Annotated in this window: 57 protein-coding genes (1 of these 57 running past the window's edge); 32 read left to right on the top strand and 25 right to left on the bottom strand. The window is 67.0% G+C overall.

Features of this window, described 5'->3' with window-relative positions; genetic code table 11:
• The 6 genes from G474_RS0103925 to G474_RS0103900 all read right to left on the bottom strand — a co-directional run.
• Positions 1 to 1,050: the 5' portion of a type II secretion system F family protein gene (locus tag G474_RS0103925; protein ID WP_026685841.1), read on the bottom strand. 150 nt of this gene lie to the left of the window's left edge; 1,050 of the gene's 1,200 nt are visible here — the first part of the coding sequence; it begins with the start codon at positions 1,048 to 1,050; the stop codon falls past the left edge of the window.
• A 3-nt stretch (positions 1,051 to 1,053) separates the two neighbouring features.
• Positions 1,054 to 2,760, bottom strand: coding sequence for a GspE/PulE family protein (locus tag G474_RS0103920; RefSeq protein WP_026685840.1), 1,707 nt, complete (start codon positions 2,758 to 2,760; stop codon positions 1,054 to 1,056).
• Positions 2,757 to 3,878: a tetratricopeptide repeat protein gene (locus tag G474_RS24390; protein WP_156919143.1), complete on the bottom strand. Its 1,122-nt coding sequence runs from the start codon at positions 3,876 to 3,878 to the stop codon at positions 2,757 to 2,759. The genes G474_RS0103920 and G474_RS24390 overlap by 4 nt, the downstream gene beginning before the upstream one ends.
• Entirely contained in the window at positions 3,875 to 5,674 is a 1,800-nt protein-coding gene (mshL, locus tag G474_RS0103910) for a pilus (MSHA type) biogenesis protein MshL (protein ID WP_043463164.1), read from the bottom strand. The genes G474_RS24390 and mshL overlap by 4 nt, the downstream gene beginning before the upstream one ends.
• Before the next feature lie 156 nt (positions 5,675 to 5,830).
• Positions 5,831 to 7,189 (bottom strand): AAA family ATPase, encoded by a 1,359-nt coding sequence (locus tag G474_RS0103905; RefSeq protein WP_026685838.1) that lies wholly within the window; start codon positions 7,187 to 7,189, stop codon positions 5,831 to 5,833.
• A complete protein-coding gene (locus G474_RS0103900; RefSeq protein ID WP_026685837.1) occupies positions 7,186 to 8,601 on the bottom strand; it encodes a sigma-54-dependent transcriptional regulator in 1,416 nt (471 codons plus the stop codon). The genes G474_RS0103905 and G474_RS0103900 overlap by 4 nt, the downstream gene beginning before the upstream one ends.
• A gap of 129 nt (positions 8,602 to 8,730) precedes the next feature.
• On the opposite strand from G474_RS0103900, the gene G474_RS0103895 reads away from it, so the two are divergent.
• Genes G474_RS0103895 through murA form a run of 10 tightly spaced genes read left to right on the top strand, consistent with a single transcriptional unit; the run spans position 8,731 to position 15,673 of the window.
• A complete protein-coding gene (locus tag G474_RS0103895) occupies positions 8,731 to 9,540 on the top strand; it encodes an ABC transporter ATP-binding protein (protein WP_026685836.1) in 810 nt (269 codons plus the stop codon).
• Positions 9,533 to 10,327, top strand: a complete 795-nt coding sequence (mlaE, locus tag G474_RS0103890; RefSeq protein WP_026685835.1) for a lipid asymmetry maintenance ABC transporter permease subunit MlaE — start codon at positions 9,533 to 9,535, stop codon at positions 10,325 to 10,327. Before G474_RS0103895 ends, mlaE begins: the two co-directional genes overlap by 8 nt.
• Positions 10,324 to 10,794 (top strand): outer membrane lipid asymmetry maintenance protein MlaD, encoded by a 471-nt coding sequence (mlaD, locus tag G474_RS0103885; RefSeq protein WP_026685834.1) that lies wholly within the window; start codon positions 10,324 to 10,326, stop codon positions 10,792 to 10,794. Before mlaE ends, mlaD begins: the two co-directional genes overlap by 4 nt.
• Positions 10,791 to 11,528, top strand: coding sequence for an MlaA family lipoprotein (locus G474_RS0103880; RefSeq protein WP_026685833.1), 738 nt, complete (start codon positions 10,791 to 10,793; stop codon positions 11,526 to 11,528). The genes mlaD and G474_RS0103880 overlap by 4 nt, the downstream gene beginning before the upstream one ends.
• Positions 11,529 to 11,545: 17 nt before the next feature.
• The gene (locus G474_RS19415) at positions 11,546 to 12,172 is read left to right on the top strand and encodes an MlaC/ttg2D family ABC transporter substrate-binding protein (RefSeq protein WP_043463162.1); all 627 of its coding nucleotides are present in this window, start codon (positions 11,546 to 11,548) and stop codon (positions 12,170 to 12,172) included.
• Between the two features lie 13 nt (positions 12,173 to 12,185).
• A complete protein-coding gene (locus G474_RS0103870) occupies positions 12,186 to 12,467 on the top strand; it encodes an STAS domain-containing protein (protein WP_051281814.1) in 282 nt (93 codons plus the stop codon).
• Between the two features lie 19 nt (positions 12,468 to 12,486).
• A complete protein-coding gene (locus tag G474_RS0103865; protein WP_043463160.1) occupies positions 12,487 to 13,425 on the top strand; it encodes an ABC transporter ATP-binding protein in 939 nt (312 codons plus the stop codon).
• On the top strand, positions 13,418 to 14,182 hold the full coding sequence (locus tag G474_RS0103860; RefSeq protein WP_026685830.1) for an ABC transporter permease: 765 nt from the start codon (positions 13,418 to 13,420) through the stop codon (positions 14,180 to 14,182). Before G474_RS0103865 ends, G474_RS0103860 begins: the two co-directional genes overlap by 8 nt.
• 2 nt (positions 14,183 to 14,184) lie before the next feature.
• Positions 14,185 to 14,427 (top strand): BolA family protein, encoded by a 243-nt coding sequence (locus tag G474_RS0103855; RefSeq protein WP_026685829.1) that lies wholly within the window; start codon positions 14,185 to 14,187, stop codon positions 14,425 to 14,427.
• Positions 14,420 to 15,673 (top strand): UDP-N-acetylglucosamine 1-carboxyvinyltransferase, encoded by a 1,254-nt coding sequence (gene murA, locus G474_RS0103850; RefSeq protein WP_026685828.1) that lies wholly within the window; start codon positions 14,420 to 14,422, stop codon positions 15,671 to 15,673. Before G474_RS0103855 ends, murA begins: the two co-directional genes overlap by 8 nt.
• A gap of 73 nt (positions 15,674 to 15,746) precedes the next feature.
• Here murA and G474_RS19410 read toward each other — a convergent pair whose 3' ends face one another.
• Complete coding sequence (locus G474_RS19410; protein WP_051281812.1) at positions 15,747 to 17,153, bottom strand: carbohydrate porin; 1,407 nt, start codon at positions 17,151 to 17,153, stop codon at positions 15,747 to 15,749.
• Between the two features lie 240 nt (positions 17,154 to 17,393).
• Here G474_RS19410 and G474_RS0103840 point away from each other — a divergent pair, with 240 nt between their 5' ends.
• The 4 genes from G474_RS0103840 to G474_RS0103825 are packed head-to-tail and all read left to right on the top strand — an operon-like array spanning position 17,394 to position 22,073.
• Positions 17,394 to 18,557, top strand: a complete 1,164-nt coding sequence (locus tag G474_RS0103840) for an imelysin family protein (RefSeq protein WP_026685827.1) — start codon at positions 17,394 to 17,396, stop codon at positions 18,555 to 18,557.
• The gene (locus G474_RS0103835) at positions 18,554 to 19,969 is read left to right on the top strand and encodes a di-heme oxidoreductase family protein (RefSeq protein ID WP_026685826.1); all 1,416 of its coding nucleotides are present in this window, start codon (positions 18,554 to 18,556) and stop codon (positions 19,967 to 19,969) included. The genes G474_RS0103840 and G474_RS0103835 overlap by 4 nt, the downstream gene beginning before the upstream one ends.
• Positions 19,966 to 21,006, top strand: coding sequence for an imelysin family protein (locus G474_RS0103830; protein WP_026685825.1), 1,041 nt, complete (start codon positions 19,966 to 19,968; stop codon positions 21,004 to 21,006). Before G474_RS0103835 ends, G474_RS0103830 begins: the two co-directional genes overlap by 4 nt.
• Positions 21,006 to 22,073, top strand: a complete 1,068-nt coding sequence (locus G474_RS0103825) for a DUF1513 domain-containing protein (RefSeq protein WP_051281810.1) — start codon at positions 21,006 to 21,008, stop codon at positions 22,071 to 22,073. Before G474_RS0103830 ends, G474_RS0103825 begins: the two co-directional genes overlap by 1 nt.
• 7 nt (positions 22,074 to 22,080) lie before the next feature.
• Here the strand turns inward: G474_RS0103825 and G474_RS0103820 are convergent, their stop codons facing one another.
• From G474_RS0103820 to G474_RS0103800, 5 genes are all read right to left on the bottom strand, one after another.
• The gene (locus G474_RS0103820) at positions 22,081 to 22,464 is read right to left on the bottom strand and encodes a cupin domain-containing protein (protein WP_026685823.1); all 384 of its coding nucleotides are present in this window, start codon (positions 22,462 to 22,464) and stop codon (positions 22,081 to 22,083) included.
• 122 nt (positions 22,465 to 22,586) lie between these two features.
• Positions 22,587 to 22,973 carry a hypothetical protein gene (locus tag G474_RS0103815; RefSeq protein ID WP_026685822.1) on the bottom strand — a complete coding sequence of 129 codons (387 nt, stop codon included), beginning with the start codon at positions 22,971 to 22,973 and terminating at the stop codon, positions 22,587 to 22,589.
• Positions 22,970 to 23,458 (bottom strand): DUF2867 domain-containing protein, encoded by a 489-nt coding sequence (locus G474_RS19405; RefSeq protein WP_051281808.1) that lies wholly within the window; start codon positions 23,456 to 23,458, stop codon positions 22,970 to 22,972. The genes G474_RS0103815 and G474_RS19405 overlap by 4 nt, the downstream gene beginning before the upstream one ends.
• A gap of 79 nt (positions 23,459 to 23,537) precedes the next feature.
• The gene (locus G474_RS0103805; protein WP_026685821.1) at positions 23,538 to 24,380 is read right to left on the bottom strand and encodes a helix-turn-helix domain-containing protein; all 843 of its coding nucleotides are present in this window, start codon (positions 24,378 to 24,380) and stop codon (positions 23,538 to 23,540) included.
• A gap of 201 nt (positions 24,381 to 24,581) precedes the next feature.
• A complete protein-coding gene (locus tag G474_RS0103800; protein ID WP_026685820.1) occupies positions 24,582 to 24,950 on the bottom strand; it encodes a VOC family protein in 369 nt (122 codons plus the stop codon).
• Positions 24,951 to 25,104: 154 nt separating this feature from the next.
• Here G474_RS0103800 and G474_RS0103795 point away from each other — a divergent pair, with 154 nt between their 5' ends.
• Entirely contained in the window at positions 25,105 to 25,800 is a 696-nt protein-coding gene (locus G474_RS0103795) for a helix-turn-helix transcriptional regulator (protein ID WP_026685819.1), read from the top strand.
• Positions 25,801 to 25,808: 8 nt separating this feature from the next.
• Here the strand turns inward: G474_RS0103795 and G474_RS19400 are convergent, their stop codons facing one another.
• Both G474_RS19400 and G474_RS0103785 read right to left on the bottom strand, forming a co-directional pair.
• On the bottom strand, positions 25,809 to 28,601 hold the full coding sequence (locus G474_RS19400; RefSeq protein ID WP_051281806.1) for an EAL domain-containing protein: 2,793 nt from the start codon (positions 28,599 to 28,601) through the stop codon (positions 25,809 to 25,811).
• The gene (locus tag G474_RS0103785) at positions 28,598 to 29,908 is read right to left on the bottom strand and encodes a cyclic di-GMP phosphodiesterase (RefSeq protein ID WP_026685818.1); all 1,311 of its coding nucleotides are present in this window, start codon (positions 29,906 to 29,908) and stop codon (positions 28,598 to 28,600) included. The genes G474_RS19400 and G474_RS0103785 overlap by 4 nt, the downstream gene beginning before the upstream one ends.
• Positions 29,909 to 30,056: 148 nt before the next feature.
• On the opposite strand from G474_RS0103785, the gene hisG reads away from it, so the two are divergent.
• The 6 genes from hisG to G474_RS0103750 all read left to right on the top strand — a co-directional run bounded on the left by hisG (position 30,057) and on the right by G474_RS0103750 (position 37,747).
• Positions 30,057 to 30,701: an ATP phosphoribosyltransferase gene (gene hisG / locus G474_RS0103780; RefSeq protein ID WP_026685817.1), complete on the top strand. Its 645-nt coding sequence runs from the start codon at positions 30,057 to 30,059 to the stop codon at positions 30,699 to 30,701.
• A gap of 2 nt (positions 30,702 to 30,703) precedes the next feature.
• Complete coding sequence (hisD, locus tag G474_RS0103775; protein WP_026685816.1) at positions 30,704 to 32,005, top strand: histidinol dehydrogenase; 1,302 nt, start codon at positions 30,704 to 30,706, stop codon at positions 32,003 to 32,005.
• Between the two features lie 287 nt (positions 32,006 to 32,292).
• On the top strand, positions 32,293 to 34,683 hold the full coding sequence (locus tag G474_RS0103770) for a TonB-dependent receptor (protein ID WP_084513550.1): 2,391 nt from the start codon (positions 32,293 to 32,295) through the stop codon (positions 34,681 to 34,683).
• Positions 34,684 to 34,898: 215 nt separating this feature from the next.
• Positions 34,899 to 36,026: an alpha-hydroxy acid oxidase gene (locus tag G474_RS0103760; protein WP_043463157.1), complete on the top strand. Its 1,128-nt coding sequence runs from the start codon at positions 34,899 to 34,901 to the stop codon at positions 36,024 to 36,026.
• 3 nt (positions 36,027 to 36,029) lie between these two features.
• The gene (locus G474_RS0103755) at positions 36,030 to 36,713 is read left to right on the top strand and encodes a Fe2+-dependent dioxygenase (RefSeq protein WP_026685813.1); all 684 of its coding nucleotides are present in this window, start codon (positions 36,030 to 36,032) and stop codon (positions 36,711 to 36,713) included.
• A 17-nt stretch (positions 36,714 to 36,730) separates the two neighbouring features.
• The gene (locus G474_RS0103750) at positions 36,731 to 37,747 is read left to right on the top strand and encodes a Fe(3+) ABC transporter substrate-binding protein (RefSeq protein ID WP_026685812.1); all 1,017 of its coding nucleotides are present in this window, start codon (positions 36,731 to 36,733) and stop codon (positions 37,745 to 37,747) included.
• A 12-nt stretch (positions 37,748 to 37,759) separates the two neighbouring features.
• On the opposite strand, the gene G474_RS19395 is transcribed toward G474_RS0103750, so the two are convergent.
• From G474_RS19395 to hisC, 3 genes are read right to left on the bottom strand one after another with little or no spacing between them, the layout of a single operon-like run.
• Positions 37,760 to 39,286, bottom strand: coding sequence for a YiiX/YebB-like N1pC/P60 family cysteine hydrolase (locus tag G474_RS19395; protein WP_051281803.1), 1,527 nt, complete (start codon positions 39,284 to 39,286; stop codon positions 37,760 to 37,762).
• 19 nt (positions 39,287 to 39,305) lie between these two features.
• Positions 39,306 to 40,010, bottom strand: coding sequence for a nitroreductase (locus tag G474_RS0103740; protein WP_026685811.1), 705 nt, complete (start codon positions 40,008 to 40,010; stop codon positions 39,306 to 39,308).
• A 5-nt stretch (positions 40,011 to 40,015) separates the two neighbouring features.
• Positions 40,016 to 41,092 (bottom strand): histidinol-phosphate transaminase, encoded by a 1,077-nt coding sequence (gene hisC, locus G474_RS0103735; RefSeq protein WP_026685810.1) that lies wholly within the window; start codon positions 41,090 to 41,092, stop codon positions 40,016 to 40,018.
• Positions 41,093 to 41,169: 77 nt separating this feature from the next.
• Here hisC and hisB point away from each other — a divergent pair, with 77 nt between their 5' ends.
• The 10 genes from hisB to tatC all read left to right on the top strand — a co-directional run bounded on the left by hisB (position 41,170) and on the right by tatC (position 46,670).
• Complete coding sequence (gene hisB, locus G474_RS0103730) at positions 41,170 to 41,757, top strand: imidazoleglycerol-phosphate dehydratase HisB (protein WP_026685809.1); 588 nt, start codon at positions 41,170 to 41,172, stop codon at positions 41,755 to 41,757.
• Positions 41,757 to 42,389 carry an imidazole glycerol phosphate synthase subunit HisH gene (hisH, locus tag G474_RS0103725; protein WP_026685808.1) on the top strand — a complete coding sequence of 211 codons (633 nt, stop codon included), beginning with the start codon at positions 41,757 to 41,759 and terminating at the stop codon, positions 42,387 to 42,389. Before hisB ends, hisH begins: the two co-directional genes overlap by 1 nt.
• A gap of 45 nt (positions 42,390 to 42,434) precedes the next feature.
• Positions 42,435 to 43,175, top strand: coding sequence for a 1-(5-phosphoribosyl)-5-[(5-phosphoribosylamino)methylideneamino]imidazole-4-carboxamide isomerase (hisA, locus tag G474_RS0103720; RefSeq protein WP_026685807.1), 741 nt, complete (start codon positions 42,435 to 42,437; stop codon positions 43,173 to 43,175).
• The gene (gene hisF / locus G474_RS0103715) at positions 43,175 to 43,933 is read left to right on the top strand and encodes an imidazole glycerol phosphate synthase subunit HisF (RefSeq protein ID WP_026685806.1); all 759 of its coding nucleotides are present in this window, start codon (positions 43,175 to 43,177) and stop codon (positions 43,931 to 43,933) included. Before hisA ends, hisF begins: the two co-directional genes overlap by 1 nt.
• 18 nt (positions 43,934 to 43,951) lie before the next feature.
• Positions 43,952 to 44,359 carry a phosphoribosyl-AMP cyclohydrolase gene (gene hisI / locus G474_RS0103710; protein ID WP_026685805.1) on the top strand — a complete coding sequence of 136 codons (408 nt, stop codon included), beginning with the start codon at positions 43,952 to 43,954 and terminating at the stop codon, positions 44,357 to 44,359.
• On the top strand, positions 44,356 to 44,682 hold the full coding sequence (locus G474_RS0103705; protein WP_026685804.1) for a phosphoribosyl-ATP diphosphatase: 327 nt from the start codon (positions 44,356 to 44,358) through the stop codon (positions 44,680 to 44,682). Before hisI ends, G474_RS0103705 begins: the two co-directional genes overlap by 4 nt.
• Positions 44,683 to 44,694: 12 nt before the next feature.
• Entirely contained in the window at positions 44,695 to 45,045 is a 351-nt protein-coding gene (locus G474_RS0103700; protein WP_026685803.1) for a histidine triad nucleotide-binding protein, read from the top strand.
• A gap of 10 nt (positions 45,046 to 45,055) precedes the next feature.
• Complete coding sequence (gene tatA, locus G474_RS0103695) at positions 45,056 to 45,283, top strand: Sec-independent protein translocase subunit TatA (RefSeq protein WP_026685802.1); 228 nt, start codon at positions 45,056 to 45,058, stop codon at positions 45,281 to 45,283.
• Between the two features lie 92 nt (positions 45,284 to 45,375).
• A complete protein-coding gene (gene tatB / locus G474_RS22390; RefSeq protein ID WP_084513549.1) occupies positions 45,376 to 45,855 on the top strand; it encodes a Sec-independent protein translocase protein TatB in 480 nt (159 codons plus the stop codon).
• Positions 45,852 to 46,670 carry a twin-arginine translocase subunit TatC gene (gene tatC / locus G474_RS0103685; protein WP_026685801.1) on the top strand — a complete coding sequence of 273 codons (819 nt, stop codon included), beginning with the start codon at positions 45,852 to 45,854 and terminating at the stop codon, positions 46,668 to 46,670. Before tatB ends, tatC begins: the two co-directional genes overlap by 4 nt.
• A gap of 13 nt (positions 46,671 to 46,683) precedes the next feature.
• Here tatC and G474_RS0103680 read toward each other — a convergent pair whose 3' ends face one another.
• Entirely contained in the window at positions 46,684 to 47,505 is an 822-nt protein-coding gene (locus G474_RS0103680) for a class II glutamine amidotransferase (RefSeq protein ID WP_026685800.1), read from the bottom strand.
• A 7-nt stretch (positions 47,506 to 47,512) separates the two neighbouring features.
• Positions 47,513 to 48,670, bottom strand: coding sequence for a Do family serine endopeptidase (locus tag G474_RS0103675; RefSeq protein ID WP_026685799.1), 1,158 nt, complete (start codon positions 48,668 to 48,670; stop codon positions 47,513 to 47,515).
• Between the two features lie 10 nt (positions 48,671 to 48,680).
• On the opposite strand from G474_RS0103675, the gene G474_RS0103670 reads away from it, so the two are divergent.
• Positions 48,681 to 49,430, top strand: coding sequence for a Nif3-like dinuclear metal center hexameric protein (locus G474_RS0103670; protein ID WP_026685798.1), 750 nt, complete (start codon positions 48,681 to 48,683; stop codon positions 49,428 to 49,430).
• Between the two features lie 12 nt (positions 49,431 to 49,442).
• On the opposite strand, the gene G474_RS0103665 is transcribed toward G474_RS0103670, so the two are convergent.
• The 6 genes from G474_RS0103665 to G474_RS19385 form a co-directional block, all read right to left on the bottom strand.
• On the bottom strand, positions 49,443 to 50,072 hold the full coding sequence (locus G474_RS0103665) for a hypothetical protein (RefSeq protein WP_026685797.1): 630 nt from the start codon (positions 50,070 to 50,072) through the stop codon (positions 49,443 to 49,445).
• A 45-nt stretch (positions 50,073 to 50,117) separates the two neighbouring features.
• Positions 50,118 to 51,221 (bottom strand): protein-glutamate methylesterase/protein-glutamine glutaminase, encoded by a 1,104-nt coding sequence (locus G474_RS0103660; RefSeq protein ID WP_026685796.1) that lies wholly within the window; start codon positions 51,219 to 51,221, stop codon positions 50,118 to 50,120.
• Entirely contained in the window at positions 51,214 to 51,723 is a 510-nt protein-coding gene (locus G474_RS0103655; RefSeq protein ID WP_026685795.1) for a chemotaxis protein CheD, read from the bottom strand. Before G474_RS0103655 ends, G474_RS0103660 begins: the two co-directional genes overlap by 8 nt.
• Positions 51,720 to 52,532 (bottom strand): CheR family methyltransferase, encoded by an 813-nt coding sequence (locus G474_RS0103650; protein ID WP_026685794.1) that lies wholly within the window; start codon positions 52,530 to 52,532, stop codon positions 51,720 to 51,722. The genes G474_RS0103655 and G474_RS0103650 overlap by 4 nt, the downstream gene beginning before the upstream one ends.
• A gap of 15 nt (positions 52,533 to 52,547) precedes the next feature.
• Entirely contained in the window at positions 52,548 to 53,150 is a 603-nt protein-coding gene (locus tag G474_RS0103645) for a chemotaxis protein CheD (RefSeq protein ID WP_026685793.1), read from the bottom strand.
• A gap of 7 nt (positions 53,151 to 53,157) precedes the next feature.
• On the bottom strand, positions 53,158 to 54,185 hold a 1,028-nt coding region (locus G474_RS19385), incomplete at its 5' end, for a methyl-accepting chemotaxis protein (protein WP_043463154.1).

Below are 54,185 nucleotides of genomic sequence, written 5' to 3'. Positions count from 1 at the left end.
GTAGCTGACGTTGAGCAGGGCCGTGTCCAGGGCGCCGGTGCTCTCGCCGATACGCACCATGCGCACTACCAGGGGGGGGAACAGCCCCGTGTCCTGGAAGGCGGCGGCCATGTTGCGGCCCTCGCGGATGGCCTGTTCGGTCTGTTCCAGGGCGCGCCGGATGACCCGGTTGCCCACTACGTCCCGGGTGGTGCGCAGGGATTCCAGCACCGGGATGCCGGCGGCGTAGAGCATGGCGAAGGTGCCGGCAAAGCGGGACAGGATGATCTTTTTGAGAATGCCGCCCACCAGGGGCAGACGCAGCTTCAGGGCGTCGAAGCGGCGCCGGGCCAGGGGGTTGTTGTGCAGCAGGTAGATGAGCAGGGCGGTGATCAGGCCGGGCAGGAGCAGGGGGACGTACCAGTAGTCGAGCAGCAGGTCCGAGATCAGGAACAGGGCCCGGGTGTGGGCGGGCAGGGCCTGGCCCATGTTGCCGACGAAGAGCTTGAGCTGGGGCACCATGTAGACCATCAGGAAGGTGGTGGCGCCCAGCACGATGGTGCTGACGAAGGCCGGGTAGAGCAGCAGCTTCTGGGTGTGGGCGATGAGTTCGTCCTCCCACTTGAGGGAGGCGGTCAGGTTGTCCAGCACCCGGTCCAGGTCCCCCGAGGCTTCTCCGGCCCGGATCAGGCTGAGGAACACCCGGTTGAACAGGCCGGGGTGGGCGGCCATGGCCTGGGACAGGGTCTGTCCCCCTTCGATATTCTCCACCAGATTGGCGGTGACTTCCTTCAGGCGCGGGTGCTCCAGGGAGTCGCGCAGATCGGTGAGGGCGTCCAGCAGGGGAACCCCGGCCCGGATCAGCTGCTGCAGCTGGAAGCAGAAGTTGATCAGTTCCCGGCGCGGCACCCCGGAGCCGCCCAGCAGGGGCCGATGGCGGATGGGTTTGCCGCGCACCAGGTCCAGGCCCATGTGCTTGAGGCGCATCTCCAGGTCCACCGGGTTCATGGCTTCCATGCGCCCGCCGATCCGGCGGCCCTCGGCATCCACGGCGGAATAGTCGTACAGCATGGCCTACATCCTGTCGGTCAGGTCCACCACCCGGCCCAGTTCTTCCAGGGAGGTGGCGCCGGCCAGGACCCGCTGGATGCCATCCTCGGCCAGGGAGCGGAAGCCCCGAGTGCGGGCGTGGGCGAGGATTTCGCTGCGAGTCGCCTGGCAGGCGATCAGGTCATCCAGCTCCCGGTCCACGCGCAGCAGTTCCATCACCGCCAGGCGCCCCTTGTAGCCGAGGAAATTGCAGTGCTCGCAGCCCACCGGGCGGTAGATGCGCGGCGCCTCGGCCTGGGGCTCCTGGCCGAGCAGGCGGCATTCCTGAGCGTCGGCCCGGGCCGGCGCCTTGCAATGCACGCACAGGCGCCGCACTAGGCGCTGGGCGATGATGCCGATCACGTTGCCGGACAGGATGTCCGGGGTGACGCCGATGTCCAGCAGCCGGGGAATGGCACCCACGGCGGAATTGCTGTGCAGGGTGGCGAAGACCTGGTGGCCGGTCATGGCGGCCCGGAAGGCCATTTCGGCGGTGGCGGCGTCGCGAATCTCGCCCACCAGGATCACGTCCGGGTCCTGGCGCATCATGGAGCGGATGCCGTTGGCGAAGTCCAGCTTGGCGGCTTCGGCCACGGCGGTCTGGCGCACCAGGGGCATCGGATACTCCACCGGGTCCTCCAGGGTCATGATGTGGATGCGCTCGGAATTGATGTGGTTGAGCACCGAGTACAGGCTGGTGGTCTTGCCGCTGCCCGTGGGGCCGGTGACCAGGATGATGCCCTCGGGGCGGGCGATCATCAGTTTCAGCTGGGCCAGGTGGTCCTCGGTCAGCCCCAGCTGTTCCAGGGGCACGATGCCCTTCTGCCGGTCCAGCACCCGGAGCACGATGTTTTCCCCGTGGATGGTGGGCTGGCTGGAGACCCGGAAATCCACCGGCCGGCCGGAGACCGAGAGGGCCAGATGGCCGTCCTGAGGGGCCCGGGTCTCGGCGATGTTCATGCCGCTGATCACCTTGATGCGCACCGCCATGGCCGGCCAGTAGGATTTGTGCAGGGCCCGGATCTGCCGCAGGATGCCGTCCAGCCGGTAGCGGATGCGCAGGAAGCTGCTTTCCGGCTCGAAGTGGATGTCCGAGACTTCCCGCTTCACCGCGTCGGTGAGGATGGCGTCGATCAGGCGCACCACCGGCTGGCTGTATTCATCGCCCACCGTCTGCAGGCTGTGCCAGTCGATCTCGCCGGTCTCGATCTCCTTCAGGATGCCGTCGATGGACAGCTCGTGGCCGTAGTACTGGTCTATGGCCCGGTCGATCTCCGATTCCCCGGCCAGCAGGGTGTCGATGCGCACCTGCTCCCCCACCAGGCTGCGTACCCGGTCCAGGCCCACCAGATCGTTGGTGTCCGCCACCGCCAGGGTGAGCTGCTGCCGTTCCTGGTCGTAGTCCAGGGCCAGCAGATGGTGGCGTTTGGCAATCTGGCGCGGGACCAGCTTCAGGGCCATGGGGTCCACCACGGCCCGGGACAGGTCGATGCAGGCCTTGCCCAGGTTCTCCGACAGGGCGTCCCGCAAGGTGGTTTCGGAGACGAAGCCCAGGATCACCAGCAGCTTGCCGATCGGCAGGTCGGACTTCATCTGCTCCAGCAGGGCGATGCGCAGCTGGTCCTCGGAGAGGATGCCCTGGTCCAGCAGGATCTGCCCCAGGGGCCGGCGGTGCAGGTGGGGGGCATTCATGGTGGGCCTCCCTCAAGGAGGCGCAGCCGCTCCCGGGCCAGGTCGGCGTTGAAGGTGGCGGGGCGCAGCCGGGCGGCCTCCAGGGCCTGCCGGTAGTAGTTGGCGGCGGGGCCGGGCTGACGCAGCTGTTCCAGGCTGACGGCCAGGTTGAAGCGGTAGTCGGGATTGCTGCCGTCCAGGCTGCAGGCCTGGAAATAGGCCGCCTGGGCCTCGGCCCAGCGCTGCCGGGCGGCGAGCAGGTTGCCTAGGGCGAAATGCAGAGCCGGGACACCCGGCTGTTCCCCGAGCAGGGTGCGCAGCCGGCTTTCCGTGCCTTCCGGGTCCCGTTCGCCGTTCAGGCCCAGGAAGCCGGCCAGGGCCCGGGGGTCCCGGGGGTGGGCCGTCAGGGCCGCCTGGTAACGCTGCTGGGCTTCCCCGGGGCTGCCTTCGTGCAGGGCGATGGCGGCCAGCCCGAGCAGGGCGTCCAGGTTGTGGGGGTCCCGCTGCAGCACCTGGGTGAAATCCTGGCGGGCCTGGGCCAGGGCGCCCCGTTCCAGGGCCGCATGGGCCTGCTGCAGCCCCGGGTCCAGGAGCTGCGCCCGGCGCTGGATGCGCAGCTCGGCGGGGGCGGTGTTGGTGGCGGGGGCGGCCGTTTCCAGGGGCGGGGCCTCCACCGCCTGGGCCAGCCGGTGGCTGTTCATGGCCCGCGGGATGGCCTGTTCGTCCCGTTCCGCCGGCCGCGGGGGCGGGGCGGCGGGGGCTGCCGGGGCCGGGCGGCTGGTGGCGGCTGGAGGGGGCGGCGGGTTTTCCAGGGCCTGCAGCTGCCACCAGAAATAGCCTCCCAGGGCCAGCAGTCCCAGTCCTCCCAGAGGCAGCATCCAGAGCAGGGGGCGTCCCGGACGGGCGGCGCGGGCCCGGACCTGAAAGGCCTGGCGCCCCCTTTCCTGGTTTTCGGCGGTGCCAGCCGGCGCGCCCAGGGAGGCGGCCAGGTCCGCATTGACGGCATCCAGGTGCTGGGCCAGGTCGGGCAGGCCCCGGGCTGCCGCAGGCTCCAGGGGCTCCAGCTGCAGGGTGTCCCGGGCCTGGGGGTCTGGCGCTTGGGGCGGGGCCCGTTTCAGGGCGTCCATGAGTAGGCTCATGGCTGCTGCTCCCGGGCAGGCGGCAGGGCTGGATTGAGGGGCTGGGCCTCGGGGGGCTGGGGGAAGAAGCTCTGATCCGGCAGGTAGGGGCGCAGGGAGGAATAATCGCCCTGGAGGCTGGGGTCGCGGATCACGATGGGGCGCAGGAAGATCACCAGCTCCGATTTGCGGGCCGAATTGTTGCGCGAGGTGAACAGTTCGCCGGCCAGGGGTACCTGGCCAAGTACGGGCACCCGCCCGGTCTTGTAGTCGATGCGGTCCTCCATCAGTCCGCCCAGCACGGCGATGTCGCCGCTCGTGACCCGGAGCACGGATTCGATCTCCCGGGTGCGGATCTGGGGAATCTCGTTGGAGACGGTGCTGGGAATGTCCGGATTGGGGTCCTTGACCATGGCGGCGATGCTGGAAATGGTGGGCCGCACGTTGAGGATGATGCTGTCGTTGTCGCTGATCTGGGGGGTGACCGTCATCACCAGGCCGACGGAAACGGTCTGGGGCGTGGTGGTGTAGGCGACGATGGCGTTGGTGTTGGCGTTGCCCGGGGTGACGTCGGCCTTGATGCTGAAATAGACCACGTTTTCCACCACCTTCAGCAGGGCGGTCTGGTTGTTGAGCACCGACAGGCGCGGGCTGGAGAGGACCTTGGCGGTGCCGAAGGACTGCAGCAGGTTGAGGGTCATGTCCAGGGGGTTGGCCTGGTTTACGAAGCTGAGCACGAAGGGGGTGAGGCTGGGATTGACGCCCCCGGTGGCCGTGGTGGGGGTGACCCCGAAGCGCTTGTCGCCGCCGGCCCAGATGCGGCTCCACTCGATGCCCTGCTGGTAGCCGTCGCCCAGCTCCACTTCGACGATGGTGGCTTCTATCATCACTTGGCGGCGGGCGGCGAGACTCACCTTGTCGATGAATTCCTGGATGCGCTCATGCTGGCGCCCGGTGGCGCGCACGGTGATCACCCCGCTCTCCGGATGCACGATCACCGAGGCTGCTTCCCGGAAGGTGGTGCGGCGGATCACCCGGGTGCCCCGGGCCTGGCCCTCGCTCAGTCCGGGCTGGGCCTGGTTGCGGTTACCGGCCCGGCTGGCCGGCTGCTGCTGGGGCGTGCCGCTGAAGGCGCCGGCAAACTCCTCCTCTTCCTCGCTGCTGCCTTCGGGCAGGACCTTGTCGGTTTCCCGCAGGATGTCCTTGATGTTCTTTTCCAGGGATTCCCAGAACTGGTTGCGGGAGCTGTTTTCCACCCGGGTGCTGGAGATGTTGCCGCTCCCCAGGGAGGATTCGGCGCCGCCGCTGCCGCTGGCACTGGTGCTGATCTGGGTGTTGGTGGCCACGGTGCCGCTGACGTTGCGGCTCAGATTCACGTAATCCACTTTGTAGTGGCGCAGGAAGGGGCTGTCGGGCATCACCACCAGATTCGGGCCATCGAGTTCGAAGCGCAGGTCCACCTGACGGGTGATGCGGGCCAGGAGCTGGGGCAAGGTCTGATCGATGGCGTTCAGGGTGACGCTGCCGCTGATGCCCGGGTGGATGTCCACATTGAGTTTGGCATCCCGGGCCAGGGCGAACAGCAGGTCCCGGACCGGGACGTTATGCACCACGACGCTGTAGGTTTCCGCGCGCGGTGCGGGAGTGGGAGGCGGCAGGGCCAGGGGTTGCCGGACAGGGGCGGGGATGGCGCCCGGGCTGCCGGCGCGGGCCTGCTCCTGGGTCAGGTGGCCCTTGACCGGGTCCCGGGGGGCCGGCGCGCTGCAGGCGCCGAGCAGGGCCAGGAACAGGCAGAGGGATGCGATGCGGACAACCATTTTTCACCTCTTCTGGGTGATGCTGTTGGCATTAAACGGTGTGGCCGGAAGAAAATCAAGACTCCCCGGGGTGTGGCGTCTCCATCCTAACGGACAAGGCAGGGGAACGCCACCCCTGCCCATCAACAGCGTGGCGCCTGGATGCTCGGCGTGGCTTCAACGCAGTTGGGCGATGGGGCGGGGGTAGGGGCCGCTGGCCCGGATGCTGCCCGGCAGCCGGGCCAGGGCGGCGCCGGCAGCCTGGCGGTCGGGGTAGTCGCCGTAGATCACCCCCAGGCGTTCCCGGCCCGGGGGGCCGGAGCGGTACACGCGCAGCTCCCCGTCCGCCAGCTGGGCCGGCAGCCGGCCGAGCAGGCGTTCCACGTCGGCGGCGCTGCCCGCATCGGTGACCAGCAGCTGCAGGGTGAAGTGGCTTGGATCGGCTCTACCTATCCAGTTCTGGAAGTCGGCCAGACGGGCGGCAGTCCGGGGCGGCAGGGTATCGCCTTCCACCTGTTCCGGAGCAGCGGCCTGGAGGGGGGCGACAGGGGGTGTGGGGGCGGCCCGGGTTTCCCGGGCGACGGCCTGGTTCTGGGCGGCGGGGCGCTCGGGCCAGGGGATGCCCGGCAGGGCCAGCGTCAGGAAGGCCAGCAGTCCCAGGCCCCCTGCCGCCAGGGCCAGGGGGCGCAGCCAGCGGGCAGCGCCGGGCGCGATCGGCTGGAAGCGGGCGTCCTTGATGGCGGCGGCCGCCTGGTCCTGGTCCACCTGATGCTGGTTGGCGCAGAAGGCGGCGAGCAGGGCCTTGTCGGCCAGGATGTTGATGCGCCGGGTCAGTCCGGCAGAGCTTCGGGCAATGCGCCCCACGGCGGCCGGGGTGAAGGGATTGGGGCCCCGGTAGCCGGCCGCGCGCAGCCGGAATTCCAGGTAGGCGGCCACGTCCGGCCTGGCCAGGGGCTGCAGCTGGAAATGCTGGGTGATCCGTTCGCGCAGGGGGCGCAGGGCCGGGTCGGCCAGGCGGGTGTCCAGCTCCGGCTGAGCGAACAGCACGATCTGCAGCAGTTTTTCCCGGGGTGTCTCCAGGTTCGAGAGCAGGCGTACTTCTTCCAGGGCCGGGCCGGGCATGGCCTGGGCTTCGTCGATCAGCAGCACCACCCGGCGGCCCTGGGCGTAACGTTCCAGCAGCGCCTGCTGCAGGGCCCGGGTGGTGCCATGGGGGCTGCGGTCCGGGAGTTCCAGGCCCAGGTCGGCGGCGATGGCGGCGAGGATTTCCTCCCGGGACAAGGAGGGGTTGGCCAGGTATACCGTGTCCCCGCCCCGGCCCCGGGCTTCCAGTCGCTGCAGCAGCATGCGGCAGAGCATGGTCTTGCCGCTGCCCACCTCGCCACTGACCTGGATGATGCCCTCCTCGTGCTCCAGGGAGTAGCAGAGGGCGTCGAGCACGGCGCCCCGGTCGGCGCCCGCGAAGAAGAAATCCGTGTGGGGGGTGATCCGGAACGGGGGTTCAGTCAGGCCGAAATGATCCAGGTAGAGACTCAATCGCGGCTCCAGGCTTCCAGGCGGTTGTAGAAGGTGCTGCGGCTCAGGCCCAGGAGCCGGGCGGCCTGGCTCACGTTGCCCTGGCTGCGGCGCAGGGCGGCTTCCAGATAGGCCCGGCCCCAGTGGTTCAAGGTGGCGTCCAGGTTGATGGGGGCGGCCTGGGCCAGGTGCTGGCTGGCTGCCAGGAGCAGCTGTTCGGCGTCGGCCGGGTCGGTCAGGTGGCTGGCGGGCAGGGGGGCTTCCTCATCCTGCTCCAGCTCCGGCAGCAGCTGGGCCGGCGTCAGCACCTGGCCGGGGTAGCGGGTGATCAGGCGCAGCACGATGTTGCGTAGTTCCCGCACGTTGCCGGGAAAGGGGTAGGCCAGCCAGCGGGCCTGGGCGTCGCTGTCCAGGCTGGGGGGCGCCAGGCCCAGCTGGGCGGCCAGCTGCTCGCAGAAGTGGGTAAACAGCACCAGCCTGTCCGCGCCCATGTCCCGCAGGGGCGGAACCTCCAGGGTGAATACCGAGAGCCGGTGGTACAGGTCGGCCCGGAAGCGGCCTTCCCGCACGGCCTGGCGCAGATCCCGGTTGGTGGCGGCGATGATCCGGGCCCGGGCCCGGCGGCTGTGGGTTTCCCCGAGGCGCTGGTATTCCCCGTTTTCCAGGACCCGCAGCAGCTTGGGCTGCAGCTCCAGGGGCAGTTCGCCGATTTCGTCCAGGAACAGGGTGCCTTCCCCCGCGTCTTCGAAATAACCGGCCTGGGCTTCATGGGCGCCGGTGTAGGCGCCCCGGGTGTGGCCGAACAGGGTGGCTTCCATGAGGCTGGGCGCCAGGGCGGCGCAATTGACGGCCAGGAAGGGCTGCTGGCGCCGCCGGGTCTGGCGGTGCAGGCCCCATTGGGCCACCACTTCCTTGCCGCAGCCGGATTCGCCGGTGATCAGCACCGGGTAGGGGGAGTCGGCGCACAGGGCGATCTGCTGGCGCAGCTTTTCCATGGCGGGGCTGTGGCCCGCCAGGGGGCTGGCATCGGCATGGGCGTCGGGGGGGCTGTCCAGCACCTTGAGCAGCAGTTGGCGCAGCTGGCTCGGCTCACAGGGTTTGGGGATGAATTCCAGGGCCCCCAGGGTGCGGGCGTGGCGGGCGTTTTCCTGCTCGTCCTGCCCCGAAAGCACGAGGATGCGCAGCTGCGGCTGGCGGGTCAGCAGTTCCCGGATCAGGGCGAAGCCTTCGCCGGGACGGTGGGGGGCGGGCGGCAGGCCCAGGTCCACCAGGGCCAGGTCGGGGGGGCGGGGCAGCCGTTCCAGTTCCTTCAGGCAGGCCGGCCGGCTGGCGGCCAGGCGCACGTCAAAGGTGTCGGCCAGGGCAAAGGCCAGGGACTCCCCCAGCAGGGGGTCGTCATCGACGATGAGGAGCAGGGGCTTCTGGTCCGGCATGGGTGTCTCCTGTGGGGCCCGCGTCGGCGATTATAGTCATGGGGATGCCATGGAGGTGGCCGGAGATCGTCTGGTAGAATGGCCGGTCCCGACGAACTCGGCCGCCCCGGCGTCCCCTTCCCTTTGCCCATGTCCTGCGACAATCTGGTCCAAATTGACAACCTGCAGTTCGATTATGGCGGCAAGCCCGTGCTGCAGGGCATCAACATGCGCATCCCCCGGGGCAAGGTGGTGGCCATCATGGGCGGTTCCGGCTGCGGCAAGACCACCTTGCTGCGCTGCATCGGCGGTCAGCTCCGGCCTTCGGCGGGGCAGGTGCGGGTGGATGGGGCGGTGGTCAACGAAATGAGTCAGGCCCAGATCTATGCCCTGCGTCGGCGCATGGGCATGCTGTTCCAGTTCGGGGCCCTGTTCACCGACCTGTCGGTGTTCGACAACGTGGCTTTCCCCCTGCGCGAACACACGGATTTGCCCGAGGACCTGGTCCGGGATCTGGTGCTGATGAAGCTCCAGGCGGTGGGTCTGCGGGGTGCCCGGGATCTGATGCCCAATTCCCTCTCCGGCGGCATGGCCCGCCGCGTGGCCCTGGCCCGGGCGGTGGCCCTGGACCCGGCCCTGATCATGTACGACGAGCCCTTCACCGGCCTCGACCCCATTTCCCTGGGGGTGATCGGCCAGTTGATCCGGCGCCTTAACGACGCCCTGGGGGCCACGTCCATCATGGTGACCCACGATATCCAGGAATCCCTGCTGATCGTGGATTACATCTACTTCATTTCCGGCGGCCGGGTGGTGGCCGAAGGCACCCCAGAGGAGATCCGGCATTCCACCGATCCCTTCGTGCACCAGTTCGTCCAGGCCGAGGCGGATGGTCCCGTGCCCTTCCACATGCCGGCCCCGCCCTTCGCGCAAGAGTTGATGGGAGGCGCCCGTGGCTGATCTTCTGGAGCCGCTGTGCCGGCTGGGCAGCCAGGTGGTGGAGCGCATCTGGCGCCTGGGCTACGCCAGCCGGTTTTTCGTGGCCGTGCTGCTCAATTCCGGCGCCGCCCTGCGCCGCTATCCCCTCACGTTGCGGGAAATCTGGTTCAGCGGCGTCCTGTCCCTGATCATCATCCTGGTGTCCGGCCTGTTCGTGGGGCTGGTGCTGGGCATGCAGGGTTACGAGATTCTGCAGCGCTACGGCTCGGCGGAGCAGTTGGGGACCATGGTGGCCCTCTCCCTGCTGCGCGAGCTGGGACCCGTGGTGGCGGCCCTGCTCTTTGCCTCCCGGGCCGGTTCCGCCATCACTGCCGAGATCGGCCTGATGAAGGCCACCGAGCAGCTCAAGGCCATGGACATGATGGCGGTGGACCCGGTGGCCCGGGTAGTTGTGCCCCGCTTCTGGGGCGGCGTCATTTCCATGCCCCTGCTGGCTGCCATGTTTTCCAGCATGGGCATTTTCGGCGGCTGGCTGATCGGGGTGGTGGTGATCGGGGTGGATGACGGCTCCTTCTGGTCCCAGATGCAGTCCGCCGTGGATTTCCGCTACGACGTCTGGAACGGCATCCTGAAGAGCCTGGTGTTCGGGGTGGCGGTATCCCTGATCGCCGTCTTCGAGGGCTATGATTCCGCCCCCACTGCCGAAGGGGTGTCCCGGGCCATCACCCGTACCGTCGTCACTTCTGCCCTGGCCATCCTGGCCCTGGATTTCGTGTTGACCTCTTTCATGTTCAGGGGAACCTCATGAGTCGTACCACCCTAGACCTCTGGGTCGGATTCTTCGTCGCCCTCGGCATCGCCGCCCTGTTGTTTTTGGCCCTCAAGGTGGGCAGCTTCACGGGTGTGCACATGGACCAGACGTACCAACTCCAGGCCAAGTTTGATAACATCGGCGGCCTCAAGGCCCGGGGGCCGGTGAAGAGTGCCGGCGTGGTGGTGGGACGGGTGAGCGACATCCGTTTCGACCCGGAAACCTACGAGGCGGTGGTGTCGCTCAGCATCGATGCCCGCTACACCTTTCCCAAGGACACCTTTGCCTCCATCTATACCTCCGGACTGCTGGGGGATCAGTATGTGGGCCTGGAGCCGGGGGGGGACGAGCGCAAGCTGGCCGCCGGCGATACCATTTTTAAAACCCAGTCCGCAGTAGTGCTGGAGAAGCTGGTGAGCCAGTTCCTCTTCAACAAGGCAGCTGAAGGTCAGGATCCGAAATGAACGTGAAAACCCAGCAGAAGTCCGCCTGGCGCGGATGGCGAGGCAGCCTGGCCCTGGCGGCGGCAGTGCTGCTGGCCGGTTGCGCCGGCACTACCCGGGCGCCCAGCCCCCAGGATCCCTACGAGGGCTTCAACCGGACCATGTTCGAGGTGCACGAAGGCCTGGACAAGGTCGCCCTGCGGCCCCTGGCCAAGGGCTACGATGCCGCCGTGCCCCTGCCCGCCAAGATGAGCGTGCACAATTTCTACGAGAACCTCTGGGACGTCAGCCGGGGCGGCAATGCCTTCCTCCAGGGCAAGCCCCGGGAGGGCTTCACCGGTCTGGGCCGGCTGCTGATCAACTCCACCGTGGGCATCTTCGGTCTCTTCGACGTGGCCAGCGAGATGGGACTGGACCAGGGGGATGAGGATTTCGGCCAGACCTTCGCCGTCTGGGGGGTGCCGGATGGCCCCTATGTCTTCCTGCCCGTGATCGGCCCCAATACTTCCCGGGACCTGGTGGGCTGGGGCGTGGACCAGTACTTCTATCCCCTCTGGTGGCACGTGGATAACGTGGCCCTGCGCAACAGCGCCGTGGCCCTGCGCGCCGTCGAAGTCCGCGCCGGCCTGCTGCCCGGGGACAAGGTGATCGAGGAAGCCGCCCTGGACAAGTATGCCTATATCCGTTCCGGCTACCTGCAGCGTCGGGCTTCCCAGGTGCATGACGGCAATCCGCCCCGGCGTGACGACAATTAAGACCAGGATCTGATGTGATGAAGCGTTTGTTTGTTCTCTTGATGACGGCCTGCATGGCCGTTGCTACCGGTTCCGTGGCTCTGGCCCAGGAAGCGGCGCCGGATGCCCTGGTGAAGACCGTCACCGACGACGTGCTCAAGGCCGTGCGTCAGGACAAGGATATCCAGAACGGCAATACCCAGAAGACCATCGCCCTGGTGCAGACCAAGGTGCTGCCCTATTTCAATTTCAACCGCATGACCTCCCTGGCCGTGGGGCGGGACTGGAACAAGGCCACGCCCAAGCAGAAGGAGCAGCTGGCCCAGCAGTTCCAGGAGCTTCTGGTGCGCACCTATTCGAACGCCCTGTCCTCCTACCGGGATCAGACCGTACGCTACAAGCCCTTCAAGATGAACCCCGGTGATACCGACGTGCTGGTGCGGACCGAGGTGGTGCAGCCTGGCGGGCGTCCGATCCAGCTGGACTACAGCCTGGAGAAGACCGACAAGGGTTGGAAGGTCTATGACGTGGTGGTGGCCGGCGTCAGCCTGGTGACCAATTACCGGGATTCTTTTGCCCAGGAAGTGCGCAATGGGGGCATCGATGGCCTGATCCAGGCCCTGGCGAGCAAGAACAAGGCTCTGGACAGCGGCAAGGGGGCCTGAGATTCCGTCAGACATGCTCCGCTGTGAAGCCGACCGCCTGCTGGTGCAGGTGCCCATGGTGATGGCGAATGCCCGCGGCCTGCTGGAAGCAGGCCGTGGCTTTTTTGACGGCAGCGACCGGGTGGTGGACCTCTCCGGGGTGCAGCAGGCCGATTCTTCCGGCCTGGCGGTGCTGCTCGAATGGCTGCGCCTGAACCAGGCCGCCGGCGGCCAGTTGCGCCTGACCGGTGTGCCCGATGGCCTCCGGGCCCTGGCTGATCTCTACGATCTCGACGCCCTGTTCGAGCGGGCCTGAGGCCCGCTGGCCTGTCTCCATGGGTAGTTCCGTCTCTCCCGTAGCCGTTCCTGCCGTCGCCTTTGCCGGGGTGGTCAAGCGCTTTGGCGCCTTCACCGCCCTGGACGGGGTAGACCTGGAGATCGCTCAGGGGGAGTTCTTCGGTCTGCTGGGTCCCAATGGCGCCGGCAAGACCACCCTGATTTCCTGCCTGGCCGGGCTGGCCAGACCCTCCGCCGGCAGTATCCGGGTTCTCGGTCACGAGGTGCAGGGGGATTACCGGGAAGCCCGGCGCCGGCTCGGGGTGGTGCCCCAGGAACTGGTGTTCGATCCCTTCTTCACCGTGCGCGAGACCCTGCGCATCCAGTCCGGCTATTTCGGCATCCGGCGCAACGATGACTGGATCGACGAGATCCTGGCCAATCTGGATCTGGCGGACAAGGCGGACACCAACATGCGCCGCCTGTCCGGCGGCATGAAGCGCCGGGTGCTGGTGGCCCAGGCCCTGGTGCACCGGCCCCCGGTGATCGTCCTGGACGAACCCACGGCCGGGGTCGACGTGGAATTGCGCCAGGGACTGTGGCGCTTCATCCGCCGCCTGAACGAGGCCGGGCACACCATCGTGCTCACCACCCACTACCTGGAAGAAGCTGAGGCCCTTTGCCAGCGCATCGCGCTGCTGAAGCGAGGCCGCATCCTGGCCCTGGACAGCACGGCCAACCTGCTGGCCCGTTTTTCCGGCCACAGCCTGACCCTGAAACTGTCCGGGGAGCAGGAACTGCCCGCCTCCCTGGAGCCCCTGGTCCAGCGCCGCAACGGACGGGAGGTCGTGCTGCAGCTGAGCCGGCTGGAGCTGGTGGAAACCGTGCTGGCCAGCCTGCGCCAGGCCGGCCTGGGGCTGGAGGACCTGCGCCTGAATGCCCCCGATCTGGAGGATGCGTTCATGGCTCTGGTAGGGGCGGAGGCTTCCCATGCTTGATCTGGGCGGAGGTTTCGGCGCCCTGTTGCGCAAGGAGCTGCTGCGTTTCTGGCGGGTGGCCTTTCAGACCGTGGCCGCCCCGGTGCTGACGGCCCTCCTTTACCTGCTCATCTTCAGCCATGTGCTGGGGGAAGAGCGCCTGGTGCATGGGCTGGCCTACACGGCCTTCCTGGTGCCCGGCCTGGTGATGATGTCGGTGCTGCAGAACGCCTTTGCCAATTCCTCCTCCAGCCTGATCCAGTCCAAGGTTACCGGCTCCCTGGTGTTCGTGCTGCTGCCGCCGATCTCCTACGGGGCCTTCTATGGGGCTTTCGTCCTGGCGGCGGCCCTGCGCGGCCTGGTGGTGGGGCTGGGGGTGTGGCTGGTGACCCTGCCCTTCGCTCCCCTGTGGCCGGCCCAGCCCCTCTGGGCCCTGGCGTTTGCCCTGCTGGGGGGCGCCATCCTCGGGACCCTGGGGGTGATCGCCGGCATCTGGGCCGACAAGTTCGATCAACTGGCGGCCTTCCAGAATTTTCTGGTGCTGCCCCTGACCATGTTGTCCGGGGTGTTTTACTCGATTCACTCCCTGCCCGCGTTCTGGCAGGCCGTCTCCCATTACAATCCCGTCTTTTACATGATCGACGGCTTTCGCTACGGCTTCTTCGGTGTTTCCGACGTGGGGCCGGAAGTGAGTCTGGCCGTGGTCCTCCTCTGTTTTGCGGGCCTGGCCCTGCTCACCCTGATGCTCCTCAAGCGGGGCTGGAAACTGCGCTATTGATCATGATGCTCCCTGAAACCGTAGAAAATCTCATCCGCCAGGGCCTGGCCTGCAGCCACCTGGAAGTGGCCGGGGACGGCCAGCATTTCGAGGCCCTGGTGGTCAGTGCGGAATTTGCCGGCATGAGCCGAGTGCAGCGCCACCAGCGGGTGAACCAGACGGTCAGGGCCCAGCTGGACAGCGGCGAACTGCACGCCCTTTCCCTGAAAACCCATACCCCGGAAGAATGGAGTGCCCGTGGATAAGCTTGCAATTCAGGGCGGTATCGCCCTTTCCGGTGAAGTCACCATTTCCGGGGCCAAGAACGCTGCCCTGCCCATCCTCTGCGCTGCCCTGCTGTCTGCCGAACCCCTCAAGTTCAGCAACCTGCCGCATCTGAACGACATTTCCACCCTGCTGCGCCTCCTGGGGCAGATGGGGGTGGGGGTGACTCTGGAGGGTAGCGATGGCCTGGTGCTGGACGGGGGCGGCTTGAACAATCCCCTGGCGCCCTATGATCTGGTGAAGACCATGCGCGCCTCGATCCTGGTGCTTGGGCCCCTGCTGGCCCGTTGCGGCGAGGCCCGGGTGTCCCTGCCAGGGGGCTGCGCCATCGGCGCCCGGCCCGTGGATCAGCACATCAAGGGATTGCAGGCCATGGGTGCCGAGATCACCGTGGAGCAGGGCTATATCCACGCCAAGGCGAACCGCCTGCAGGGGGCGCGCATCTGCACCGACATGGTCACCGTCACCGGCACCGAGAACCTGATGATGGCCGCCTGTCTGGCCGAAGGGGAAACGGTCATCGAGAACGCCGCCCGGGAGCCTGAGGTGGTGGACCTGGCCAACTGCCTGGTGAGCATGGGGGCCCGCATTTCCGGCGCCGGCACCGACGTGATCCGCATCCAGGGCGTCGAACGCCTGCACGGGGCCGAGCACGCGATTATGCCGGACCGGATCGAGACCGGCACCTACCTCTGCGCCGCCGCCGCCACCGGGGGCGAGGTGCGGCTGCTGCGGACCTCCGCCGCTTATCTGGATTCTGTGGTGGACAAGCTCATGGATGCCGGCTGCGACATCCGTCTGGAGCGCGATGCCATCAACCTCAAGGCGCCGCCCCGGCTCAAGTCCGTGAGCCTGCGCACCGCCCCCTATCCGGCCTTCCCCACCGACATGCAGGCCCAGTTCATGGCCATTAACTGCGTCGCCGAAGGGGTGGCCACGATCCGGGAAACCATCTTCGAAAACCGCTTCATGCACGCCAGCGAACTGCAGCGCCTGGGGGCCGACATCCAGATCGAGGGCAACAATGCCGTGGTCCGGGGGGTGGCGCGCCTGGAGGGCGCCACGGTCATGGCCACCGACCTGCGGGCCTCAGCCTCCCTGGTGATCGCCGGTCTGGCGGCCCAGGGGGAGACCATCATCGACCGCATCTACCACCTGGACCGCGGTTATGAACGCATCGAGGAAAAGCTGGCCCGGCTGGGGGCCCAGGTGCGCCGGGTCCATTGATGCCCGTCTTGCTGTGACAAAGGCCCCGGAAGCCCTCCGGGGCCTTTTCGTTTCGGGATCTGCAAGTAACTGGTTAGAAGCTCAAGGCGGCCCGCACGCCAAGCACGTTGATGTCCGGGACGGAACTGTTGCCCTGGGGATGGCTGATCCACTGGTAGTGGGGCGAAATTTCCAGGTGTTCGTTGATCTTGCCGCGATAGTAGATTTCCGCCAGCCGCTCGTTGCCGCCGATGCCGCTGGCCAGCTTCTGGGCCTGGCTGGTCTTCAACAGGCCGAGGCCAACGCCGATGGCGTCATGCCGGCGTCCCCAGCTGGCCCCTGAAAATTCGAAACCGCCGGTCAGGGCCTGGTCGAAGGCGCCCTCACCACTGGTCCGGTGGCCATAGCGGGCAAACAGGTTCCAGTCCCGGCCCAGGCGCTGATCCAGCGAAATCCCCCAGCCCCGGTGGCGCTGGCGGTTACCCTCCAGGTCCTCGGTGCTGCCGTTGTTCCAGGCATAAATCCGGTAATTGCCCCGGGGCTCCCCATTGATCTGTTTGGGGCTCAGCTCGAACTGGACGACGCTCAGGGGGCCGCCGTTGTCCCGGCCGTCGAAGCGGGCACCATTGCCCGCGGCAAAGATACCCAGGGAAACCCCCCAGCCCAGCAGGCCGTCGCCTTCGTTGTAGTAGCCGAGCCGGGCGCCGGGGGCAAAGCCGTAATTGTCGGCGCCAATGTCGCCGCCGGTATCGAGCAGGGGGTTGTGCACGAAAGCATTGTTGAGGAACTGGGAGGCTTCATCCCCGGCCACGGCGTTCTGGTCGAAGAAGCCGAAGAAATCCATCTTGCCCAGCGTCAGTTCGATGCGATCCCCGGGCTGGTCGTTGAAGCCGGTGGGTTTCAGGGGCCAGGTCAGCTGGTAGTAGGCCTGGGCCAGGATGGCGAAGGAATCGTCGGAGTTGGTGCCGCCGTACTTCTCGAAGGTTGTCGAATTGGGAACGCCCACATGGGTGTCCCGCAGGGTCAGGCCATTACCCTGGCCGAAGCGGACGTGGGCAAAGGCCTTGCCCTGGGCCTCACCCCAGTGTCCGGCGGGGATGCTAATTTCCACATCGCCCCGGTAATTGCCGGCATGGCCGGTTTCGCCGGAGGCAATGCCGTTCCGGTTGGCGTGCTGGTACACCGAGACCAGGCTGGCGCTGATTTCGATGCCGGGCTCCGTCACGCTGGGCTCAGGCTGGGGGGCGTGGGCCAGCTCCCGGACCTGCTCCTGCAGCACCTGATTCTGCCGTTCCAGGCGTACCAGCCGCTCGTTATCCGGCAGGACCCGGGGCGCGGCTGCCACGGTACCGGTCTGGCGCAGGGTTTTCACCTCCTTTTCCAGTGCCTGGTTACGTTGCTCCAGCTGTTGCAGGCGCTCGTTCATCTTGCGCAGGGTCTCCTGTACGTCGTCCCGGGCGTAGGCCGCACCTGGCAGGGCCAGCACACCGCCGGCGACCATGGCGGCGGCAACCTTTCTCCAGTCTCCCCTCTCGCTGAATGCTGCCGCTTGCGAGCGAACTTGCTTGCTTTTCATGCTACCCCCTATTGAGAATGTGGTTATAGAATAACGCAACTGCTTTTGAGAATCATTTTTAAATTTACGCAAATGTGTTGTGCGGTGTTGGTCAAAAACCACACATCAAAACCACACTGTGGCTCGGATGCGACATTTTCTTCATGGAACAAAGGGGGTTTTGCAATGACTTTCAAGCGCGTTCGTTTCACCCTGGCGGCCCTGCTGCTAGGGGTTTCCCTGCAGGCCGGGGCTCAGGCGCCGACGCCGGAGGCGGTTAACCGGAACTATGCGGAAATCGTCCACGCCAGCTACCAGGATTCCCTGACCAGCGCCCTGCAGATGCAGGAGGCCATCCAGGCTTTCGTGGCGGCGCCCAGTGAGTCGTCCCAGCAGGCGGCCCGCCAGGCCTGGCTGGCGGCCCGGGAGTGGTATGGGCAGACCGAGGCCTACCGTTTCTACTCCGGTCCCATCGATGATGAAAGCGGGCCGGAGGGGCGCCTCAATGCCTGGCCCCTGGACGAGGCCTATGTGGATTACGTCAAGGGCAGGGCTGACGCCGGGATCATCAACAAGCCTTCGGTCACCATCACCAAGGCGGAGCTGAGCCGCCTGAACGAGCGAGGTGGGGAAGAAAACATCGCGGCCGGCTGGCATGCCATCGAATTCCTGCTCTGGGGCCAGGATTTATCTGCGACGGGGCCGGGCAATCGTTCCTATGAGGACTTCGTCGACGGCAAGGCAGCCCACGCCGACCGTCGCCGCCAGTATCTGCTGACCGCCACTGAACTGCTCATCGACGATCTGCGTTACCTGGGCCGGGCCTGGGCTCCGGATGCCCTGTCCAACTACCGGGCCCGCTTCGAGCGGGGCGGCCTGGAGTCGGTGCGCAAGATCATCATTGGCCTGGGCTCCCTGTCCCGGGGCGAGTTGGCCGGAGAGCGCCTGGAAGTGGCCATGAATACCCAGGACCAGGAGGACGAGCACTCCTGCTTTTCGGACAACACCCACCGGGACGCGGTGACCAACGCCAAGGGCATCGAGAACGTCTGGTTCGGCCGCTACCGCCGCCTGGACGGCTCCCTGGTGCAGGGCGCTTCCCTGGCAGAGCTGGTGGCCGCCGCCAATCCGGCCCTGGCCCGGCGCGTGGGCGAGCAGATCAGCGCCTCGGTGCAGGCCGCCGAGGCGATTCAGGCCCCCTTTGACCGGGAGGTCATCGGCAGTTCCAGCGCTCCCGGGCGCCTGCGCATCCAGAAAACCATAGACGCTCTGGTGGCCCAGTCCAAGGGTCTGGTGGAGGCCGCCGCCGCCATCGGCATCACCCGTCTCACCCTGAGTGCCCCGAAATGAGCGCGCCCCGTAACTGTTACCGGCTCTGGGCCTGCCTGGTGGCCGTGGCGGGCGGGCTGAGCCCGGTCCTGGCCGAGGAGAAACTGCCCGCCGACGTCTTCACCGGGGGGGCGACCACGGTATTTGCCAATGGCCGCAACGCCTTTTCCTTTCCCTTCGCCAATCTGGAAGATGCGGAGCGGGCCCGTTTTGCCGTGGGCAACTCCTTCTTCCGGCGCAACTGGGTGGAGGCCCCGTCTTCCACCCTGGCCCGGGACGGCCTGGGGCCCCATTTCATCGCCCGTTCCTGCGGTGGGTGCCACGTGCAGGATGGCCGGGGTGAGCCGCCCGAGGCCGGCGAGCAGCCGGCGGGGCTGTTATTCCGCCTTTCCATTCCCGGGCGCGGTCCCCACAACGCCATCATCCCCGAGCCTACTTACGGGGATCAGTTCAACAACAATGCCATCCAGGGGGTGAAGCCTGAAGGCAAGCTGGCCATCAGCTATGCCACCCTCACCGGGCAGTTTGCCGACGGTACGCCCTATACCCTGCTGCAGCCTGAGTACCGTTTCGTGGAGCTGGCTTACGGGCCCATGCATCCGGAGGTGCTGGTGGGGCCACGCATCGCGCCCCAGATCATCGGGGTGGGCCTGCTCGAAGCCATACCCGAACAGGAAATCCTTGCCAACGTCAGGCACCAGGCCGCGGCTCCCGGTCCCGTCAAGGGGCAGGTGAACCGGGTCTGGGACGCCTTCGCCGGGGCCGAACGGATCGGCCGCTTTGGCTGGAAAGCCAATGTGGCCAGCGTGGCGCACCAGACGGCCGGGGCCTTCCTGGGGGATATCGGCATCACCTCCAGCAAGAATCCCCAGGAAGCCTGCACCGAGGCCCAGCCGGATTGCCGGGCTGCCCCCCGGGGCGGCCGTAACGGCCAGCCGGAAATCGATGACGAAACCCTGGCCCAGGTGGTGTTCTACCAGGCCACCCTGGCCCCGGCGGCCCGCCGGGATGCGGCTGATCCCCTGGTCCGCCGGGGCCAGGGCCTGTTCGCCCAGGCGGGCTGTGTCACATGCCACCGGCCCAGCTATGTGACGGGGGCGCCGCCCAATCCGGCCATGGCCAGTTCCCAGGCGGCGGGGCAGCAGATATGGCCCTACACGGACCTGCTGCTGCATGACATGGGCCCGGGGCTGGCGGACAACCGCCCCGACGGGCTGGCCCATGGCCGCCAGTGGAAGACGCCGCCCCTCTGGGGGGTGGGGCTGATTCGCGAGGTCAATGGGCACCAGCGCCTGCTCCACGACGGCCGCGCCCGGGGTGTGCTGGAGGCCGTGCTCTGGCATGGGGGCGAAGCGGCGCCAGCACGGGATGCCGTTCTGAAGTTCAACAAGGTGGAGCGCGAAGCCCTGGTCCGCTTCGTGGATTCCCTATGAGCCGCTGGCTGCTGTTTGCCGTCTGGCTGGCGGCCTGGGCCCTGGGCGCCCAGGCCCAGGAAGATTGGCGCCGGGTGGCGGTACCCACCTACACCCCGGCCCATTTCGTCCTGGGACAGGTGCAGGGCTGGTACTCGCCCCGGGCGGCTGCCCTGGCCCGTCAGGCTCTGAATCTGGAGGCTGCCCTGGCGCACGGCTGCCCGGCCGACGGGCCGGAGGAGGCACGCCTGGCCTGGCGCCGCAGCGTGGTCGCCTGGGCCCGCCTGAGCGCCGTGGCCGTGGGGCCCCTGAACGAGCGTCGCAGCCAGCGCCGCATCGACTTCCTGCCCATTCGCCCGGCCCGCATCGCTGAAGCCGTGGCCGCTCCCGGCCAGGATCTGGAACTGGCGGGGGTGGCGGCCCGAGGCTTCGGTGCTCTGGAGTGGCTGCTCTGGGCGGCCCCCCAGGACGCGGCTCACTGCGCCTACGCCCTACGGCTGGCCGGGGAAATCCGTGCCGAAGCCCAGGCCCTGGAGCAGGCCTTTGCCGCCCGTCCAGCGCTCTTGCAGGAAGACGAGGCCCTGGTGGCGGCCATGAACGAAAGCCTGAATCAGTGGCTGGGGGGCGTGGAGATGCTGCGTCTTCAGTGGCTGGTGAAACCCCTCGGTGACATGCAGCAGCGGGGTCGCCCGGCGCCCCTGCTGCCGCGCCAGTTTGCCGATCAGGATGCGGCGGCTCCCGGTGCCGCCAGCCGGGAGGAGCGGCAGCTGCGCTGGGAAAGCCTGCAGGAACTGCTGGTGGGCACGGCCGTGCCGGCGCCCGGCCAGGACCTGGTCAGCGTCGCCACCTACCTGCGTGGCAAGGGGCTCAACCCCCTGGCGGACAGGCTCCTGGCCCAGGCCCGGTTGGCGGATCAGGCCCTGGAGCAGGCCGGCGACGGTCCTGCATCCCTGGAACTGGCGGCCCGGCGTCTGGCCGAGCTGAAGGCCCTGGTGGAAAACGAAGTCACCCCGGTGCTGGATATCCGGGTCGGCTTTTCCGACGCGGACGGGGACTGATGCGGCGCCGGGATTGCTTGCGCGTCCTGGCCGCCCTGGGCCTGGCCGTACTGGCGCCCCCCTCGAGCGCGGCGGGCGGTCAGCGGCTGTGGGCCGCCTGGGATGATGCCGATGGCCGTCACCAGGTGGGTCTGCTGGCCGTCGAAGGGCGGGCACTGGTGCCGCTGGCGGTGCAGGAAATCCCCACCCGGGCCCACGCCCTGGTGGATGCCGGGGATGGCAGCGTCTACGTCGTGGCTCGTCGGCCGGGCGAGTGGCTGCTGCACTGGGCCCCCGGGAGTGGCCGCAGCAACTGGTTCTGGCAGGACGGTGACCGGCGTTTCACCGGCCACGCCCTCCTGGCCGGTGGGCGGCTGCTGACGGTGGAGAGTGAACAGGAAGATGGTCAGGGCCTGATCCTGTTGCGGCAGCCGGATTCCCTGCAGGAGCTGGCGGTCTGGTCCACCCATGGACAGGACCCCCACGAGCTGCTCCTGGATGGGGACAGCCTGCTGGTGGCGAATGGCGGCGTTCCTACCGCGCCGGAAACCGGGCGGCTCAAACTCGATCTGGCGCGCATGGATTCCAGCCTGCTGCGGCTGGACCTGAGCACGGGGCGGCGGCTGGGGCAGTGGCGTCTGGGGGACGCCAGGCTCTCCATACGCCACCTGGCCCGGCATCAAAGCGGGATGGTCGGCATTGCCCTGCAGGCGGAACACGAGGCGGTGGCTCAACGGCAGGCGGCGCCCACCTTTGCCCTGTTTGACGGGCAGACTCTGGAACTGCCTTCGGGCCAGTCTCCCCTGGCCGGCTACGGCGGCTCCATCGCGGCCCTGGCAGGGCCGGGTGCCGCCTTTGCCTTGGGCTGCCCCCGGAGCGGACTGGTGCTTCTGCTCGATCTGCAGGGACGGGAATGCGGCAGGCTGTCCCTGCCCGAGGCCTGCGCCCTGGCCTGGGGCGCAGGGGGGCGCCTGCTGGCCGGGGGGCGGGAAATGGCCTGGCTGGGCGCCGGGCCAGGCGGGGAAGGGCGGAAGGTGCAGGCGCCCGGGCTGCGCTTCGACAACCACTGGACCCCGGCCACGGGCTGAGGCGGCCTCAGACCTTGAGGAACAGGGTCTGCAGGGGCTCCTCGCCCACCTGGCGGCTCCAGTGGCCGTGTATCTCGGGGTTGAAGGTTTCGCCTGCGGGAACCAGGTCATTGGAGAAGAAGTGTTCCCCGGGACCGAAAATCCGCGAGCTCCCGTCGCGCAGGCCGATCTCCATCTGCCCGGCCAGGATCACGGTCCATTGGGGCGAGGTGGTGCAGTGGAACTCGCTCCGGAAGCCCACGGGGCTGTGGCGCAGCTGGTAGCCGCTGGCCGGATGCAGGGCCGAGAGTCGGGCCTGGGGCGTGCCTTCCAGCAGGGCCACCTGCTCTTCCCGGAAACGGGCGTAGCCGTCCTGGTCGGTGTAGAGGATGACTTTGGTGAATGTGCTCATGGGATGCTTCGGCGATGGAGAAGGGCGAAAAATAACATGAAGCGGGTGGGGGGGCGTGCTAGCCCGGGGCGCCGGGTCGGAGAACCCGGGGGCGTTGCACACGATGTCAGTGTCAGGTTGTATCAAGGGGTGCCCCGACGGCGCAGGCCTCTCAGGGCGAGCAGGCCGCAGGGGATCAGCAGCAGCCACTGGGGCAGTTGCCAGAGCAGCCCCTGTTCCGGGAAAGCGGCAATGACGGCCAGGAACACCAGGCCAAAGCCTATCCACAGGAGGCCCAGGAAGTGCCCGAGCAAGGCTGCGGCCGGATGGCGCAGGCAGTAGATCCAGGCAGCCGTGCTGGCCAGCAAGGCCAGGCTGGCCATGTGCCAGACCGCATACAGAGTGAATTTGAGGCTGGGTTCCAGGGGGGCGGCGAGCAGGGGCGTGGCCACGTCCTGGCCGCCGCCCAGCAGGTGGATCAGGGTGGTCAGGCCGCCCAGCAGGGCTGCCCCGAGCAGCGGGCGGTTCATGAGCTGCTCTCCGCTGCCAGCAGCCTGGCCATGCGCCGCACCATGACCCGGGAGATGAGCTGGTGGAAGGGCAGGACCAGGGCCAGGTAGAGCCAGCCGGCGGGATTGTGGGGCAGGACCCGGGTGCTGACCCGGAGTTCCCCGGCCCCGGCCTGGAGGCAGAGGCGGAAATCCAGGTGGCGGTCATCTTCTCCGAGCAGAACTTTGCCCGGTTCCAGTGCCAGGATGCGGAACACGCCGAGCTGCTGCCCGCTCCGGAACGGGGGGCGGGGCTGATCGGGGGCTGCGGTTTTCAGCCCCCAGCGGCTGACGATCCTGTCCCGGGTCCGCATCAGTCCATCGACCCAGCCGGGAGGGGCGGCCAGGAAGGCGACCAGCAGTTGGTCGGGACCTACTTCCCGGAGCGGCAGAGGGTGGTGGTGGCAATCCCGGTAAGGGTAGCTTGTTCCGTCGGGCGGGGTGGTGGCGAGGTGTGCGGCGGGCATGGGGCAGTCATTGCATGGCAGGAGATGGCGGCAATCTATGCGCGCCGGCCCGCTCCGGTCTTGTACCGAAACGACAGGCTCAGAAAGACGGGGCGCCGAACAGGCCGGAAACCTGTTCCGGGCTCAGGCGGTAGGGCCACAGGGCCGGGTCCTCGCCGGCCAGCTGCCGGCCCAGGTGGGCCGGGGCGTAACCGGTGAAGCGGCGCAGGTCCCGGCTCAGGTGGGCCTGGTCAAAATAGCCGGCCTGGGTGGCGATGTCGGCCCAGGAGGCAAACTGGCGGCGGCCAAACACCAGCTCCACCAGCATCCGGCTGCAGCGGGCCTGCTGGCGGAAGGCCCGCAGGTTCTGGCCATAGCTGTGGCGGAAGCGCCGTTCCAGCTGGCGGGGGCTGAGTCCGAAAGCGGTGGCGATCTCGTCCAGGGGGCGGAACAGCCAGGTGTCGGGGAGCACCAGGTCGGCACGCTGCTGGGCCTGGGCGTTCCTGAGCTCAAGGAGAAATTGCTCGCAGCGGGCTACCCGAGTGGCAAGGTTCCCGGCGCTGGCGAGCTGTTCTTCCAGCGCGGCCAGGGATGCGCGGGGCAACAGCTCCTCCAGGGCGACGAACGCTTCCATGACGGCCGAGGCGGGCAGCCCGAGCAGGCGCGGCAGCTGTCCGGGCAGCACCGAGGCCACGAGGATTTCCGTGCCCTGAGTGGCGCTGGCCCGGCAGACGCCACTGGTGGCGCCGCTCAAGCCGAGCCGGGGCAGGCGCCGTTTGCTGCCGTCGGGCAGTTCCAGGTGGATTTCTCCCTTCAGGATCACCAGCAGCATGGGCTGCAGGGTGGCCGGCAGCAGGTAGGGACCGCCGGGGAGGGCGGTGACCAGCAGGCTGCCGACCAAACCGGATAGCGCTGCCGAAACGGGAAAGAGCAGGGCGGACATGGCCCGGATTCTAATGCCATGGGGCTGCCTGGGGGCAACCTAAAAACCTCACCACAGAGACACAAAGACACAGAGAAGTTCAAAAAAAATGGCTTGCATCATCTTCTGCGCTCACCTAGAAAGTGACCCGGCCTTCCAGGACAAGTCTTTGTTTTTCCTCGGCGTCTCTGTGCCTCTGTGGTTTAACTGAGGTTTTAAGGTTCAATCCTTGGAGTACAGCCCGACCCGGTTACCTTCGCTGTCAATGAACAGGGCGATGTGGCCGATGTCCTGGCCCAGGTCCGTTTTCTCCATCACCACCTGGCCTCCTGCTGCCGGGATGCGGGCCAGCACCCCGTTCAGATCGGCGCCCCCGTCGAGATAGACCAGGGTGCCGTTGTCCCGGGGCTGCAGTTGCGGCATGGCCACCAGGGCACCGCTGGGAAAGGGCTCCTCGTAGGGGAACAGGGCCATGGGGCAGTCGCCGCAGGTTTCACGGCGCAGCTCGATGCTGAAGATGTCCTGGTAGAAGGCGATGGCGCGCTCCAGGTCGGCGGTGGCGATTTCGAACCAGCGCAGGGGATTTTTCATGATGGGCTCCTGGGAAAGTTCAGCGGCGGGATGCCGTTGATGGGAGCCATTCTGGCCGGGGGCTCCTGACAGCATGGTGTCAGGAGGCTTGGCCGGGCCTGGCGGAACCCCGTGCTATGCTGAAATTCCACGCTTTCCCCGCCCTTTCGTTCCCATGCGCCCCGCCGACCGACTGTTCCAGATCATCCTGCTCCTGCGCCACGGCCGCATCGTCACGGCGGCGGCCCTGGCCGAGGCCCTGGAGGTGTCCGAGCGCACCATCTACCGGGACATTGCCGACCTGGTGAAATCCGGCGCCCCCATCGACGGGGAGGCCGGCGTCGGCTACCGGCTGCGGCGCGGCTACCAGGTGCCGCCGCTGATGTTTACCGGTGATGAGCTGGAAGCCCTGGTGGTCGGCGCCAAGCTGGTCCAGGCCTGGGGGGATGCGGCCCTGGGCCGGGCCGCCGCCCAGGCCATGGCGCGTATCGAGGCGGTGCTGCCCGGGGCCCTGGAAAGCCGGGTGGCAGCCTCGGGGCGGCGCTTCCTGGCTCTGGATTGCCTGCAGCCTTCGCCCTTGCGGGAACCCATGGCCCTGCTGCGGGCGGGCATGGAAAGGGGGCGGCTGGTGCAGGTGCGTTACCGGCGGGCGGATGGGGAGGTTTCGCGGCGGGCCCTGTGGCCCCTGGGGTTGGTGTTCTGGGGCCATTGCTGGACCTTGGGGGCCTGGTGCGAACTGCGCCAGTCCTTCCGGACCTTCCGGGTGGACCGCATCCTGGAGGTGGAACTGCTGGAGCGGACTTTTGACGACCGCTATGGTCATCTCTGGCGCGACTACCTGGCCTCGGCCCGGGGGGAGACCGAGGCCTGATCAGGGGCTCAGTTTTCCTGGGGCAGCTGATGCAGGCAGGCAATCAACTGTTCCTGGACCTGGAGCAGCTTGGCGAGGCCCTGCTCCACCAGGTCCGCCCTGCCGTCGGCCCGGTGGGTCAGCAAGGCCTCCCCGATCCGGTGCAGTTCCTCGTGCAGGGGCTCCATGCGGCTGAAGGCGGCCCGGCGGCCGTAACGGGCGCGCCCCTCGCCCCGGTACCAGTTGCCGAAACGGCAGTTCAGGGGGGAGCTGACCGGTGCGGAGCCCAGCTGGCCGTGCAGGTGGTGTTCCAGGGCCCGGGACCAGTGGCGTAAATCCACTTCCGCGTAGGCCGTACCCATGTCTTCCCGGCTCAGGGGATGGTTGTGGGCTGCCTGCCAGGCGCTTTCCGGTTGCCAGGCGGCAATCCACGGGGGCAGATCGGCGGCGGGCATGGGGCGGGCGATGCCATAGCCCTGACCCAGCTCACACCCCAGCCGCAGCAGCAGGGCTCCGTGGGCGGCGCTTTCCACGCCCTCGGCAATGGCGCTGCGGCGGAAGGCGGCGGCCAGGCCGATCACCCCCTCGACGATGGCCAGGTCTTCCGTATCCCAGAGCATGTCGCGCACGAAGCTCTGGTCGATCTTGAGGACTCCGGCGGGCAGGCGTTTCAGGTAGGTGAGGGAGGAATAGCCGGTGCCGAAATCGTCCAGGGAGAAATCCACCCCCAGGGCGCGGCAGCCTTCGATGACCCGGGAGACATGGGCGATGCCCTCCAGGGCCGCCGTTTCCAGAACTTCCAGTTCCAGCTGGGCCGGAGCCACCAGGGGATGGGCGGCGAGCTTGTCCCGCAGGCGGGCGAGGAAATCCTCCTTCTGCAGGTGGTGGGCCGCGATGTTCACGCTTACCGCCAGCTCCAGCCCAGCCTGGTTCCATTGGCTCATCTGGGCCAGGGCCTGGTCCAGGACCCAGTCGCCGATGCGGGCGATCAGGTCGGTGCCCTCGATCATGGGCAGGAACTCCCCCGGGGCCACCAGGCCCCGTTCCGGGTGGCGCCAGCGGATCAGGGCCTCGGCCCCCACCACCTGGCCGCGGCGCATGTGCACCTTGGGCTGGTAATGGAGCTCGAACTCGCCCTGCTCCAGGGCCTGGGTCAGGCGGGCCAGGCTTTCCCAGTGGGTCTTGGCCTGCCGGTCCTGCTCCGGATCGAACAGGTGGTAGCGGTTCTTCCCGGCCTGTTTGGCCTGGTACATGGCCTGGTCGGCGTGGCGCAGCAAGGCGTCGGCGTCGCTGCCGTCGTGGGGGTAGAGGGTGACCCCCAGGCTGGCGGAAAGCTGCAGCGGGTTGCCCTTGATCCTGACCGGGCTGGCGGCCGCCCGCAGCAGCCGTTCCAGCACCACCTCGCATTCGCCCGGGCTGCCCAGGTCGGTGAGCACCGCCACGAACTCGTCGCCCCCCAGGCGGGCCAGGGTGTCGCCGGCCCGCAGGGTGTCCTTCAGGGCCTGGGAGATGGCGATCAGCAGTTCGTCGCCGGTTTCGTGGCCGTGGGTGTCGTTTACCTCCTTGAAGCCGTCCAGATCCAGGTACACCAGGGCCATCAGCCGCTGGTCCCGGCGGGTGCGGGCGATGGCCTGCTGCAGTCGGTCGGCCAGCAGCACCCGGTTGGGAATCCCGGTCAGGGCGTCGTAGTGGGCGATGCGCTCCAGCTGGCTCTGGTGCTGTTTCAGGGTGGTGATGTCGGAGAACAGGGCGACGTAGTGGCTGACCCGGCCGGCCTCGTCCCGCACGACGGCGATATTGAGCATTTCCGCGTACATGGTGCCGTCCTTGCGGCGGTTCCAGATTTCCCCCTGCCAGTGGCCCTTGTGGGCCAGGTCGTGCCAGAGGTTCTGGTAGAACTCCGGTCCCTGGCGCCCGGAGCTCAGGATGCGGGCGTTGCGGCCGGTGACTTCGGTGCGGCTGTAGCCGGTGATGCGGCTGAAGGTGTCGTTCACCTCGAGGATGGTGCCCCCCGGGTCGGTGATCATGATCCCTTCCTGGGCGTGGGTGAACACGCTGGCGGCCAGCTTGAGGCGGGCTTCCGTGGCCTTTTGTTCGGTGATGTCGGTAAAGGAGAAGACCCGCCCGATGATCAGCTTCTGCTGCCGGGCGGGCCGGGATTTGCGGGCCAGGATGCGGCCGTCGGCCAGGTGCAGGATGTCCTGGGTCTCGTCCTCGGTGTCCGGGCGGATTTCCTTCAGGCGCCGCCGGTAGGCCTCCGGGTCGGCCATGGCGGCGGCCAGGTAGGCTTGGATGGCCTGGTCGTCCCGGGCCAGGAGCAGGGCTTCCGGCAGCTGCCAGAGGCAGGAGAAGCGGTGGTTCATGTTCACGATGGCACCGCTCCGGTGCACCAGCAGGATGCCTTCGGCCGTGGCCTCCAGGGTGGCGCGCAGGTGGGCGCTGGCGTCCGCCAGCTCCGCTTCCGCGTGCCGCAGGCGACCCACGGGGGTGGCGCAGATCACCAGCCGGCCTGAGCCGTCGGGCGCCTGGGTGATGTTCTTGGTGGCGCTCAGCAGCTCCCCGTTGGCCATCAGGTAGGAGGCTTCCGCGTCCCGGATTTCCGGCACCAGGCCCTGGCGCACGTCTTCCCAGAAGAACACGTCGGTCAGGGCGCATTCGATGTCGGTGATCGGGCGCCCCACCAGGGCCTCGCGGCTGTGGCCCAGGTGCCGCAGGGCGCCCTGGTTCACCGCCTGGATGCTCAGGTCGCGGGCGTCCACCAGCAGCAGGATTTCATTGCAGCCGCCCAGCAGCAGCGCGTCCGGTGTGGCGGGGCGGCTCATTCGCTGCCCGCCGGGGCGTTGCCGTCGAAGAAATAGGTCACGTGCTTGCGCGGGCTCAGGTAGGCATAGGTGCGGGGTGGCAGCATGGCCGGGCGGATGGCCTTCTTGATGTTGATGTCCGTGTCCTGTTCCAGGTCCAGGATGGGGGCGGCCTCCCTGGGGAGCGATTCGTCGTAAAGCATGACGCAGGGGCGCAGGGGCTTGGCCGGGTTCACCGACATCACCATGGCGATGGCCTCGTTGGAGAGGGTGACGATGGAGCCAGGCGGATAGACCCCCAGGCAGCGGATCATCTGCTGCAGGATGTTGGCGTCGAACTTGCTGCGTCGCTGGGCGAACATGAAGGACAGGGCTTCGTGGGGCGTCATGGCCTGGTTCAGGTCCACGGGATTGCAGAGGTTGTCGTAGAAGTTCACCAGGGAGACCACCCGGGCGGGGAGGGTGATCCGCTCCAGCTTTAGGCCATGGGGGTAGCCGCTGCCGTCGGCCATCTCGTGGTGCTGGAAGATGATGGCCAGGACTTCCTGCCCCAGGCCCAGCTCCTTGCCCAGCTTGAGGCCGTATTCGCAATGCAGGGCGCGCAGCTCCCGTTCCGGCCGGGTGTATTCGGCGGGGTTCTTCTTCAGGACCCGGTCGGGCACCTCCATCAGGCCGATGTCGTGCAGCAGGGCCCCCAGCCCCAGGATGCGGGCCTGTTCCGGACTGAAATCCAGGCCCCGGGTGAGCATCATGGACAGGACCGAGACATTGAGGCCATGGAAATAGGCTTCATCCCCGCCGCATTTTTCTCCCATCACGTGCAGGGTCACTTCCGGATATTCCAGGAAGGCCAGCACCATCTGCTCCACCAGCCGGCCCATTTCCTGCAGGGTTTCCCCCGGGCGCTGCAGCAGGTTGCGGTTCAGGTTGCGCAGGATGCCGGCGGCCTTGAGAAAGGCCTTGTCCACCTGTTCTATGCGTTGGCGATATTCCGCCAGGCGGCGGATGGGGTCCTGGGGGACAGGCTTCGGGAGTCCCGTCTCCGGCGGCAGCTGCCCGGCCTCCGGCGGCGCCGGAGGGGCATCCGGAACGGCCTCTGGCGCGGTGATGCCGCTTTCCGGCAGGGTGTCGCTGCGGGCAGGGTCGTAGCGGAAGCGGGGCTCGCCCAGGGCTTGCAGCTCCCGCACCTGGGCGGCAGTGGTGATCTTGAAACTGTTCAGGGTGAAGGGGTGGCGGAACCAGGGCAGGTCAATGAAGATGTAGAGCCCTGGCCGCAGTTCGGCGGCGGCTACATAGGGATGATTGACGCTGCGTTGCTCCTGGGCCACGATTTTCCTCCTCGGCGGCGATTATCCATAATTTATGCCCGCTGGTGGGGTTCCGTGCGGGGGTGGGGGTGCGCCTGTCCCGGCCTTCCCCTGGGGCGGGGGCGGCACTTTGCGCTAAAATCCGACCTTTGCCCCACCGGAAACGCCTGTGAACGGTATTACCATCGCCCTCTCCAAGGGCCGCATCTTCGACGAGACCCTGCCCCTCCTGGCTGCCGCCGGCATCGTGCCGAGCGAGAACCCGGAAAGCTCCCGCAAACTGATCATCGACACCAATCAGGAACACGTGCGCCTGGTGATCGTGCGCGCCTCCGACGTGCCCACCTATGTCCAGTACGGCGCCGCCGACCTGGGGGTGGCGGGCAAGGATGTGCTGATCGAGCATGGCGGTGCCGGCCTGTACCAGCCCCTGGACCTGAACATCGCCAAGTGCCGGATGATGGTGGCGGTGCCCGAGGGCTTCGACTACGCCAGCGCCGTACAGCAGGGGGCCCGCCTCAAGGTGGCCACCAAGTACATCACCACGGCCCGGGAACACTTCGCGGCCAAGGGGGTCCATGTGGACCTGATCAAGCTCTACGGCTCCATGGAGCTGGCGCCCCTGGTGGGTCTGTCGGACGCCATCGTGGATCTGGTGTCTTCCGGCGCCACCCTGAAGGCCAACAAGCTGGTGGCCGTGGAACACATCATGGACATTTCCAGCCGGCTGGTGGTGAACCAGGCGGCCCTGAAGCTGAAGCGGGATACCCTGCAACCCATCATCGACGCCTTCGCGGGCGCTGTGGAGAAGTGAATATGGTGGCCATCCAGCGGCTCGACAGCCGGAGTGAGGATTTTTCCCAGCAACTGAAGACCCTGCTGGCCTTTGAAGGGGCCCAGGACGACAAGGTCGAACAGACGGTGATCGCCATCCTGGCCGAGGTGAAGGCCCGGGGCGATGCGGCCGTGGTGGAATACACCAACCGTTTCGACCGGCTCAGCGCCGCTTCCATGGGGGCCCTGGAACTGCCCAGGGCGGAGTTGCAGGCAGCCCTGGACGGGCTTTCCCCCGAGCGCCGGGCGGCCCTGGAGACGGCCGCCAGCCGCATCCGCGCCTTTCACGAAAAACAGGTGCAGGAAGGCTGGAGCTACACCGAAGCCGACGGCACCCGGCTCGGCCAGATGGTCACCCCCCTGGACCGGGTCGGCCTCTACGTGCCCGGCGGCAAGGCCGCCTATCCCTCCTCGGTGCTGATGAACGCGATTCCCGCCAAGGTGGCCGGGGTCAAGGAACTGATCATGGTGGTGCCCACCCCGGGCGGCGAGAAGAACGCCCTGGTGCTGGCGGCCGCCTGCCTGGCCGGCGTGGACCGGGTGTTCACCATCGGTGGCGCCCAGGCCGTGGCCGCCCTGGCTTTCGGCACTGAAACCGTACCCCAGGTGGACAAGGTGGTCGGTCCCGGCAACGCCTACGTGGCCTGCGCCAAGCGCCGGGTGTTCGGCATCGTCGGCATCGACATGGTGGCCGGCCCGTCGGAAATCCTGGTGCTGGCCGACGGCTCCACGGACCCGGACTGGGTGGCCATGGACCTCTTTTCCCAGGCCGAGCACGACGAACTGGCGCAAAGCATCCTGATCTGCCCGGACGCGGCCTACATCGATCGGGTGCAGGCCAGCATCGAAAAACTGCTGCCCTCCATGCCGCGCCAGGAGGTGATCCGTACTTCCCTGGAAAATCGGGGCGCCCTGATTCTGGTACAGGATCTGGAAGAGGCCGTGGCTCTGGCCAACCAGGTGGCTCCCGAGCACCTGGAGCTGTCCCTGGCCGAGCCCGACGCCTGGGTGGAGAAGATTCACCACGCCGGCGCCATCTTCATCGGTCCCTACACCTCCGAGTCCCTGGGGGACTACTGCGCCGGTCCCAACCACGTGCTGCCGACCTCCGGCAGCGCCCGCTTCTCCTCACCCCTGGGGGTCTACGACTTCCAGAAGCGCACCAGCCTGATCCGGGTGTCCCGGGCCGGAGCCCAGACCCTGGGCCAGGTGGCCGGCGTCCTGGCGGATGGGGAAGGGCTCCCGGCCCACGCCCAGTCGGCCCGCTACCGCCTCGACCGCTGACGGCCCTGCGTTTTCGCCGCTGACACGCCCCGGCTCCAGGCCGGGGTTTTTCTTTTTCGGGGCCGGGTTTTCCATCCGGAGCGCGGCGGTCTGCCGCCTGCACGCGTGGGGCTTGCGGTTCCAGGTGGTGTTGCGGCCATGCAACATCGCCAAAGGTAATAGTTTGTTGCGAGTTGTTGGGAATTGTTGTCAAAGTGTTAATGCGATAAATTCGCGTCCACATCAGGGCAAGCCAGCCGGACGCCAGCCAGCCTGAATCCAACCCCCACAGTTCAGGAGTATGTCTGATGAAGTTCGATAGCCTTGCCTTGTCCGGCGCAGCCCCCTGCCCGACGGCCACCCCGGTCAAGCTGCCGGCCAGTTTCCGGGTCCAGGCCCAGGTCCCCGCCTCCCTGAAGAAAAGCAGCATCGCCCTGGGGATTTCCACGGCCATGCTGGTGCCCGCTGTGACCCTGGCTGAGCCCGAGGCCGCCCCTTCCGGCGAGATCGAAATGAAGGGGGTGACGGTGGTGGAGCGGGTTATCGACCACAATCCCTATGCCGAACCCGGTGCGCCCTACAAGGCCAAGTATTCCGGTGATGCCCGCCACACCCGCCCCCTGGCAGAGACGCCGGCCAACATCTCCGTGCTCACCAAGACCCAGATCGAGGATTCCGGTTACACCGACCTGCGCGACATTCTCGACGCCCAGCCCGGCATCACCCTGGGCACCGGGGAAAATGGCAACGCCTTCGGGGACCGTTACATCATCCGCGGCCAGGAAGCCCGCAGCGACGTGTTCGTGGATGGCCTGCGCGATCCCGGCATGACCATTCGCGAAAGCTTTGCCGTGGAGCAGGTGGAAATCACCAAGGGCCCCAACTCCAGTTTCGCCGGCCGGGGCACGGCAGGCGGCGCAGTGAACGCCGTCACCAAGCAGGCCACCGTGGACTACGAGTTCACCAAGTTCTCGGCGGGTCTGGGCACCGACAAGTACCGGCGCTTCACCGTGGATACCAATCAGGTGCTCTCCGACACCCTGGCCCTGCGGGCCAATGCCCTCTACGGCAGCGAGGATGTGCCCGACCGGGCTCCTGCCGAGCGGGAGCGCAAGGGTCTGGCCTTCTCCGGCCTGTTCAAGCCCAATGCCGACCTGGACGTGATCCTCGACTACTACGGCCTGCGGGCTGACGACAAGCCGGACCTGGGCAGCTACCTGGTGGGATCCCTGCCGAACCGCAAGCCCGCCAAGGATGTGCCCGTCTATGCCCAGCAGCAGGACTTCCTGGAGTCGGATGTGGATACCGTCACGGCCCGCATCAAGTACCGTTTCAATCCTGACCTGCGCCTCACCAACGCCACCCGCTTCGGCAAGTCCGACAATGGCTACGTGGCCACCGGCGCCCGTCAGACCAGCACTGGCGCCGCCAACCCGGATGGGGTCTACACCACGACTTCCCTGAGCACCCACACGGGCTGGCAGGAAGTGGAATACGTGGCCAACCAGACCAACCTCTACTGGGACAAGACCCTGGGCGGGATGAAGCATGAGTTCATCTTCGGCCTGGAGTTCAGCGACCATCAGGTCAAGAACGGGGTCTACAACGTCAGCAATTCCGGCCAGAACTGCATCACCGGCAATGGCACCACCCTCAATGCCTGGTGCATCTTCACCCCCAGCGGCAGCACGGTGAGCGGCCTGGATAACCTGATGCAGCGCAACATCAAGAAGGGCAGCTGGGATCAGGACTGGCGCGCCCGGACTGCTTCCGCCTCGGTCATGGACACGGTGGACCTGAGCGAGCAATGGACCGCCTTCGCCGGGCTGCGCTATGACCGCACCACGGTTTCCCTGAAAACCCAGAACACCACCACCGGCGCCCAGACCGGCGACTACGAATACACCGACGGGATGTGGAACGGCCATCTGGGCCTGACCTACAAGTTCCTGCCCCAGGCCAATGTGTATGTGACCTATGCCACTGCCCAGGATGTGAACGGCGGCGAATCCGACGTGGGCACCAGCAGCGGCTACGGCGGCCTGGTGACCTACAACGGCCAGGCGGCCGGGGCCAAGCCCGAGAAGACCGAAAACATCGAGCTCGGCACCAAGTGGAACCTGATGGGCGGCAAGCTGCTGGCCACCGCGGCGGTGTTCCAGATCACCAAGTCGGACGTGATGGAAGGGGCCAACTACGATTCCGCCGGGACCTTCAACAGCGGCAAGAACCGGGTCAAGGGGATCGAATTCGGCCTGGCGGGCAACATCACCGACAAGCTGAGCGGCCAGGCCGGGCTCACCATCATGGAATCCGAGGTACTGGAATCCTTCACCTCCGCCAACGTGGGCAAGACCCTGAGCAACTTCGCCGACAAGAGCGCCTCGGCCCTGCTGCGCTACCAGCTGACGCCCAAGTTCGGCTTCGGCGGCGCGGTCAAGTACGAGAGCAAGAAGTACGCGGGCCAGCCTGACACGGCGGCGGCCTACGACAGCGCCGGCCGTTACTCCCAGCCCATTCCCTCCTACACGGTCTGGGACCTGTTTGCCGACTACCGCATCGACAAGCGCACCAAGGTCCGGGTGAATGTGGCCAACCTGTTCGACAAGGACTATTACCTGGCCGGCTACCGTTCCGGTTCCTTCCTGTACAAGGGGGACGCCCGGAACGCCAAGGTCACCCTGAACTACGAGTTCTGAGCCCTGCGAGGAGCCCAGGGCGGATCGCCGGATCCGCCCTTTTTCCATGAACCTAAAAACCTCACCACAGAGACACAAAGACACAGAGAAGTCCAAAAAAACAATGGCTTGCATTATCTTCCGCGCTCACCTGGAAAGTGACCTAGCCTTCCAGGACAAGTCTTTGTTTTTCCTCGGCGTCTCTGTGCCGCTGTGGTTTAACTGAGGTTTTAAGGATGAATACAGCCGCCCCACCCCTTGCCCCGTTGCCGCACATTCCCGCTGAGGTGCGCTGCGCCCAGGATTACGAAGTCCTGGCCCGGCATTTCATCGCCGCCCCCAGTCTCGCCTACATCGCCGGAGGCTGCGGCCGGGACCTGAGCGTGGCCGCCAACCGTCAGGCCCTGGATGAGCTGGCCATCGTGCCCCGGCTGCTGCGTGACCTGAGGGGCGGGCACACGAGCCTGAACCTGCTGGGGCGGTCGTTGCCCCACCCCCTGCTGCTGGCCCCGGTGGCTTACCAGACCCTGGTGCACCCCCGGGGGGAGTTGGAGACGGCCCGGGCCGCAGGGGCCATGGAGTCGGTGCTGCTGGTGAGCACCCTGGCCACCCGGACCCTGGAGGAGATTGCCGCCCAGGGGCCTGGAGAGCGCTGGTTCCAGCTCTACTTCCAGCCCGACCGGGGCGCCACCGAAGACCTGCTGCGCCGGGCCGAGGCGGCCGGCTACGGGGTGTTGGTGGTGACCCTGGATGCGAGCATCAAGACCCCCAGCCTGAGTGCTCTGCGGGCCGGCTTCCAGATGCCGGAGCAGGTCCGGGCCGTGAATCTGGACCCCTATCCGGTGCCGCCCCCGGTGAGCCTGGAGCGGGGGCAGAGCCGGATTTTCCAGGGGGTGATGGCGGCGGCGCCGGGCTGGGATGACCTGGCCTGGCTGCTGGACCGGAGCCGTCTGCCGGTGCTGGTCAAGGGCGTCCTGCATCCCGAGGATGCCCGGCGCCTGCAGGCCATGGGCGTGGCGGGCCTGGTGGTGTCCAATCACGGGGGCCGGGCCCTGGACGGGGCGCCCGCCAGCGTGCGCATGCTGCCCCGGGTGCGGGCCGCCGTGGGCGAGCACTACCCGGTGCTGGCGGACGGGGGCGTGCGTTCCGGCAGCGATGTGTTCCGGATGCTGGCCCTGGGGGCCGACGCGGTGCTGCTGGGCCGGCTCCAGGTGTATGCCCTGGCCGTGGCTGGCAGCCTGGGCGTGGCGCACATGCTGAAGCTGCTGCGCGAGGAGCTGGAGCTGTGCATGGCCCAGGCGGGCTGCGCCACCCTGGCGGAGATCCGGCGCGACATGATTTATCGGGAACTAGACGAGGCATAGACGATGTTGATTCCAATCCTAGGGGTCCTGAGCAAGGACGAAGTGAAGCAGTTCCGCAGCCATCTGGACCAGGCCGAGTGGCAGGACGGGCTCAAGACCGCCGGCACCCTGGCCCGGGCGGTGAAACGCAACCTGCAGCTGGAGGACGGCAGTCCCCTGGCGGTGGAGCTGGGCAACCACATCCTGCGCAAGCTGGGCAGCAATCCCCTGTTCATCTCCGCAGCCCTGCCGAGCCGGATCTACCCGCCCAAGTTCAACCGCTACCAGGACGGCGGCACCTATGGGGCGCATGTGGACAGCGCCGTGATGCAGGTGCCCGGGACCCACATCTCGGTGCGCAGCGACCTGTCCGCCACCCTGTTCCTGGCCGAACCGGAGGAGTACGACGGGGGCGAGCTGCAGGTGGAAGGGCCCTTCGGCATCCAGGCGGTGAAGCTGGCGGCCGGGGACATGGTGCTCTATCCCTCCAGCAGCCTGCACCAGGTCACCCCGGTGACCCGGGGGGCGCGCATCGCCTCCTTCATGTGGATTCAGAGCATGGTCCAGAACGACAGCTCCCGGACCCTGCTGTTCGACCTGGACCAGGCGATCCAGGGCATGACGGGCGTGGTGCCCGCCGACGATCCGCGCCTGCTGAAGCTCACCGCCGTCTATCACAACCTCCTGCGCCTCTGGGCCGTCACCTGATCAATGGGAGTTCTGGCATGAAACGCAACATCCTCTGGGGGCTGCTGGCCACCCTGGCGGGCCTGGGGCAGGCCCTGGCCGCCGAACCGGTGCTGAACCTCTATTCCGCCCGCCACTACCAGGCCGACGAGGCCCTCTACGAGAACTTCACCCGCAAGACCGGGATCCGGATCAACCGCATCGAAGGCAAGGCCCAGGAGCTCATCGAGCGCATCCGCAACGAGGGCAGCAACAGCCCCGCCGACGTGTTCATCACGGTCGATGCGGCCAGCCTGGCCGTGGCGGACGCCTGGGGTATCTTTGCCCCGGTCCGCTCCCCGCTGCTGGAAGTCCGGATTCCCGCCCATCTGCGTTCTGCCAACTGGTACGCCTTTTCCACCCGGGCCCGCCTGATCATCTACAACAAGCGCCTGCTCAAGGCCGGGGATGTGCCCACCTACGAATCCCTGGCCGATCCCAAGCTGAAGGGGCTGGTGTGCAGCACCTCCGGGGGGCACATCTACAACCTCACCCTGGTAGCCTCCCTGGTGGTGCACGCTGGCGAGGCCAGGGCCGAGGAATGGGCCCGGGGCGTGGTGGCCAACCTGGCCCGCAGTCCCCGGGGCGGCGATACGGACCAGATCAAGTCGGTGGCCACCGGCGAGTGCGGCGTGGCGGTTTCCAACAGCTACTACCTGGCCCGGCTGATGGCTTCCGAAAAGGTGGAGGAGCGCAATCTGGTGAAGCGGCTGGGCGTGGTCTGGCCGAACCAGGCGGATCGGGGCACCCATATCAACGTCTCCGGCGGTGGCATGGTGAAGACCAGCAAACACCCGGAGGCGGCGGTGAAGTTCCTCGAATACCTGGCCAGCGACGAAGCCCAGCGTTATTTCGCCAACGGCAACAACGAGTGGCCGGCGGTGCCTTCGGTCCAGGTGGATAACGAGGAGCTGGAAGCCCTGGGCAGCTTCAAGGCCGACAGCGTGTCCCTGGTGAGCGTCGCCAACCAGCTGCCCAAGGCCCAGAAGCTCCTGGACCGGGCCGGCTACCGCTGACGGGGCGAAGGCTCAGGGGGCCATGCCGGCCTGCTCCTGGCGGGCCAGATGCAGGTTCTGGCCTTCCAGCAGCTGGGTCATGGTGCGCTGGGGATTGCTGCGCACCTCCTGGCCGTCGTGATAGAGCAGGGCCACGCTCAGGGGGCCCTTGTCGGTGGCCCGCTGGGCGATGTTGTCGGGGCTGATGGTGAAGCGGCCCAGGAAGCGGGTGGTGGGCCACTGCATGTCCCCGTAGGCCAGGTACACGAGCTTGGAGCAGAACACCCGGTGGGTGCTTTCCGCATCGAAATTGAAGTCGTAGGCTTTGCCCACCTGGCGCAGGGTCTGGAGGATGATTTCCAGGCGCTTTTCGTCCGGCAGGCCCGGCTGGCGCAGCACGGCCACGTCATCCACGTTGAGGAAGTGGGCCAGGGTGTTCATCTCCACCCCGGTGCGCAGGGCTTCCACCACCCCCCGCCCGGAGCGGATGGCCTTGTGATGGGGGCGCACCAGGGGATGGTCCCAGAGGCCCATATCCCGCAGTTCCGCTTCCGTGCCTATCCAGATGGCGGCGTGGCCCCAGTGGCCGGGAATGAAGGTGTCGGTGAGGCGGAAGGGGGTCTTTTCCAGCAGGATGTCGCCGGCCCGCAGCTCGCCCAGGAGGCGCTGCTGCACATCCGGCCGCCGGTCCAGCTTGCCGCGCCGGGTTTCCACCAGGCCCACGGTGTTGCCGAACAGCAGGCTGGAGAGGTGGGTGCCTTCTTCCTTGAGGCCGATCAGGGTATCCACCGTGAACGTGCCGAAGATCTCGAAGCCCCGCCCCAGGTTGGCCAGGGGATTGCTGCGCTGGACCATGCGGTAGGACGGGCTCTGCTCGATGGACTGGACCAGGTAGTCATAGCCCTGGAGCGGCGGGTTCGCCGTGCGCGCATGCTCCTGGTACCAGCTGATGGCGCGGCGTACCCGGCGGCGGTTGTCCGGTGAGGCGAACATCTGGTCGATGCGCTGCAGCTCCCGGGCGGGAATGGCAAAGCCCTGGTCGGCCCGGTTCAGGTGCTGGCGCAGGGCCGGGTCGTTACGGTACAGGGAGATGGCGGACAGGTAGTTGTCATACAGGGTCAGGGCGGCGGAGAGGGAGATCAGCACCCCGGTGCGGCGCAGGTCGGCGGCCTCCCGGTCGGCGGGAGGCGGCACCAGGGTCCAGCACTCGTGGGCCAGGGCCCGTTCCAGCAGTTCGTTGCGCTGGGCCAGCAGGGCGGCGGCGCCCTGGTTGATGCGCAGCAGGTCCTGGCCGTTCAGGGCGGTGCCCCGGTTCTTCTTGTCCTGCAGCTCCTGGTACAGCTGGATGGCACCGGCCCGCATGCTCAGGGCCTGTTCCGAAAGCTGCAGGTAGTCCTGGAGCTCCCGCTCCATCCGGGTCCGGTCCGGGGCCCGGGCCAGCTCCTCCCCCTGGCAGGCGCTCAGGGTAGGGGCCTCGGGCAGCAGCTCGGCGGCCAGGGCGGGCAGGGCCGGGGCCAGCAGGGCCGCCAGGCAGAAGGGGCGCATCCAGTCCTTGACCATGGGGCTGCTCCCTCGGGAATCAGGCGAAACCGCGGAAGCTGGTGAAGGCGTCCACCGGCTCCCGTTCGGTGACCAGCTTGTTTTCCGGCGCGTCCGGATCGGCGTAGCCCAGGGCCATGCCGCACACCACCATTTCCTGCTCGCTGATGCCCAGGTGGCGGCGCACGGTGTCCGGGTAGTCGGCGAAGGCAGCCTGGGCGCAGGTGTCCAGGCCCCGGGCCCGGGCGGCGGTCATCAGATTGGCCATGAACATGCCGTAGTCCAGGAACATGCCGCGTCCCAGCTGCCGGTCCAGGGTGAAGATGAGGCCCACGGGGGCGTCGAAGAACTGGTAGTTGCGACCCGTCTGTTCCTTCATGCGTGCCTTGTCCCCCTTGGTGATGCCGAGCAGGCCGTAGAGGTCGAGGCCGATCTTGCGGCGCCGGGAGATCCAGGGCTCGTTCCATTCCTTGGGGTAGTAGTCGAATTCCCGGCCTTCGCTGGCGCCCTGGTTGAACTGCTCCAGGATGGCGGCGGACAGGGCCAGGCGGGCTTCGCCGGCCAGGGCATACACCTTCCAGGGCTGCACGTTGGTGCCCGAGGGGGCGAGGGCAGCGAGCTCCAGCAGTTCGGCCACGAGCGCCTGGGGCACGGGGGTGGGCAGGAAGCGGCGCATGGAGTGGCGGCTGCGGAGGGCGTGGTCCACGGCCTGGATGGCGGCGGGGTCGAGGCGGGTATCGGTCATGGTGTTCAGGCGAGAATGTCGGTGAGGGCGGCGACCAGGGCGGCGCATTCGGCGGGGGTGCCGATGCTGATGCGCAGGTGCTGGTCGATGCGGGGTAGCTTGAAATGACGCACGATTATGCTCCTTTCCCGGAGCTTTTGCGCCAGCTGGGCGGCGTCATGACCCGGGTGGCGTGCGAAGACGAAGTTGGCTGCCGAGGGCAGGACCTGGAAGCCCAGGCCGCTCAGGCGGGCGCTCAGTTCCTCCCGGCTCTGCATCACCGCCTGGCGGGTCTGCTCGAACCATTCCCCATCCTCCAGGGCGGCCACGGCGCCGGCCAGGGCCAGCCGGTCCAGGGGGTAGGAGTTGAAGCTGTTCTTGACCCGTTCCAGGCCTTCGATCAGGTCCGGATGGCCGACCGCGAAGCCCACCCGCAGGCCAGCCAGGGAGCGGGACTTGGAGAGGGTGTGCACCACCAGCAGGTTGGGGTGGCGCTGCACCAGGGCGATGGCGGTATCGGCGCCGAAATCCACGTAGGCCTCGTCGATCACCACTACCGAGTCCGGGTTGGCGGCGACGAGGGTCTCGATCTCCCCCAGGGCCAGGGCCCGGCCCGTGGGGGCGTTGGGATTGGGGAAGATGATGCCGCCGTTGGGACGTTGGTAATCCGCCGCCCGGATGGCGAAATCCTGATCCAGGGGCACGGTCTCGTAGTCGATGCCGTAGAGGCCGCAATAGACCGGATAGAAGCTGTAGGTGATGTCCGGGAACAGCAGCGGCGCCTGATGCTGCAGCAGGGCCTGGAACACGTGGGCCAGGACCTCGTCGGAGCTGTTACCCACGAACACCTGCCGGGGCGTGATCCCGAAGCGTTCGAAATGGCGGGCCACGGCAGCCTTGAGGCTGTCGCCGTTGGGGTCCGGGTAGAGCCGCAGGCGGGCCCCGTCCTCACCCAGTTCCGCCCGGATGGCGGCGACGGCCCGGGGCGAGGGAGGGTAGGGGTTCTCGTTGGTGTTGAGTTTGATGAGGTTGGCGAGCTTGGGCTGCTCGCCCGGCGTATAAGGGGTCAGGCCGCGCACGACGGCGCTCCAGTACTGGCTCATGGGTCCGTTTCCAGGGCTTTGCTGAAAGCCTGAAATGGTATCATGGCCGCCTGTTCAAACCCCTTGAGCCCAGCTCCATGCGCCAAGCCGAAATCTCCCGCAACACCCTGGAAACCCGGATCACCGTGCGCCTCAACCTGGATGGCACCGGCCAGGGCCGGTTTGTCACCGGCGTGCCCTTCCTCGATCACATGCTCGACCAGATCGCCCGGCATGGCCTGATCGACCTGGACATCGAGGCCCAGGGCGACCTGCACATCGATGCCCACCACACGGTGGAAGACGTGGGCATCACCCTGGGCAAGGCCCTGGCCCAGGCCTGGGGGGACAAGCAGGGGCTGACCCGTTACGGACACGCCTATGTGCCCCTGGACGAGGCCCTGTCCCGGGTGGTGATCGACCTGTCCGGCCGCCCCGGGCTGTGTATGGACGTGGAATTCACCCGCGCCAGCATCGGCGATCTGGACACCCAGCTGATTCCCGAGTTCTTCCAGGGGCTGGTGAACCATGCCGGCATGACCCTGCACATCGACAACCTGAAGGGCAAGAACGCCCACCACCAGGCCGAGACCATCTTCAAGGCCTTTGGCCGGGCCCTGCGCATGGCGGTGACGCCCGATGCGCGCATGGCCGGTACCATGCCTTCCACCAAGGGAGTGCTGTGATGGGTATCGCGGTCATCGACTACGGCATGGGCAACCTGCGTTCCGTGCACCAGGCCCTGGCCCATGTGGCCGGGGAGCAGGCCGTGACGGTCACCTCCGACCCCGCCGTGGTGGCTGCCGCCGAGCGGGTGGTGTTCCCGGGCCAGGGGGCCATGCCCGACTGCATGGCCGAGCTGGAAGCCCGGGGGCTCAAGTCCGCCGTGCTCCAGGCCGCCCGGGACAAGCCTTTCCTGGGCATCTGCATCGGCCTGCAGATGCTGTTCGGACACAGCGAGGAAGGCGACGTTTCCGGCCTGGGGGTATTTTCCGGCCAGGTCCGGCGTTTTCCCGAAGCCGCCATGGTGGCCGCCGATGGCTCCCGTCTCAAGGTGCCGCACATGGGCTGGAACCAGGTGTGGCAGAAACCCCATGCCCTGTGGGCCGGGATCGAGGACGGGGCGCGCTTCTATTTCGTGCACAGCTACTGTGTGCAGCCCGATGACGCCGCCCTGGAAACCGGGCGCTGCGAATATGGCGTGCCCTTTACCTGTGCGGTGGGCCGGGCTAATATCTTCGCCGTCCAGTTTCATCCGGAAAAAAGCGCCCGGGACGGGCTGCAACTCCTGAAGAATTTTGTTTCCTGGCAACCCTGATCCGCAACCCCTCCGGCCTTCCCGGTTTTTTCCCAGAAAAATTCCATGCTCATCATTCCCGCCATTGACCTCAAGAACGGCCAGTGTGTCCGTTTGAAGCAAGGCCTGATGGAACAGGCCACCGTCTTTTCCGAATCCCCGGCCGAGCAGGCCCGCCACTGGCTGGACCAGGGGGCCCGCCGCCTGCACCTGGTGGACCTGGACGGCGCTTTTGCTGGCAAGCCCAAGAACGAGGGGGCCATCAAGGCCATCCTGGACGAGGTGGGCGACAGCATTCCCGTGCAGCTGGGGGGCGGCATCCGCGACCTGGACACCATCGAGCGCTGCCTGGACGACGGTCTCACCTACGTGATCATCGGCACCGCCGCGGTCAAGAACCCCGGTTTCCTGCGTGACGCCTGCGTCGCCTTCCCCGGCCACATCATCGTTGGTCTGGACGCCAAGGACGGCAAGGTGGCCACCGACGGCTGGTCCAAACTCACCGGCCACGAGGTGGTCGACCTGGCCAAGAAGTACGAGGACTACGGGGTCGAATCCATCATCTACACGGACATCGGCCGGGACGGCATGCTCTCCGGGGTGAATGTGGAAGCCACGGTGCGTCTGGCCCAGGCCCTTTCCATCCCGGTGATCGCCTCCGGCGGCCTGTCCAGCATCGAGGACGTGCGGGCCCTCTGCGCCGTGGAGCGGGAAGGGGTGGTCGGCACCATCGCCGGCCGGGCCATCTACGATGGCTCCCTGGATTTCAAGCTGGCCCAGGAAGCTGCCGACAAGGCCGGCGCATAATGCTGGCCAAACGCATCATTCCCTGTCTGGATGTCACCGCCGGCCGCGTGGTGAAAGGCACCAACTTCGTGGACCTGCGCGATGCCGGCGACCCGGTGGAAATCGCCCGGCGCTACGACGAACAGGGGGCCGACGAGGTCACCTTTCTGGACATCACCGCCTCCAGCGACCAGCGCGACATCATCCTGCACATCATCGAGGCCTGTGCCCGGCAGGTGTTCATTCCTCTGACCGTGGGCGGCGGCGTGCGCCAGGTGGCCGATGTGCGCCGCCTGCTCAACGCCGGGGCCGACAAGGTCTCCATCAACACTGCGGCGGTGAACAATCCGGACTTGGTGGCGGAGGCGGCGGCCAAGGTGGGCTCCCAGTGCATCGTGGTGGCCATCGACGCCAAACAGGTGGCGCCCGGCAGCTGGCACGTGTTCACCCACGGGGGCCGCAACGACACGGGCCTGGATGCCATCGCCTGGGCCCGCCGGGTGGAATCCCTGGGGGCCGGCGAGATCCTGCTCACCAGCATGGACCGGGACGGCACCAAGAACGGTTTCGACCTGGCCCTGACCCGGGCCGTGGCCGACGCGGTGGGCATCCCGGTGATCGCCTCGGGGGGCGTGGGCAATCTGGACCATCTGGCCGACGGGGTCACCCAGGGGCGCGCTGACGCGGTCCTGGCTGCCTCCATCTTCCACTTCGGTGAATACACGGTGCGTCAGGCCAAGGAACATATGGCCGCCCGTGGCATCGAAGTGCGTCTGTAACCCCGTCTGCGAGCCCCCATGAGCCATGATATGGATGCCAGCCTGCCCTGGCTGGATGCCCTGAAATGGGACGGGGACGGCATGATCCCCGCCATTGCCCAGGATGTTTCCAGCGGCCGGGTGGTGATGTTTGCCTGGATGAACCGGGACTCCCTCCTGGAAACGGTGCGCACCGGCAACGCGGTATACTGGTCCCGCTCCCGGGGGCGCCTGTGGCGCAAGGGAGAGGAGTCCGGCAACTTCCAGAAGATCCGTTCCATCCGCGCCGACTGCGATGGGGATGTGTTGCTGCTCTCCATTGAACAGGAAGGCGGCATTGCCTGTCACACGGGACGGGAAAGCTGCTTTTTCTTCGAACTGAACGGGGAACGCTGGGTTCCCGCCGATCCGGTCCTGAAAGATCCCAAGGAAATTTACGCAAAATGAGCACCCACGACATCCTGCACCGTCTCTCCGAAACCCTGGCCTCCCGCCGCAATGCGGACCCGGAAACCTCCTACACGGCCCAGCTCTTTTCCAAGGGGCCCGACGCCATCCTGAAGAAGATCGGCGAGGAATGCGCCGAGCTGATCATGGCCGGCAAGGACGGCAAGCGCCTCAACATCGTCTGGGAATCCACCGACGTGATCTACCACATCCTGGTGTTGCTGGCCTTCTACGGCCTCTCCATCGAGGACGTGTCCCAGGAAATGCGGCGCCGGGAAGGGATTTCCGGCATCGACGAGAAGAAGTCCCGGGACAGCAAGTAAGGAAGGCCGGTCATGGATAACTGCATTTTCTGCAAGATCGTGAGGGGCGAGATTCCCTCCCGCAAGGTGTACGAGGATGAGCTGGTGTTCGCCTTCCATGACATCCATCCGCAACGTCCCACCCATATACTGGTGATCCCCAGGAAGCACATCACCTCCCTGGCCCAGGTGACGCCCGAGGACGAGCCGGTCCTGGGCCGCATGCTGGCCGTGTCCCAGCAGCTGGCCGCGGCCCACGGCAGTACCGATGGCTTCCGCAACATCATCAATACCGGCAGGGTGGGCATGCAGGAAGTGCCCCATTTGCACATGCACATCGTGGGCGGCCCTGACCCGGTCGGTCCCATGTTGAAGAAACTGTAAGGAGACAAAAATGGGTAGTTTCAGCATCTGGCACTGGCTCATCGTCCTGGTGATCGTCATGCTCGTGTTCGGCACCAAGAAGCTGCGCAACATCGGTCAGGACCTGGGCGGCGCGGTCAAGGGCTTCAAGGACGGCATGAAGGAAGCCAACGATACGGCCAAAACCCCGGAACAGCCGCCCCAGCAGGTGAGTGGCCAGACCATAGACGTGGAAGTGAAGGAAAAGACCAAGAGCTGAGCCCTGCCCGGCGCTTCCGGGCGCCGCCGCAGCTTTGCCGCAGTTCCTTTCCCGCCGCACTTCCTTTGCGCTTGTGAACCTTACGGTTTCCCATGTTTGATATCGGCTTTTCCGAACTCCTGGTCATCGGGGTCGTCGCCCTGGTGGTGATCGGCCCTGAACGGCTGCCCAAGGTGGCCCGTACCGCCGGGCACCTGCTCGGGCGCATGCAGCGTTACGTCAATGACGTGAAGACCGACATCAACCGGGAGATGCAGCTGGATGAGCTGAAGAAACTCCAGTCCCAGGTGGTGGAGTCGGCCCGCACCCTGGAAAGCTCCGTGCGCCAGGAACTGGATGCCGCCAAGAGTTCATTCGAGGGCGTGGGCCAGGAAGCCCAGTCCGCCCTGGCGGAGCTGCAGACCACGGCGGCGCCGGTGGAGGTGGCCCGTCTCGACAGTCTCGACGACATGGGCCCGTCCCCGGTTCCCGGTCCCGGGCCGGCCAGCTTTGAGGCAGCCGTTTCTCCGGCGCCGGAAGCGGCAGCCTCTCCATCTCCCCGAAAAATCGACCAGACCAGTCCCGTCGCATGAGCACAGCCCAGGAAGACACCTTCATCTCCCATCTGATGGAACTGCGGGACCGGCTGATCCGGGCCGTGGTGGCCGTGCTGGTGGTGTTCGTCTGCCTGTTCCCCTGGGCCAAGGAGCTCTACGCCTTCCTGGCTCAGCCGCTGCTCTCGGCCCTGCCCCAGGGCGGGCAGATGATCGCCACCGACGTGGTGGGGGTGTTCCTGGTGCCCATGAAGGTGGCCCTGATGGTGGCCTTCCTGATCACCCTGCCCTACGTGCTCTACCAGGTCTGGGCCTTCGTGGCCCCCGGCCTCTACAGCCACGAAAAACAGCTGGTGCTGCCCCTGGTGGTGGCCAGCGTCCTGCTTTTCTTCACCGGGATGGCCTTTGCTTACTACCTGGTCTTTCCCACCGTGTTCCATTTCATGTCCTCGGTGGCCCCCGAGGGCGTGGCCTGGATGACGGACATCGACAAATACCTGTCCTTCGTGCTTACCACCTTCGTGGCCTTCGGCGTCACCTTCGAAGTGCCGGTGGTGGTGATCCTGCTGGTCAAGGCCGGCATCGTCGATATCGCCAAGCTCAAGGAAGCGCGGCCCTACGTGATTGTGGGCGCCTTCGTCATCGCCGCCATCTTCACCCCTCCTGACGTGATTTCCCAGTTCATGCTGGCGGTGCCCATGTGCCTGCTTTACGAACTGGGCATCCTCATGGCGCGCCTGCTGAGCCGTCCCGCCGTGGCCGGCAGCGGCGCCATGAGCGAGGCGGAACTGGCTGCCGCCCTGGAAGAGGCCGAGGCCCAGCACCGGCGGCTGGAAGACAAGCAGGGCCAGTAAGCCCCGGGGGGGCTCAGCGGGCTAGGCCGCCGGTCAGGGGGTTGAAGGGGCCGGCCAGGGTAGCCGCCTCGCGGCTCAGGCAGCCGTCCTGGAACAGGCACAGGGTGCCGGGCTCCAGGATGCGCCAGGTTTCGTTGTCGGTCAGCGGGGTGGTGGCGATCACGGCCACCCGGTCTTCCGGGGAGGTCACTTCCTGAAAATCCACGCTCAGATCCTGGTCCTTCAGATGGGCCTCGGCAAAGGGGGCCTGACGCTCGATGCAGGCCAGGCGGGTGGAGCAGTGGGCCACCAGGCTTTCGCCCCAGGAGAGCAGGTAGTTGCACTGGCCATGACCGGCCAGGTCCAGGGTGAGCTCATGCAGGCCGGCAAACAGACTGGCGGCGTCGGGCATCTGCTCCCCGAAGCGGCGCCGCAGTTCCTGCAGCAGCCAGCAGAAGGCCCGCTCGCTGTCGGTCTGGCCCACGGGCAGGAATTCCCCGTTCAATTCCGGCTGGAAGTCCGGCAGATGCCCGTTGTGGGCGAAGATCCAGTAGCGTCCCCAGAGTTCCCGCTGGAAGGGATGGGTGTTCTCCAGGCCGACGCTGCCCTGGGTGGCCCGGCGGATGTGGGCGATCACGTTCAGGGAGCGGATCGGGTAATGGCGCACCAGCTCCGCCACCGGGGAGCTGGCTGAAGGCAGCGGGTCCAGGAACAGGCGTACGCCCTTGCCCTCGAAGAAGGCGATGCCCCAGCCATCCTTGTGGATGTCGGTGGCGCCGCCCCGGGCCTGGAAGCCCGTGAAGGAAAAACAGATGTCCGTGGGGACATTGCAGTTCATGCCCAGCAGCTGGCACATGGCAGGCCTATTCGTTGTTGCGGCGCAGGGCGGGGCGCTGGCCTATCTTCACCTTCACCTCGCTGATGCCCTTGGCCCGGCGCAGGCGGAAGGCGGCTTCCTGTTCCGGCTTCAGGGCGGCGATCACATCCAGCATCTCCTGGGGGTCCCGGATCCCCTTCTGGTTCACCGCCAGGAGCACGTCTCCGGGCTGGATGCCGGCCAGGTCGGCCGGGCTGCCCCGCACCACCCCGGCGATCAGGGCGCCTTCGGTGTCGGGCAGGCCGAAGGATTCGGCCAGTTCCTGGGTGATTTCCTGGGCTTCCACGCCGATCCAGCCCCGGATCACCCGACCGTTCTGGATGATCTGCTCCATGATGTGCTTGGCCGAGGAAACCGGGATGGCGAAGCCTATGCCCAGGGAACCGCCGGTGCGGGAGTAGATGGCGGTGTTGATGCCGATCAGGTTGCCATGCACGTCCACCAGGGCGCCGCCGGAATTACCGGGATTGATGGCGGCGTCGGTCTGGATGAAGTTTTCGAAGGTGTTGATGCCCAGGTGGGTGCGCCCCAGGGCGGAGACGATGCCCATGGTGACGGTCTGGCCGACCCCGAAGGGGTTGCCGATGGCCAGCACCACGTCACCCACGCCCACGTCCTCCATCTGCCCGAAGGTGATGGCCGGCAGCTTGTCGGCCTGGACCTGGAGCACGGCCAGATCCGATTCGGGGTCGCTGCCCACCACCTTGGCCTTGAGCTTGCGGCCGTCGGAGAGGGAGACCTCAATCTGGTCGGCGGCTTCCACCACATGGAAATTGGTCAGGATGTAGCCGTTGGGGCTGACGATGACGCCGGAGCCCAGGCCGGAATCCCGGCGCGGCGCATCTTCGAAGCCCTCGCCGAAGAAATGCCGGAAGATGGGATCGTCCAGGAGGGGATTGCGCTGGCTTTTCACCTCCTGGCTGGTGAAAATATGCACCACGGCGGGCAGGGCCTTTCTGGCCGCCTCCCGGAAGCCGTGTCCGGTCCCTGCGGGACCTTCATCGGCCGTCGTCACTGCCTGCTGCAGGGGCACCAGGGTGGCCTGGGGGCGGCCCAGCCACTCGGGTTTGAGGGTGCCGACAACGAACAGGAGCGCCAGGGCCACCGTTGTGGTTTGTGCAAAGATGAGCCAGAGCCTGCGCATAGGAGAACCCATGAATCGTGAAGAATTGGAGCGTTTTCTGGACCAAGTCCTGGAAAGCGGGAAATTTGGTGATTATTCCCCAAACGGATTGCAAGTGGAAGGACGGGCCCGGGTGGCTCGGGTCCTGACCGGGGTGACGGCCAGTCAGTCCCTGCTGGACGAGGCGGTGCGCCGGGGGGCGGATACCCTGATCGTGCACCATGGCTATTTCTGGAAGGGGGAGTCCTCCCGGGTAGTGGGTTACCGGCGCCAGCGCCTGGCCACCCTGCTGCAGCACGACATCAACCTGCTGGCCTACCATCTGCCCCTGGATGCCCATCCCGAGCTTGGCAACAACGCCCAGTGGGCCCAGGCCATGGGCTGGCAGCCCGAGGGGCGCTTCGGGGATCAGGAGATCGGCTGGTGGGGCCGCCTGGCCGGGGAAGGTTGTTCCCTGGACGTCCTGGCCCAGGATCTGGCCCGGCAGCTGGGGCGCCCGCCCCTGGTGGTGGGGGAGGGAAGCCGGCCGATCCGGCGCATTGCCTGGTGTTCCGGGGGCGCCCAGGGGTATCTGGAGGCCGCTGCGGCCCTGGGGGTCGATGCCTATCTTTCCGGGGAGATTTCCGAGCAGACCACCCACCTGGCGCGGGAAACCGGGGTCGCCTATCTGGCCTGCGGCCATCACGCCACCGAGCGCTTCGGCCCCCGGGCCCTGGCGGCCCATCTGCGCCAGGCCCTGGGGCTGGACTGCGAGTTCGTGGATATCGCCAATCCAGCCTGAGGCCGGAGCCCGTTACGGCTGGCTGCTGGTCAGGTTCAGGGAGGCCAGGTAGTGGTCCACCTGGCTCACCAGTTGGTCCAGGGCCAGGCCGTTGAGCATGAAGGCGATGATGCCGCTCAGCTGGCGCTCTTCCAGGATCAGGTCGATGTGCAGCAGCATCACCACGTCGTCCCGGGCGTGGGCATGGGGCTGCAGCACGTCTTCGGGGGTGCCCAGGCTGTAGGTGGGCAGGGAGCTGGTCAGGTGGCTGGAGAACAGGCTGGCCACGGCGCTGGTGCAGGCATTCAGGAGGATGTTGCCGATTTCGCTCATGGCATCCTGCTCCAGGTCCGTGAGCTCCTGCAGGCTGAGGGATTCGTTCAGCATCAGGCGCACCACTTCCAGGGACTGGCGCTCGGGGAAGATCAACAGGCCGGTGGCGCTGAAGGAGCCGGTGAATTCCTGGCTCACGGCACAGATGCGCGCCTCGCCGCCGCTGTTGAGCTGACGGCAGGCTTCGAGGAACTGCACGAACTGCACGGAAAGCACCGACAGGCGCACGGTTTCCCGCACGATGGCGGAGAGGCTGGCGGCGGCCTGGCCGATGCCTACGTTGAAGGCTTCGATCAGGGCATCCTGCTGCAGTTCGTTGAGCTTGTGCATGGGCTCGATTATGTCCAAGGTCAGGGGCGAAGGCCAGCCCCGGGTTCAGCCCCCGTTGCGGCCGTAGGCGACGATGGCCCCGGGGATCTGCTCCAGGGAAATCACCTGGTCGGCGCCGCCCAGCTTGATGGCTTCCTTGGGCATGCCGAACACCACGCAGCTGGCCTCGTCCTGGGCGATGGTCTTGGCCCCGGCGTCGTGCATTTCCTTGAGGCCCCGGGCCCCGTCATCCCCCATGCCGGTCATGATGATGCCCAGGGCGTTGGCGCCGGCAAACCGGGCCACGGAGCGGAACAGCACATCCACGGAGGGCTTGTGGCGGTTCACCAGGGGGCCGTCCACCACCTCCACCACGTACTGGGCGCCGCTGCGTTTGAGCATCATGTGCCGGCCGCCGGGGGCGATCAGGGCCCGGCCGGGGATGACCCGGTCCCCGTTCTGGGCCTCGCGCACTTCCACCTGGCAGATGCTGTTGAGGCGCTGGGCGAACATGGCGGTGAACTTTTCCGGCATGTGCTGGACGATGACGATGCCCAGGGCGGTGGCGGGCAGGCGGGTGAGCACGGCCTCCAGGGCCTGGGTGCCGCCGGTGGAGGTGCCGATGGCGACGATCTGGTCCGTGGTCCTGGCCATGGCGGCGCTGCCGCCGTTGCCGGCCGGCAGGATCACGTCGGCGGAGAACTTGGGCCGGTTGGGGGGCAGCCCCGGGGCCGGGCTGCCGCCGCGCGGCAAGGCCTTGAGATTGGCCCGGGCGGCGGTGCGCACCGCCTGGATGATGTCGTTGGAGGCGTCCTCCAGGAAGCTCTTCAGGCCCACCTTGGGCTTGGTGATGATGGTGACTGCACCGGCGGCCAGGGCTTCCATGGTGGCCTGGGCCCCCTGCTCGGCCAGGGAGGAGCAGACCACCGTGGGCGTGGGGTGCTCGGCCATGATCTTCCTGAGGAAGGAAAGCCCGTCCATGCGCGGCATCTCGATGTCGATCACCAGCACGTCGGGCCAGTGGGACTTCATCTTGTCCAGGGCGAAGAGGGGGTCGGAGGCGGTGGCGATCACTTCGATGCCCGGGTCCTGGGCCAGGGCCTGGGACACCACCTGGCGTACTAGGGCCGAGTCATCCACGATCATTACCTTGATTTTCTTTTCAGCCATGGGGGCTCCTGGTTTGGGCGCCTTTGCCATCGGGAAAGGCCAGCCAGACCTGGCCGCTGGCCAGGTCGAAAGTGATCTTGCGGCGGCCGCTGCCGCCCACGTGTTCGGAAATCAGGGGAATGCCCGCCGCCTGCAGCAGGCGGCGGCCCTGGGCGATGTTGCTCTGGCCGATGTCCAGCTGGGCGCCGGGGCCCGTCAGCATGCCGCCGCCGCCGAAGAGTTTGGCCTGAAAATCCCCGGGGCGGCAAGCATGGGCGCGGATGGCCTCGAGCAGCAGGGCAAAGGCCTCGTCGCCGAAACGGCCGTCCAGAGGCAGTTCCTCCTGCTGACGGCGCTGGCCCAGCACGTAATGGCACATGCCCCCCAGGCGCAGCCGGGGATGCCAGAGGGTGATGGAGACACAGGAGCCGAGCAGGGTGGAAATCCTCAGGGGAGCTGCGCCGAAGTGCAGCTCTCCCGGTTCCAGCAGCACCCGGGGGCCGTCGTAGGCAGCCTGGTTCATGTCTTCCTGTAGATGGTGGGGCGCACGCTCTGCAGCGGGGCGGCGATGCCGGACAGGGTTTCCGAGTGGCCGATGAACAGGTGGCCGCCGGGCTTGAGCCGGGGCATCAGGTTGTTGACCACCTTGGCCTTGGTCTCCTGGTCGAAGTAGATCATCACGTTTCTCAGGAAGATCACGTCGAATTCGCCGATGGCGCTATCCACGGGCATTGTCAGGTTGACCTGGGCGAAGCTGACCCGTTCCCGCAGTTTGGCGGAGATCAGGAAGGTGCCTTCCTGGGCGCGGACCCCCTTGAGGCAGTACTTGCTCAGGAAGGCCGGGGGAATGCCTTCATGGCGGACCAGTGGGTAGTGGCCCCGGCGGGCTTTTTCCAGGACCCGGGTGCTGATGTCGGAGCCGAAGATTTCCCAGGGATTGGAGGGCAGGTATTCGGCCAGGACCATGGCCATGGTGTAGGCCTCCTCCCCGGTGGAACTGGCGGCGCTCCAGATGCGGAAGGGACTGCCCCCCTGATGCTTGCTCAGGATATGGTCGCGCAGATAGTCGAAATGCTTGGGCTCCCGGAAGAAGTAGGTTTCGTTGGTGGTGAGCAGGTCCACCATGATCTGCAGCTCTTCCGGGTAGTTGCCGGTGGCCAGCATCCGGTAGTACTGGCCGAAGGTGTCCAGGTTGTTGGCTTTCAGGCGGCGGGTCAGACGCCCGACCAGCAGCACCTTCTTCACGTCCGAGAGGCTGATGCCGGCGATCTTGTAGATCAGGCGCTGGAAGAGGGCAAATTCCTCGTCGCTGATGTCCGTGGTGGCGCTCATGATGGTGTCCGGAGTCTAGAAGAGTTCGATCTTTTTCTCAGTGGAGGCGCCGCGCTGGGTGATCTGGCGTGCCAGGGCATCAGCATAAGCGGTTTCCCGCTTGATCAGGGAGGAGGTGGCCATGCTGGTGACCATGCGGCGGCAGTAGGCATCGCCATTTTCCGGCAGGAACAGGATCTTGCGCGACCAGGGGCCGAGAAAATCCGAGGCAACCAGGGGGATGCCCTCCCGGGCCAGCCAGTCCCGGGCAAAGTCGGCATTGCGGCGGCCGATGTTCATGCCCTGGGCCAGGCTTTCGATGATGGTGCCGCCGCCGAAGGCCTTGGCTTCCAGCAGGGGCTTCCTGGCTCCCTTGGCCAGCAGCCCGTTCAACAGGGCCTCCATGCAGTAGTCCCCTGCCAGCAGGGCATCCACCTCGCTGTGCGGGGTGCGCTGCAGATTGGGCAGCATGAAGTGGTTGAGCCCGCCTATCCCGGCCCCCTTGTCGTACATGCACACGGCCACGCAGGAGCCCAGCAGGGTGGACAGGGGTTGCACCGCCTCGATGGCCCAGGCTCCTGGCGCCACGCTGCGGGAGAGGCGTTCGATGTCACGGCTATGGAGGTGGGCGTAGGTCAAGGAAGGCTCAGAAACGCTTGAAATGGGTTGCTGCCCCGGGGCGGGCCGCGGGTTTCTGGCGGTGGCTGGCGGCCTGCCCCAGATGCTGATGTTCCTGACCCAGGGTGAAGAAGCCCATGATGTCCTGGAGCTGCTCGGCCTGGCCGCCGAGTTCTTCGGCGGTGGCGGCGAGCTCCTCGGAGGCGGAGGCGTTCTGCTGGGTGGCTTGATTGAGCTGGTTCATGGCGTTGTTGATCTGGGCGACGCCGGAAGACTGCTCCTGGGAGGCGGAAGCGATTTCCTGGACCAGGTCGGAGGTCTTGTTGATGGAGGGGACGATCTCGTCCAGGAGCTTGCCGGCCTTCTCGGCCATGCCGACGGAGTCGCCGGCCAGTTCGCCGATTTCCTGGGCGGCTACCTGGGAACGCTCGGCCAGCTTACGCACTTCGGCGGCGACGACGGCAAAGCCCTTGCCGTGTTCCCCGGCCCGGGCGGCCTCGATGGCGGCGTTCAAGGCCAGCAGGTTGGTCTGGTAGGCGATGTCGTCGATGATGCCGATCTTCTCGGCGATCTTCTTCATGGCGCCCACGGTCTCGGAGACGGCCTTGCCCCCTTCGGACGCTTCCTTGGCCGCCTGGGCCGCCATGTGGTCGGTGACCTGGGCGTTTTCGGCATTCTGGTGGATGGAGGCGGACATCTCTTCCACGGAGGCGGAAGACTCTTCCACGGAAGCGGCCTGTTCGGAAGAGGACTGCGACAGGGACTGGGCGGTGGCGGAGACCTGTCCGGCGGCATTGGTGAGGGCGTCGGCGGCGGTCTTGACCTGGGCGACGGTGTCGGAGAGGCGGACGACGGTGTTGTTGACGGCGTCCTTCAAGACCAGGAAGTCGCCCTGGTACTGGGCGGCGATGTTCTGGGTCAGGTCGCCCTGTTCGAGGGCGGACATGATGCGCTTGACCTCGTCGATGGGGCCGATGACGGCATCGAGGGTGGCGTTGACGCCTTCGACGATCTTCCGGAAATCGCCCTGGTGGGCGCTGGCATCGGCGCGGGTGG

The sequence above is a fragment of the Azovibrio restrictus DSM 23866 genome, assembly GCF_000429665.1.
GTDB classification, from domain to species: domain Bacteria; phylum Pseudomonadota; class Gammaproteobacteria; order Burkholderiales; family Rhodocyclaceae; genus Azovibrio; species Azovibrio restrictus.
Note: the sequence above shows the minus strand (reverse complement) of the source record. Positions and strands in the feature narration are given on the sequence as shown.

What these genes read in the sequence shown, in the direction of transcription:
- G474_RS0103770 (WP_084513550.1), top strand. Translation starts at nt 32,293, where the DNA reads ATGAAGTTCGATAGCCTTGCCTTGTCCGGCGCAGCCCCCTGCCCGACG.
- G474_RS0103880 (WP_026685833.1), top strand. Translation starts at nt 10,791, where the DNA reads ATGAACGTGAAAACCCAGCAGAAGTCCGCCTGGCGCGGATGGCGAGGC.
- G474_RS0103870 (WP_051281814.1), top strand. Translation starts at nt 12,186, where the DNA reads ATGCTCCGCTGTGAAGCCGACCGCCTGCTGGTGCAGGTGCCCATGGTG.
- G474_RS0103700 (WP_026685803.1), top strand. Translation starts at nt 44,695, where the DNA reads ATGGATAACTGCATTTTCTGCAAGATCGTGAGGGGCGAGATTCCCTCC.
- G474_RS0103865 (WP_043463160.1), top strand. Translation starts at nt 12,487, where the DNA reads ATGGGTAGTTCCGTCTCTCCCGTAGCCGTTCCTGCCGTCGCCTTTGCC.
- G474_RS0103800 (WP_026685820.1), bottom strand. Translation starts at nt 24,950, where the DNA reads ATGAAAAATCCCCTGCGCTGGTTCGAAATCGCCACCGCCGACCTGGAG.
- hisC (WP_026685810.1), bottom strand. Translation starts at nt 41,092, where the DNA reads ATGAGCCAGTACTGGAGCGCCGTCGTGCGCGGCCTGACCCCTTATACG.
- G474_RS0103815 (WP_026685822.1), bottom strand. Translation starts at nt 22,973, where the DNA reads ATGAACCGCCCGCTGCTCGGGGCAGCCCTGCTGGGCGGCCTGACCACC.
- mshL (WP_043463164.1), bottom strand. Translation starts at nt 5,674, where the DNA reads ATGGTTGTCCGCATCGCATCCCTCTGCCTGTTCCTGGCCCTGCTCGGC.
- hisA (WP_026685807.1), top strand. Translation starts at nt 42,435, where the DNA reads ATGCTCATCATTCCCGCCATTGACCTCAAGAACGGCCAGTGTGTCCGT.
- G474_RS19410 (WP_051281812.1), bottom strand. Translation starts at nt 17,153, where the DNA reads ATGGTCGCCGGCGGTGTGCTGGCCCTGCCAGGTGCGGCCTACGCCCGG.
- tatC (WP_026685801.1), top strand. Translation starts at nt 45,852, where the DNA reads ATGAGCACAGCCCAGGAAGACACCTTCATCTCCCATCTGATGGAACTG.
- G474_RS0103750 (WP_026685812.1), top strand. Translation starts at nt 36,731, where the DNA reads ATGAAACGCAACATCCTCTGGGGGCTGCTGGCCACCCTGGCGGGCCTG.
- G474_RS0103655 (WP_026685795.1), bottom strand. Translation starts at nt 51,723, where the DNA reads ATGAACCAGGCTGCCTACGACGGCCCCCGGGTGCTGCTGGAACCGGGA.
- G474_RS0103895 (WP_026685836.1), top strand. Translation starts at nt 8,731, where the DNA reads ATGTCCTGCGACAATCTGGTCCAAATTGACAACCTGCAGTTCGATTAT.
- G474_RS0103705 (WP_026685804.1), top strand. Translation starts at nt 44,356, where the DNA reads ATGAGCACCCACGACATCCTGCACCGTCTCTCCGAAACCCTGGCCTCC.
- G474_RS0103795 (WP_026685819.1), top strand. Translation starts at nt 25,105, where the DNA reads ATGCGCCCCGCCGACCGACTGTTCCAGATCATCCTGCTCCTGCGCCAC.
- G474_RS0103650 (WP_026685794.1), bottom strand. Translation starts at nt 52,532, where the DNA reads ATGAGCGCCACCACGGACATCAGCGACGAGGAATTTGCCCTCTTCCAG.
- tatB (WP_084513549.1), top strand. Translation starts at nt 45,376, where the DNA reads ATGTTTGATATCGGCTTTTCCGAACTCCTGGTCATCGGGGTCGTCGCC.
- hisF (WP_026685806.1), top strand. Translation starts at nt 43,175, where the DNA reads ATGCTGGCCAAACGCATCATTCCCTGTCTGGATGTCACCGCCGGCCGC.
- hisD (WP_026685816.1), top strand. Translation starts at nt 30,704, where the DNA reads ATGGTGGCCATCCAGCGGCTCGACAGCCGGAGTGAGGATTTTTCCCAG.
- G474_RS19415 (WP_043463162.1), top strand. Translation starts at nt 11,546, where the DNA reads ATGAAGCGTTTGTTTGTTCTCTTGATGACGGCCTGCATGGCCGTTGCT.
- G474_RS0103835 (WP_026685826.1), top strand. Translation starts at nt 18,554, where the DNA reads ATGAGCGCGCCCCGTAACTGTTACCGGCTCTGGGCCTGCCTGGTGGCC.
- G474_RS0103820 (WP_026685823.1), bottom strand. Translation starts at nt 22,464, where the DNA reads ATGAGCACATTCACCAAAGTCATCCTCTACACCGACCAGGACGGCTAC.
- G474_RS0103855 (WP_026685829.1), top strand. Translation starts at nt 14,185, where the DNA reads ATGATGCTCCCTGAAACCGTAGAAAATCTCATCCGCCAGGGCCTGGCC.
- G474_RS19395 (WP_051281803.1), bottom strand. Translation starts at nt 39,286, where the DNA reads ATGGTCAAGGACTGGATGCGCCCCTTCTGCCTGGCGGCCCTGCTGGCC.
- G474_RS0103665 (WP_026685797.1), bottom strand. Translation starts at nt 50,072, where the DNA reads ATGCACAAGCTCAACGAACTGCAGCAGGATGCCCTGATCGAAGCCTTC.
- G474_RS0103860 (WP_026685830.1), top strand. Translation starts at nt 13,418, where the DNA reads ATGCTTGATCTGGGCGGAGGTTTCGGCGCCCTGTTGCGCAAGGAGCTG.
- G474_RS19405 (WP_051281808.1), bottom strand. Translation starts at nt 23,458, where the DNA reads ATGCCCGCCGCACACCTCGCCACCACCCCGCCCGACGGAACAAGCTAC.
- G474_RS0103740 (WP_026685811.1), bottom strand. Translation starts at nt 40,010, where the DNA reads ATGACCGATACCCGCCTCGACCCCGCCGCCATCCAGGCCGTGGACCAC.
- G474_RS0103840 (WP_026685827.1), top strand. Translation starts at nt 17,394, where the DNA reads ATGACTTTCAAGCGCGTTCGTTTCACCCTGGCGGCCCTGCTGCTAGGG.
- G474_RS0103680 (WP_026685800.1), bottom strand. Translation starts at nt 47,505, where the DNA reads ATGTGCCAGCTGCTGGGCATGAACTGCAATGTCCCCACGGACATCTGT.
- hisB (WP_026685809.1), top strand. Translation starts at nt 41,170, where the DNA reads ATGCGCCAAGCCGAAATCTCCCGCAACACCCTGGAAACCCGGATCACC.
- G474_RS0103805 (WP_026685821.1), bottom strand. Translation starts at nt 24,380, where the DNA reads ATGTCCGCCCTGCTCTTTCCCGTTTCGGCAGCGCTATCCGGTTTGGTC.
- hisH (WP_026685808.1), top strand. Translation starts at nt 41,757, where the DNA reads ATGGGTATCGCGGTCATCGACTACGGCATGGGCAACCTGCGTTCCGTG.
- G474_RS0103920 (WP_026685840.1), bottom strand. Translation starts at nt 2,760, where the DNA reads ATGAATGCCCCCCACCTGCACCGCCGGCCCCTGGGGCAGATCCTGCTG.
- G474_RS0103755 (WP_026685813.1), top strand. Translation starts at nt 36,030, where the DNA reads ATGTTGATTCCAATCCTAGGGGTCCTGAGCAAGGACGAAGTGAAGCAG.
- G474_RS0103670 (WP_026685798.1), top strand. Translation starts at nt 48,681, where the DNA reads ATGAATCGTGAAGAATTGGAGCGTTTTCTGGACCAAGTCCTGGAAAGC.
- G474_RS0103900 (WP_026685837.1), bottom strand. Translation starts at nt 8,601, where the DNA reads ATGCCGGACCAGAAGCCCCTGCTCCTCATCGTCGATGACGACCCCCTG.
- G474_RS0103825 (WP_051281810.1), top strand. Translation starts at nt 21,006, where the DNA reads ATGCGGCGCCGGGATTGCTTGCGCGTCCTGGCCGCCCTGGGCCTGGCC.
- G474_RS0103760 (WP_043463157.1), top strand. Translation starts at nt 34,899, where the DNA reads ATGAATACAGCCGCCCCACCCCTTGCCCCGTTGCCGCACATTCCCGCT.
- tatA (WP_026685802.1), top strand. Translation starts at nt 45,056, where the DNA reads ATGGGTAGTTTCAGCATCTGGCACTGGCTCATCGTCCTGGTGATCGTC.
- mlaD (WP_026685834.1), top strand. Translation starts at nt 10,324, where the DNA reads ATGAGTCGTACCACCCTAGACCTCTGGGTCGGATTCTTCGTCGCCCTC.
- G474_RS0103830 (WP_026685825.1), top strand. Translation starts at nt 19,966, where the DNA reads ATGAGCCGCTGGCTGCTGTTTGCCGTCTGGCTGGCGGCCTGGGCCCTG.
- G474_RS19400 (WP_051281806.1), bottom strand. Translation starts at nt 28,601, where the DNA reads ATGAGCCGCCCCGCCACACCGGACGCGCTGCTGCTGGGCGGCTGCAAT.
- G474_RS24390 (WP_156919143.1), bottom strand. Translation starts at nt 3,878, where the DNA reads ATGAGCCTACTCATGGACGCCCTGAAACGGGCCCCGCCCCAAGCGCCA.
- G474_RS0103675 (WP_026685799.1), bottom strand. Translation starts at nt 48,670, where the DNA reads ATGCGCAGGCTCTGGCTCATCTTTGCACAAACCACAACGGTGGCCCTG.
- G474_RS0103660 (WP_026685796.1), bottom strand. Translation starts at nt 51,221, where the DNA reads ATGGCTGAAAAGAAAATCAAGGTAATGATCGTGGATGACTCGGCCCTA.
- hisI (WP_026685805.1), top strand. Translation starts at nt 43,952, where the DNA reads ATGAGCCATGATATGGATGCCAGCCTGCCCTGGCTGGATGCCCTGAAA.